Source organism: Ruoffia sp. FAM 26255 (assembly GCF_045528525.1).
Lineage (GTDB): Bacteria > Bacillota > Bacilli > Lactobacillales > Aerococcaceae > Ruoffia > Ruoffia tabacinasalis.
In genome coordinates, this window is the sequence record NZ_JBGQQX010000008.1 from 1 (window position 1) to 57,671 (window position 57,671).

53 protein-coding genes, 1 pseudogene and 1 other annotated feature (1 of these 55 running past the window's edge) are annotated in these 57,671 nt (G+C 35.3%); of the genes and pseudogenes, 8 read left to right on the forward strand and 46 right to left on the reverse strand.

Annotated features, from left to right (window positions below):
* Positions 1 to 142: 142 nt before the first annotated feature.
* The 4 genes and pseudogenes from ACEN31_RS02645 to ACEN31_RS02660 form a co-directional block, all read right to left on the reverse strand.
* Positions 143 to 658: pseudogene (locus tag ACEN31_RS02645) on the reverse strand (chorismate synthase); the annotation flags it as partial.
* A 24-nt stretch (positions 659 to 682) separates the two neighbouring features.
* Positions 683 to 838 carry a hypothetical protein gene (locus ACEN31_RS02650; protein ID WP_407090207.1) on the reverse strand — a complete coding sequence of 52 codons (156 nt, stop codon included), beginning with the start codon at positions 836 to 838 and terminating at the stop codon, positions 683 to 685.
* On the reverse strand, positions 798 to 1,277 hold the full coding sequence (locus ACEN31_RS02655; protein WP_407108593.1) for a shikimate dehydrogenase family protein: 480 nt from the start codon (positions 1,275 to 1,277) through the stop codon (positions 798 to 800). Before ACEN31_RS02655 ends, ACEN31_RS02650 begins: the two co-directional genes overlap by 41 nt.
* Positions 1,278 to 1,283: 6 nt before the next feature.
* Positions 1,284 to 1,433, reverse strand: coding sequence for a hypothetical protein (locus tag ACEN31_RS02660; RefSeq protein ID WP_407090208.1), 150 nt, complete (start codon positions 1,431 to 1,433; stop codon positions 1,284 to 1,286).
* Between the two features lie 756 nt (positions 1,434 to 2,189).
* On the opposite strand from ACEN31_RS02660, the gene ACEN31_RS02665 reads away from it, so the two are divergent.
* Positions 2,190 to 3,146 (forward strand): glutathione S-transferase family protein, encoded by a 957-nt coding sequence (locus tag ACEN31_RS02665; protein WP_407090209.1) that lies wholly within the window; start codon positions 2,190 to 2,192, stop codon positions 3,144 to 3,146.
* 56 nt (positions 3,147 to 3,202) lie between these two features.
* Here ACEN31_RS02665 and ACEN31_RS02670 read toward each other — a convergent pair whose 3' ends face one another.
* On the reverse strand, positions 3,203 to 4,198 hold the full coding sequence (locus tag ACEN31_RS02670) for an ornithine cyclodeaminase family protein (RefSeq protein WP_407108555.1): 996 nt from the start codon (positions 4,196 to 4,198) through the stop codon (positions 3,203 to 3,205).
* A gap of 184 nt (positions 4,199 to 4,382) precedes the next feature.
* Here ACEN31_RS02670 and ACEN31_RS02675 point away from each other — a divergent pair, with 184 nt between their 5' ends.
* The gene (locus ACEN31_RS02675) at positions 4,383 to 4,532 is read left to right on the forward strand and encodes a hypothetical protein (protein ID WP_407090211.1); all 150 of its coding nucleotides are present in this window, start codon (positions 4,383 to 4,385) and stop codon (positions 4,530 to 4,532) included.
* Positions 4,533 to 4,600: 68 nt separating this feature from the next.
* Here the strand turns inward: ACEN31_RS02675 and ACEN31_RS02680 are convergent, their stop codons facing one another.
* The 3 genes from ACEN31_RS02680 to ACEN31_RS02690 all read right to left on the reverse strand — a co-directional run bounded on the left by ACEN31_RS02680 (position 4,601) and on the right by ACEN31_RS02690 (position 6,873).
* Positions 4,601 to 5,596: an NADPH:quinone reductase gene (locus tag ACEN31_RS02680; protein ID WP_407090212.1), complete on the reverse strand. Its 996-nt coding sequence runs from the start codon at positions 5,594 to 5,596 to the stop codon at positions 4,601 to 4,603.
* A gap of 64 nt (positions 5,597 to 5,660) precedes the next feature.
* Positions 5,661 to 6,128, reverse strand: a complete 468-nt coding sequence (locus ACEN31_RS02685; protein WP_407108557.1) for a hypothetical protein — start codon at positions 6,126 to 6,128, stop codon at positions 5,661 to 5,663.
* 70 nt (positions 6,129 to 6,198) lie between these two features.
* Positions 6,199 to 6,873, reverse strand: coding sequence for a uracil-DNA glycosylase (locus ACEN31_RS02690; protein ID WP_407090213.1), 675 nt, complete (start codon positions 6,871 to 6,873; stop codon positions 6,199 to 6,201).
* 88 nt (positions 6,874 to 6,961) lie between these two features.
* Between ACEN31_RS02690 and ACEN31_RS02695 the strand changes: the two genes are divergently transcribed.
* Complete coding sequence (locus ACEN31_RS02695; RefSeq protein ID WP_407090214.1) at positions 6,962 to 7,471, forward strand: GNAT family N-acetyltransferase; 510 nt, start codon at positions 6,962 to 6,964, stop codon at positions 7,469 to 7,471.
* A 10-nt stretch (positions 7,472 to 7,481) separates the two neighbouring features.
* Here the strand turns inward: ACEN31_RS02695 and ACEN31_RS02700 are convergent, their stop codons facing one another.
* From ACEN31_RS02700 to ACEN31_RS02740, 9 genes are all read right to left on the reverse strand, one after another.
* Positions 7,482 to 8,078, reverse strand: coding sequence for a hypothetical protein (locus tag ACEN31_RS02700; protein WP_407090215.1), 597 nt, complete (start codon positions 8,076 to 8,078; stop codon positions 7,482 to 7,484).
* 64 nt (positions 8,079 to 8,142) lie between these two features.
* The gene (locus ACEN31_RS02705; RefSeq protein WP_407108559.1) at positions 8,143 to 10,863 is read right to left on the reverse strand and encodes a LysM peptidoglycan-binding domain-containing protein; all 2,721 of its coding nucleotides are present in this window, start codon (positions 10,861 to 10,863) and stop codon (positions 8,143 to 8,145) included.
* 92 nt (positions 10,864 to 10,955) lie between these two features.
* The gene (locus ACEN31_RS02710) at positions 10,956 to 11,603 is read right to left on the reverse strand and encodes an amino acid ABC transporter permease (protein WP_407090217.1); all 648 of its coding nucleotides are present in this window, start codon (positions 11,601 to 11,603) and stop codon (positions 10,956 to 10,958) included.
* A 109-nt stretch (positions 11,604 to 11,712) separates the two neighbouring features.
* Positions 11,713 to 11,919 (reverse strand) — a binding site (T-box leader).
* 92 nt (positions 11,920 to 12,011) lie between these two features.
* Entirely contained in the window at positions 12,012 to 12,371 is a 360-nt protein-coding gene (locus ACEN31_RS02715; protein ID WP_407090218.1) for a thioredoxin domain-containing protein, read from the reverse strand.
* A 65-nt stretch (positions 12,372 to 12,436) separates the two neighbouring features.
* Positions 12,437 to 14,053, reverse strand: a complete 1,617-nt coding sequence (locus ACEN31_RS02720; RefSeq protein ID WP_407108561.1) for an LPXTG cell wall anchor domain-containing protein — start codon at positions 14,051 to 14,053, stop codon at positions 12,437 to 12,439.
* A gap of 154 nt (positions 14,054 to 14,207) precedes the next feature.
* Positions 14,208 to 15,383 carry a CapA family protein gene (locus ACEN31_RS02725; RefSeq protein WP_407108563.1) on the reverse strand — a complete coding sequence of 392 codons (1,176 nt, stop codon included), beginning with the start codon at positions 15,381 to 15,383 and terminating at the stop codon, positions 14,208 to 14,210.
* A 13-nt stretch (positions 15,384 to 15,396) separates the two neighbouring features.
* Entirely contained in the window at positions 15,397 to 18,894 is a 3,498-nt protein-coding gene (locus tag ACEN31_RS02730) for a pyruvate carboxylase (protein ID WP_407108564.1), read from the reverse strand.
* Between the two features lie 26 nt (positions 18,895 to 18,920).
* Positions 18,921 to 19,544, reverse strand: coding sequence for a thermonuclease family protein (locus ACEN31_RS02735; protein ID WP_197104987.1), 624 nt, complete (start codon positions 19,542 to 19,544; stop codon positions 18,921 to 18,923).
* Positions 19,545 to 19,712: 168 nt separating this feature from the next.
* Positions 19,713 to 20,159, reverse strand: coding sequence for a PTS sugar transporter subunit IIB (locus ACEN31_RS02740; protein ID WP_407108565.1), 447 nt, complete (start codon positions 20,157 to 20,159; stop codon positions 19,713 to 19,715).
* 237 nt (positions 20,160 to 20,396) lie between these two features.
* Here ACEN31_RS02740 and ACEN31_RS02745 point away from each other — a divergent pair, with 237 nt between their 5' ends.
* The gene (locus ACEN31_RS02745; protein WP_407108566.1) at positions 20,397 to 21,554 is read left to right on the forward strand and encodes a helix-turn-helix domain-containing protein; all 1,158 of its coding nucleotides are present in this window, start codon (positions 20,397 to 20,399) and stop codon (positions 21,552 to 21,554) included.
* Between the two features lie 81 nt (positions 21,555 to 21,635).
* Here ACEN31_RS02745 and nrdH read toward each other — a convergent pair whose 3' ends face one another.
* The 5 genes from nrdH to ACEN31_RS02770 form a co-directional block, all read right to left on the reverse strand.
* The gene (gene nrdH, locus ACEN31_RS02750; protein ID WP_138403460.1) at positions 21,636 to 21,863 is read right to left on the reverse strand and encodes a glutaredoxin-like protein NrdH; all 228 of its coding nucleotides are present in this window, start codon (positions 21,861 to 21,863) and stop codon (positions 21,636 to 21,638) included.
* A gap of 134 nt (positions 21,864 to 21,997) precedes the next feature.
* Positions 21,998 to 22,855: an LD-carboxypeptidase gene (locus tag ACEN31_RS02755; RefSeq protein ID WP_407108567.1), complete on the reverse strand. Its 858-nt coding sequence runs from the start codon at positions 22,853 to 22,855 to the stop codon at positions 21,998 to 22,000.
* Positions 22,856 to 22,884: 29 nt separating this feature from the next.
* Entirely contained in the window at positions 22,885 to 23,676 is a 792-nt protein-coding gene (locus tag ACEN31_RS02760; RefSeq protein WP_407108568.1) for an ABC transporter ATP-binding protein, read from the reverse strand.
* 16 nt (positions 23,677 to 23,692) lie between these two features.
* Positions 23,693 to 24,583 carry an ABC transporter permease gene (locus ACEN31_RS02765; protein ID WP_407108569.1) on the reverse strand — a complete coding sequence of 297 codons (891 nt, stop codon included), beginning with the start codon at positions 24,581 to 24,583 and terminating at the stop codon, positions 23,693 to 23,695.
* An 8-nt stretch (positions 24,584 to 24,591) separates the two neighbouring features.
* Complete coding sequence (locus ACEN31_RS02770; RefSeq protein WP_197104992.1) at positions 24,592 to 25,593, reverse strand: ABC transporter substrate-binding protein; 1,002 nt, start codon at positions 25,591 to 25,593, stop codon at positions 24,592 to 24,594.
* A gap of 436 nt (positions 25,594 to 26,029) precedes the next feature.
* On the opposite strand from ACEN31_RS02770, the gene ACEN31_RS02775 reads away from it, so the two are divergent.
* Positions 26,030 to 27,736, forward strand: coding sequence for an NFACT family protein (locus ACEN31_RS02775; protein WP_407108570.1), 1,707 nt, complete (start codon positions 26,030 to 26,032; stop codon positions 27,734 to 27,736).
* Between the two features lie 103 nt (positions 27,737 to 27,839).
* Here ACEN31_RS02775 and ACEN31_RS02780 read toward each other — a convergent pair whose 3' ends face one another.
* The 3 genes from ACEN31_RS02780 to parE form a co-directional block, all read right to left on the reverse strand.
* Positions 27,840 to 28,769 carry a manganese-dependent inorganic pyrophosphatase gene (locus ACEN31_RS02780; protein ID WP_407108571.1) on the reverse strand — a complete coding sequence of 310 codons (930 nt, stop codon included), beginning with the start codon at positions 28,767 to 28,769 and terminating at the stop codon, positions 27,840 to 27,842.
* A gap of 77 nt (positions 28,770 to 28,846) precedes the next feature.
* The gene (gene parC, locus ACEN31_RS02785; RefSeq protein ID WP_407108572.1) at positions 28,847 to 31,342 is read right to left on the reverse strand and encodes a DNA topoisomerase IV subunit A; all 2,496 of its coding nucleotides are present in this window, start codon (positions 31,340 to 31,342) and stop codon (positions 28,847 to 28,849) included.
* The gene (parE, locus tag ACEN31_RS02790) at positions 31,332 to 33,431 is read right to left on the reverse strand and encodes a DNA topoisomerase IV subunit B (RefSeq protein ID WP_407108573.1); all 2,100 of its coding nucleotides are present in this window, start codon (positions 33,429 to 33,431) and stop codon (positions 31,332 to 31,334) included. The genes parC and parE overlap by 11 nt, the downstream gene beginning before the upstream one ends.
* 255 nt (positions 33,432 to 33,686) lie before the next feature.
* Here parE and plsY point away from each other — a divergent pair, with 255 nt between their 5' ends.
* Positions 33,687 to 34,316 carry a glycerol-3-phosphate 1-O-acyltransferase PlsY gene (gene plsY / locus ACEN31_RS02795; protein WP_235888733.1) on the forward strand — a complete coding sequence of 210 codons (630 nt, stop codon included), beginning with the start codon at positions 33,687 to 33,689 and terminating at the stop codon, positions 34,314 to 34,316.
* A gap of 75 nt (positions 34,317 to 34,391) precedes the next feature.
* Here the strand turns inward: plsY and ACEN31_RS02800 are convergent, their stop codons facing one another.
* The 12 genes from ACEN31_RS02800 to ACEN31_RS02855 form a co-directional block, all read right to left on the reverse strand.
* A complete protein-coding gene (locus tag ACEN31_RS02800) occupies positions 34,392 to 35,282 on the reverse strand; it encodes an aldose 1-epimerase family protein (protein WP_407108574.1) in 891 nt (296 codons plus the stop codon).
* Positions 35,283 to 35,303: 21 nt separating this feature from the next.
* A complete protein-coding gene (gene hslU, locus ACEN31_RS02805) occupies positions 35,304 to 36,725 on the reverse strand; it encodes an ATP-dependent protease ATPase subunit HslU (RefSeq protein WP_407108575.1) in 1,422 nt (473 codons plus the stop codon).
* 33 nt (positions 36,726 to 36,758) lie between these two features.
* The gene (gene hslV, locus ACEN31_RS02810) at positions 36,759 to 37,286 is read right to left on the reverse strand and encodes an HslVU peptidase proteolytic subunit (protein WP_197104414.1); all 528 of its coding nucleotides are present in this window, start codon (positions 37,284 to 37,286) and stop codon (positions 36,759 to 36,761) included.
* Positions 37,287 to 37,288: 2 nt separating this feature from the next.
* Entirely contained in the window at positions 37,289 to 38,209 is a 921-nt protein-coding gene (gene xerC / locus ACEN31_RS02815; protein WP_407108576.1) for a tyrosine recombinase XerC, read from the reverse strand.
* Between the two features lie 275 nt (positions 38,210 to 38,484).
* Complete coding sequence (gene topA / locus ACEN31_RS02820; protein ID WP_407108577.1) at positions 38,485 to 40,545, reverse strand: type I DNA topoisomerase; 2,061 nt, start codon at positions 40,543 to 40,545, stop codon at positions 38,485 to 38,487.
* A gap of 187 nt (positions 40,546 to 40,732) precedes the next feature.
* On the reverse strand, positions 40,733 to 41,638 hold the full coding sequence (gene dprA, locus ACEN31_RS02825) for a DNA-processing protein DprA (RefSeq protein ID WP_407108578.1): 906 nt from the start codon (positions 41,636 to 41,638) through the stop codon (positions 40,733 to 40,735).
* Between the two features lie 68 nt (positions 41,639 to 41,706).
* Positions 41,707 to 42,504, reverse strand: a complete 798-nt coding sequence (locus ACEN31_RS02830) for a ribonuclease HII (protein WP_407108579.1) — start codon at positions 42,502 to 42,504, stop codon at positions 41,707 to 41,709.
* Positions 42,497 to 43,360, reverse strand: a complete 864-nt coding sequence (ylqF, locus tag ACEN31_RS02835; protein WP_407108580.1) for a ribosome biogenesis GTPase YlqF — start codon at positions 43,358 to 43,360, stop codon at positions 42,497 to 42,499. Before ylqF ends, ACEN31_RS02830 begins: the two co-directional genes overlap by 8 nt.
* 13 nt (positions 43,361 to 43,373) lie before the next feature.
* Positions 43,374 to 43,967, reverse strand: a complete 594-nt coding sequence (gene lepB, locus ACEN31_RS02840) for a signal peptidase I (RefSeq protein WP_407108581.1) — start codon at positions 43,965 to 43,967, stop codon at positions 43,374 to 43,376.
* Positions 43,964 to 45,421, reverse strand: a complete 1,458-nt coding sequence (locus ACEN31_RS02845) for a S41 family peptidase (protein WP_407108582.1) — start codon at positions 45,419 to 45,421, stop codon at positions 43,964 to 43,966. Before ACEN31_RS02845 ends, lepB begins: the two co-directional genes overlap by 4 nt.
* A gap of 20 nt (positions 45,422 to 45,441) precedes the next feature.
* Positions 45,442 to 46,161, reverse strand: coding sequence for a purine-nucleoside phosphorylase (deoD, locus tag ACEN31_RS02850; RefSeq protein WP_407108583.1), 720 nt, complete (start codon positions 46,159 to 46,161; stop codon positions 45,442 to 45,444).
* 14 nt (positions 46,162 to 46,175) lie between these two features.
* Entirely contained in the window at positions 46,176 to 46,397 is a 222-nt protein-coding gene (locus ACEN31_RS02855; RefSeq protein ID WP_407090181.1) for a YozE family protein, read from the reverse strand.
* Positions 46,398 to 46,600: 203 nt separating this feature from the next.
* On the opposite strand from ACEN31_RS02855, the gene ACEN31_RS02860 reads away from it, so the two are divergent.
* Entirely contained in the window at positions 46,601 to 46,774 is a 174-nt protein-coding gene (locus ACEN31_RS02860; protein WP_171031222.1) for a hypothetical protein, read from the forward strand.
* 107 nt (positions 46,775 to 46,881) lie between these two features.
* The gene (locus ACEN31_RS02865) at positions 46,882 to 47,526 is read left to right on the forward strand and encodes a hemolysin III family protein (protein WP_407108584.1); all 645 of its coding nucleotides are present in this window, start codon (positions 46,882 to 46,884) and stop codon (positions 47,524 to 47,526) included.
* A 40-nt stretch (positions 47,527 to 47,566) separates the two neighbouring features.
* Here the strand turns inward: ACEN31_RS02865 and pip are convergent, their stop codons facing one another.
* The 9 genes from pip to ACEN31_RS02910 all read right to left on the reverse strand — a co-directional run.
* Entirely contained in the window at positions 47,567 to 48,505 is a 939-nt protein-coding gene (pip, locus tag ACEN31_RS02870) for a prolyl aminopeptidase (RefSeq protein WP_407108585.1), read from the reverse strand.
* A 13-nt stretch (positions 48,506 to 48,518) separates the two neighbouring features.
* Complete coding sequence (gene proC / locus ACEN31_RS02875) at positions 48,519 to 49,325, reverse strand: pyrroline-5-carboxylate reductase (protein ID WP_407108586.1); 807 nt, start codon at positions 49,323 to 49,325, stop codon at positions 48,519 to 48,521.
* A gap of 15 nt (positions 49,326 to 49,340) precedes the next feature.
* On the reverse strand, positions 49,341 to 50,639 hold the full coding sequence (purB, locus tag ACEN31_RS02880; protein ID WP_407108587.1) for an adenylosuccinate lyase: 1,299 nt from the start codon (positions 50,637 to 50,639) through the stop codon (positions 49,341 to 49,343).
* On the reverse strand, positions 50,639 to 51,139 hold the full coding sequence (locus ACEN31_RS02885; RefSeq protein ID WP_407108588.1) for a dihydrofolate reductase: 501 nt from the start codon (positions 51,137 to 51,139) through the stop codon (positions 50,639 to 50,641). Before ACEN31_RS02885 ends, purB begins: the two co-directional genes overlap by 1 nt.
* A gap of 12 nt (positions 51,140 to 51,151) precedes the next feature.
* Positions 51,152 to 52,096 (reverse strand): thymidylate synthase, encoded by a 945-nt coding sequence (locus ACEN31_RS02890; RefSeq protein ID WP_407108589.1) that lies wholly within the window; start codon positions 52,094 to 52,096, stop codon positions 51,152 to 51,154.
* 16 nt (positions 52,097 to 52,112) lie between these two features.
* Complete coding sequence (locus ACEN31_RS02895) at positions 52,113 to 54,005, reverse strand: ABC-F family ATP-binding cassette domain-containing protein (protein ID WP_407108590.1); 1,893 nt, start codon at positions 54,003 to 54,005, stop codon at positions 52,113 to 52,115.
* 138 nt (positions 54,006 to 54,143) lie between these two features.
* A complete protein-coding gene (locus tag ACEN31_RS02900; protein ID WP_407108591.1) occupies positions 54,144 to 55,862 on the reverse strand; it encodes an ABC transporter ATP-binding protein in 1,719 nt (572 codons plus the stop codon).
* A 137-nt stretch (positions 55,863 to 55,999) separates the two neighbouring features.
* Entirely contained in the window at positions 56,000 to 56,182 is a 183-nt protein-coding gene (locus tag ACEN31_RS02905) for an LPXTG cell wall anchor domain-containing protein (protein WP_171031223.1), read from the reverse strand.
* Between the two features lie 58 nt (positions 56,183 to 56,240).
* On the reverse strand, positions 56,241 to 57,671 hold the 3' portion of the coding sequence (locus ACEN31_RS02910) for a formate--tetrahydrofolate ligase (RefSeq protein ID WP_138403490.1). Its footprint extends 246 nt past the window's final position; only the last 1,431 of its 1,677 coding nucleotides appear in the window; the start codon falls outside the window, past its right edge; its stop codon occupies positions 56,241 to 56,243.

Genomic DNA, 57,671 nt, shown 5'->3' on the forward strand with positions numbered 1-57,671 from the left:
AGTTCATCCGTGGTAAGATGGGTGTAGGTCATTTGTGGTCACTCCTTTGTATTCTTTGGTCGGAATTACAAGTTGAGTGTACCACAAATGGCTGTTTTAGTTGTCTAGCTTAATTTTACAATTGGCGTTTTGAAATATCAGCTTGACCTTGAATATCCCCTAATTCACAAACATAGGCAACAATATCTATGTCTAATTCGTTTAATAATTGCTTTGCAACAGATCCAATTGCAACCCGCATCGCAGTTTCTCTTGCTGACGAACGTTCGAGGACATTTCTTAAATCTTCATGATGGTATTTTATTCCTCCTACAAGATCGGCATGCCCTGGACGAGGACGTAGAACTGCACGTCTTTGTCGACTTTTCGGGTCATCATTCGATTCGATACTCATTACACTTTTCCAGTTTTTATTATCACGATTCGCTACGATTAGTGTTAAGGGTGACCCTAATGTCTTTCCATATCGTACTCCAGATGTAATTTCTACTGTATCGCTTTCTATCTTCATTCGATTTCCTCGACCGTAACCCTCTTGACGTTTCGCTAATTCATGATTAATTTTCTCAACATTGATGGGTAAACCTGCAGGTAGACCTTCAATAATTGTTGTTAAACTTGGTCCGTGTGATTCTCCAGCAGTAATAAATCTTAGCATGTACATTACCAACTTTCTTTTATTTTATGAATGACGTTTAATTATATTCTGTATGGCTTCGATATTCATTTGATAACCTGTCATCAAAGTGTAATTCAATGCTGCTTGATGAACGAGCATATCAATACCTGTAATTACCTTACAGCCTCGGCGTTGTGCTTGTTGGATAAATTGAGTCATTAAGGGGTTCATAAACAATATCGCAGACGACTGTGTTGGGATTTAACCAAGTTTCATTTTCTAATACTGTTTGCATTGTATTAGGAGACATTCCGACTGAAGTCGTTTGTACTAATATATCAGCATTTGTTATAGCTAATGGGCGGTAAATATTTCTGGCAATAATATTGATATGTTTAATGCCTTCTAATGCCGCCTGAGCCAAGATGATTCGTGTTGTATTTCCAGAACCAAAGATTGTAACAGTTTGATTCTTCAAAAGAACATCTTGTTGTTGAACGGCATTCCAAAACCCTTTGCCATCTGTATTAAAGCCTATCCATCTTCCATTATTGGGTATCAACATATTAATGGCTTGAACATATTGGGCTGCTTGATCTAATTCATCAACGCACTGTAGTGCTTGGTATTTTCCAGGCATCGTTACATTAATACCTATCGCATTCTAACTTTTTAAGGCTTGAATGCGATCAATTGTCTCATCTTCCGATGTTTCGAAGGCTAGGTAGACTAAATTTAATTTATCCAATTCAAAACTAGTATTATAAATTAAAGTGGTAACTATGACCTCAACACCAATCGCAACATCATCCAAATCAATTAGCTTTTCAGTTAATTTGTCACATAAATCTACTTTTGTTAGAACGATTACTGGTATCGCTCAGCTATACCAAACAATACTTCAGTATCTTTCAATTTGTCGGATATTAAAGGTCATTGTTAAGTGACATACAAATATATACGGCATCGACATTTGTAGCTACCAGTTGTTCATCATTCGATGTTCCTGTTGCTAATCAAATTATCGTAGTTTTAAGTCTAAATACATGATGCATAATTACATGCCTTTCATTATCGCTCAACTTATCAATCTTAACAAAATTGGCAACAGGTGGATAATCAGATATATAATCAATGTTATATCGAAACTTTCCAGATACTTCTGGTGTAAATTCATTGTCATCTGCCATGCCTTTATATATATTTTAGTTTGTGAAGAAATTCGGCCTACAAACAATTCAGGGTATTGATTTGCTTCTGTATTTATTTCTTTGCTAATCCCTAATTTTTTATGTATTCAATGTTTTCCTCCATTAATGTGCTTCAGTGACTACCAATACTTGTGGGAGGATCCGTACAGGATTTAGTCTGTATAGTCTCCGCGGAATAAACGATTGCCATTTTAATCATAATATATTCACTCCTTTCGGTATAAACTGTATTCATTTATATATATCGGAACGATGAAGAAATTACTAGTATTTCACGCATTTTTATAAGGTGAATTTTACGTAAAATATAAAAAGCATGTTATAATCAAAGTATCGATTGAATATGAAAGGACATGATTATGGGATTATTAGTAGATGGACAATGGCAAGATAATTGGTATGACACTGAAAAAACCGGTGGTCGCTTTGTTCGTAAAGATTCACAATTTCGCAATTGGATAACAGCAGATGGAAGTGCTGGACCTACAGGTGATGGTGGTTTTAAAGCAGAAAAAGGACGTTATCATTTATATGTATCACTAGCCTGCCCTTGGGCTCACCGTACACTGATTATGCGTGCGTTAAAAGGTTTGGAGGATTTTATATCACTATCCGTTGTGAATCCGAAAATGTTAGAGAACGGATGGACATTTGAAGACGGATCTGGAGTCATTAAAGATTCAGTTAATAACGCTGACTTTTTATACGAAGTTTACAAAGCTGCAGATGATAATTATAGCGGTCGCGTGACGGTACCTGTATTGTGGGACAAACAAACGGGTAAGATTGTTAATAATGAATCTTCAGAAATATTACGTATGCTTAACTCAGCTTTTGATGACATTGGTGCTAAACCAGGTGACTACTCACCTGAAGCATTAATGGACGAAATCGATGCTATGAATGATAGAGTTTACGATAACGTAAATAATGGTGTGTATAAGTCTGGATTTGCAACTAAACAAGAAGTTTATGAAGAAGAAGTTACGAATGTGTTCAAAGTACTAGATGAACTAGAAGAACATCTAGAAAACCGTAAATATCTAGTCGGTGATCAGTTAACAGAAGCTGATATTCGTTTATTCACTACCCTAGTTCGATTTGATGCGGTTTATTATAGCCACTTCAAATGTAATTTCAAACGTATCGTGGATTATCCAAATCTATGGCGTTTTACACGTGAAATTTACAATCTTGAAGGAGTATCTGATACTGTAAATATGCAACATATTAAAGATCATTACTATATTAGTCATAAGACAATTAATCCAACAGGAATAGTTCCTAAAGGACCAGAACTAGATTTTAGCCTCTAATACACTCAAAGCCAGCCTTTTAAGGGCTGGCTTTGAGTGTATTATTTAATGTTATTTTAGATGAAGTCAAATTCCGTTCCGATATTTTGTTCAACGGCGCGACGGCATACAACCTCCGCTACGGCAACATCTAGTGCTCCTGTACCGATAGGTATACAAATAATTTTTTCGTTAGAATAATCTTCTAGTGTCACTTTATTAGCAGCTAACTCGCCTAAGGTACAATAAATATCATCTTCAGTCACTTTACCATCTTTTGTTAGAGATTTTAACACTCCACGGTGTAAAGCTTGGTCAACACGGTCAACGATAATTTTGTCCGCTGAAAGAATAACATCTTCACTTACCTCTTCAAAAGATCCCATAGGGAAAACGATTGTTCCCGGTTTAACCATTTCTTTTGTTATAAATGGTTCTTGTGCCGGTGTGAATGTAAATAATGCTTCATTATCTGTTGCTTCTTCAGGATGGTCCGGGTCTGCAATAATAATTTCGCCTTTAACAAAAGGTTCCATATCTGCTTTAAATTGTTCTGCAGTAGAACGTCGATGATTCCAAACAACTAATCGCTCAATATCAAATAAATCAGCAATACAAATGGTGGCTGTTCTAGCTTGTAAACCTGCACCAAACATTCCTACTGTAATAGAATCCTTTATACCAAGATATTTCAATGCTACTGCTGCCTGTGAACCAGTACGCATATTTGAAATATAAGAACCTTCCATTACAGAAGTAAATGTACCAAGTTCAGGATCAATTAACGTAATAAGTGCTGTAATATATGGTAAATTCATTTCTTTTCGTTTACCTGCAAAACCACCAACCCATTTTTGTCCACCAACTTTTAACCAGTCCACATAAGCTGGCATAGCATTCATAAACCCTTCATTTTGTGGCCAATTTCCTGTTTCACCTAAATCTAAGGTAACCTTCGTTGGATTCACAATCTCACCTAAGCCAAATCCTTCGAACGTCTTATCAACTACTTCATTAATTTCAGAAACCGTGATTAAACTCCTCACTTGCTCTTCGTTTAATAATCTTGTCATATGTGCCTCCTATACATTTAATTTCATTTGTGTTAATTGAGTGGTCAAATACAAAAAAATCAGAACACTCCTTATTTTCATTTTACACTAAAAATGAAATTTTCGCTGAGAATTTTTAAAAAGTAACTCATCTGATGATATTTCTACACATCCTGATAGTCATCTGATAACAAATATGAACTAATTGATAACGTTTATAATAAAAGAAGAAGTACAAGCTCCAATTTCAGCTAAGAAACTTGATAGAGTTAAAGAAGACGCAGCTCCAAATATTCTTACAGAAACACCAGAATCTACAGAACCAGTTGCTCGCTGCAAAGACAAAGACGAATAATTAAATTTTAAACTAAAAGACTCTGCTAAGTTTTTAACATAGCAGAGTCTTATTTCTTTTAAATAATATTACGGTTTTAAGATTGATTTACCGTTTCCAGATCGTGTTAATAGATCCTCATGTACTTTTTGAACTTCCCTTAAAGGGACACTTTCTCCAATAATAGGATTAATTACACCATGTTCTAACATGGCGATAATTCCAGCAGACGCTTCTGTGTAATCCTCTTCAGTTAAGTTTGGTAGCGAAGCACCTAGAACATTAATATTTCGGCTTAAAATGAGTCTAGGAGAGATTTCAATGGTGTCCCTAGCTCCTACGACTACAATTCTTCCTTTTGTTTTGATGGCTTGTAAATCTAGTTCTAAGTTTTTATTAGCTAAGAATTCAATAATAACATCTGGGCCCACTCCATTTGTATACTCACTTAACTGATCTAAATTGTTGTCATTCAAATGATTCATCGCGTAGTCAGCCCCATTATCTAAGATGGCTTGTAAACCTTCTTCGGTGCTTGAAGTTCCAATGACGGTTGCTCCAATGGATTTAGCCATCTGAACAGCAAGCGTTCCTACACCACCAGTTGCCCCATGGATAAAGACTGTTTCACCAGCTTTTAGATTCGCTCTTTGGAATAATATATGATAGGCAGTAAACCCAGGTATGCCTAGGGCAGCACCTTGTTCAAAACTGGCATTATCAGGTAAAGGCAACACGATATCTGAATCCACAACTACCTTTTCAGCATAAGTTCCAGATTGGTTCACTTTACGGAATGTTCCAACAAACACTCTATCTCCAACTTGAAAATTAGATACATCATCGCCTATCTCTTCGATGACTCCCGCCCCATCAAAACCAGGTGTAAATGGTAGTTCTGGAATAAATAGATTATAATTCCCAGTTAAGACATAAGATTCGTTAGGATTGACACCAACGGCTTCCATTATTATTTTTACTTGATTACGATCAATTTCTGGTTCAGTTACTTCTTTATATAGTAAATTATGATAGTCTCCGAATTCTTCAACCACTACAGCACTCATCTGTTTATTCTTGTTCATTTATACCCCTCTTTATCTTTAAATCTTAATAAAAAATACTTCTAAAAAGAAGTATTTTAGTAATTTATGCTAATTTACGTAAATCTTTTAACTCATTAATCTTAACGGATGGTGCACCATTCTCACTATATAAAAATTCACGTGGTGTAATACTGTTAGACATTGCAACGATTAATCGATCACGGTATGGCTCTGGTAGTTCATCAAAAAGTAATTGTTTGTCTGTAAGGTTTAATTGCATTCTAAGGGACTCAATCTCACCTTTTGATTTTAATTTATAAGAGCGAGTGGGAAGTTTTTCAGTGATAGTTCTTTCTTCGACTCTGTAGAAATAATTATCATCTCCATAGTTTATTTCCAATGCACCAGTATTCGTTCTTGTTTTAGTTACGTTTGAATATTTGTCTTTTTGAATTTCCCACCAGGTCTCAATACCTTTGACTGCTTCTTCTTCGGTTTGGTAACTACCATGTTCTTTGCGGATATTTTGTCTGCGATTAACCCAATAATTAGTAAATACTGTCTGATTCATAGAGTACCTCCTAGATTGTCTTGATAGCGTTATCATATGATACATATGGTATAAGGTCAAATAAATAGCCTTAAATATTATCTAATTTCCAGTAAATTGGCGTTTGTCCATCAGCCTCTAAGAGAGCATTAACTTTGGAGAATGGTTTGGATCCAAAGAAAGAATGTCTTGCCGAAAATGGACTCGGGTGTGACGACTCTATAATGAAATGTTTGTTAGTATTGATTAAATCTTTCTTTTGTTGCGCATGTCTTCCCCAAAGCAGAAAAACAACCGCATGATCTAAATCATTTAATGCTTCAATAGCATGATTAGTAACCTTTTCCCAGCCTTTATTTTTATGGGAATTGGGTGTGTGTGCTCTCACTGTCAAAACTGTATTTAACATTAAGACACCCTGTTTTGCCCATTTTTTTAAATAACCATGATTTACTGGAGGATATTTTAAATCATTTTCCAATTCTTTATAGATATTTCTTAATGAAGGCGGAATTTTAACTGTTTCTTTAACTGAAAAACTTAATCCATGTGCTTGATTTGGACCGTGATAAGGGTCCTGGCCGATGATGACGACTTTAACATCTTTGTACGGTGTCCACTCAAAGGCAGTCCAAATCTCTTCTATTGGCGGATAAACGATATGTTCTTCATACTCATCGATTAAAAATCGTTTTAAAGATTGATAAGATTCTGTGTTAGTAGCTTCTTCGATAATAGGTTGCCAATCATTTTGTATTTTTATCATTTTCTCCTCCTTAATATTATTCTATACCTTACATTAATTTACTCAATTTGTTAAACTTAAAGCATTATATAAATATAGAGGTGTACCATTGTCAAAAATAACATTTAGAAATGCAACATTAGAAGATGTAAGTCAAATTTTACAAATCTACCAACCATATATCGAGAATACAACTGTAACAATGGCCATCCAAGTGCCTACCATTGAAAATTATAAAAAAGTTATGCAAAAGATTATTGAGCAATTGGCTTTTGTAGTAGCTGAAATAGATCATGAGATAATTGGGTATGCTTTTGCTAATCACTTTCAAGAAAAGCGTCAAGCTTATAAATACACTTGTATTATCAATTTATACATCAATCCCTCCTACTATGGCACTGGTTTAGGCCAGCAATTATATGAGAACTTAGAACAGAAATTAAAACAAATTGGAATTGTTCAACTTTATTCGAATTTAACTGCAAGTAATATTGCTGGTTACCGTTTCTTACAAAAAAATGATTATACAGTAGTGGGTCAAATGCCTAAATTCGGCTATAAATTTGATGAATGGCATGACATCGTATGGATGGCAAAAACAATTCAGTCTAATACTTAAGAAAGCTCTTCTACAAACTAAATATATGTAAAAAATCTCGGGAATCATAGGTTCCGGGGATTTTTATTTTGTCTATAAGTTCAAAAGGTGTCTCTTCTTTCAAATATTTAATTACAGCCCGTTCTGGATAGTACAAGATGAGTTTTACTGGACGACGAACCAAGTTCACAGAGTACATGATATTATTTATTACATTTTTAAAAATTTTAAACGCAAACGGATTGAAAAAATAGAAAATTGAATCACTCGATTCAACAAGATAATCGTCAGCATAAGTATGTTTAATATAAATATCATTATTAGGTACTTTGAAGCGCTTTTGAAATTGTTTTTTGTTATTCTCTAATTCATCAAACGTCATTGGATGAAGTTCTATTCCTTTAACCGTAATACCAAATCGATAATGAACATAGAACAAAGCTCTCCCTGTTCCACAGCCCATATCAACGAAAACATCATCTTTTGATACAGTTAGATTATCAAATAATAGACTCAATACGTCATAATCCGTCGATTCTAAGCGATGGTAATCATAGATTGCTGCCTGCCAGTCACGTTCATTTGTCGTTTTTATATTTAATAAATTGTCCCATTCTTGGTTATTCATTTAATCACCTGAATTAAAAAACGGGCAAGAAGCCCGTTTAAATTTTTTATTTAAAATGTGTTAATTAGCGAGTTAAACCGAAGTATGCATTGATTCCGTTAACAAGCCCATTAATTAATTTCTTCTGATATGAAGGGTTAATTAATTTTCTAAATTCTGCATCATGATCTTGGAAACCTAACTCTACTAATGTAGCCGGAACGTCTGTCTTACGTGTAACGTGTAAGTTTTGCGCACGAGTTCCCATATCATTCGCTCCAGTAATCGCAACTAAGCTATTTTGGATAGCGTTTGCTAAACGTTTCCCTTCTGGAATAATGTCTGTTCCAATATGGTGATCAACTGTCTCATAGCCTTTTTCATCGATAGATTGATCGTGATATAAAGTTACGATACCATGAGCCGTATTTGGAATCGGCATTGCATTATGATGCACACTAATGTATGCATCAGGCATAATGCTATTTGGTTCTAAATGACGTTCATGTAAAGGAATTGTTTCATCGTATGTTCTTGATTCATAAACAATATATCCTTGATTACGTAAAATTGTTGATAGTTGAGAAGTGATGTTTAAGTTTAATTCTTTCTCTTCTCGATTATTCGCAGCTGAACCTGTTTCAGTTCCACCGTGACCTGCATCTAGGTATACAACATTCTTACCTTGTGGCACTTCTACAGAAGCAGATTTAGGAACATATCCTACGATACTTCCATTTGAATTTAATAATTCAATATATTTCGTTCCGCCTTTAACAAATTCACATTTAACTGTAAATCTTTGACCAAAATAATCAACAACATCGCTAGTACGACCTGCATAAGATAAAGTGTTTCTTAATGCTTGTGTTGTACCATTTAACTTCACATCGTAGTTTACTGATACAGGAGTTACTCCAGATAGATCAGGAATTGGTTGGTTGCTAGATCCTGAGTTGTTATTATTGTTTCCACCATTATTTGAACCTGTTGGTTTTGAAACAATTAATACGTCTCCTGAATATAAGTAATTGCTCGTTAAGTTGTTCCAATCTTTTAGATTTTGAACAGTGATACCATGTGCTGATGCGATTTTGTATAAGTAATCGCCTGATTTAACCATATAAGTTTTTGCTGGTGTTGATGGTTTGTTGTTATTGTCATTATTACCATTGTTTCCTGAATTATTTCCAGAATTAGATGGTTTAGAAACAACTAAACGGTCGCCTGGGTGAATTAAGTTAGATGAAAGGTTATTCCATTCTCTTAATTGCGCTTCAGTAATGCCGTATTGATTAGCAATTTTACTTACCCACTCACCAGATTTAACCACATGAACTTTAGAAGGTTTATTTGTATTGTTATTTTCTTCTTTTTCTTCTTCTTTATCATCTGGTTTTGGAGCTGGAGTTGTTGAATTTGGTTTAGAAACAACTAACACATCACCTGAATAAATATAATTACTTGTTAATTTATTCCAGTCTTTTAAGTTTTGAACTGAAATTCCATAACGACTAGCGATTGAATATAAGTAATCGCCTGATTTAACCGTATGTGTTTTAGCAGTTGTCGTCTCTGGTTTATTACTTTCGCTGACACTTTCATTACCAGTGTTTGAATTTCCTGAATTATTAGGATTTGAAACAACTAAACGATCGCCTGGGTGGATTAAGTTAGATGATAAGTTATTCGATGATTTTAATTGTTGGTCAGTGATTCCATACTGAGCTGCAATCTTACTTACCCATTCTCCTGCTTTTACAACGTGAACTTTTTTAGTTCCAGAATTTTCATTACTGTTATTGTTATTATCGTCTGGTTTAGGTGCAGGTGTCGATGTGTTTGAACCTGGTTTTGCAACATTTAAAACATCACCAGAGTAAATATAGTTATTAGATAACTTATTCCAGTCTTTTAAGTTCTGAACAGTTACACCGAAACGACTAGCGATTGAGTATAAGTAATCGCCTGATTTAACCGTATATGTTTTTGCTGATTCTGTGTTTCCTGAATTATTAGTGTTCTCAGAGTCATTATTTGAATTCCCTGAGTTACTGTTTCCGTTATTCTTAGCAGACGCAGAAACGACTAAACGATCTCCTGGATGGATTAAGTTTGATGATAATTTATTCCAAGATTTAATTTGAGCTGCTGTCACACCATATTTTTGAGCAATTAAATTAACTGACTCTCCCGCTTTAACGATGTGAACATTTGTCGTTGAAGTGTTTCCAGTTGAATTGTTATTATCATTTTCAATTGGTGTCGGTTTTGGTGCAGGTGTTCCTGCTTTAGAAACATTCAGGACGTCACCAGAATAAATATAATTGCTAGTTAAGCCGTTCCAATCTTTAATGTTTTGTACTGATACACCATGTTTAATAGCGATTGCGTATAATGAATCACCAGATTTTACAGTATAAGTTGATCCTGTAGCCGTTGCTGTATTTGTGTTATTAGACACAACTGGTGGTGTATTTGTTTCAACTTCAGTGTTATTAGAATTTTGTGTCTCATTTGGAGGAGTAGAAATTTCTTCATTTTGTGCACTTTGACCCACTAATAAACTTTGACCTGGAAGTATAATATCGTTATTTAAACCATTAATTTCTTTAAGTTGCCCCAATGAAAGGCCATGACGGCTGGCAATTGAATATAAAGTATCGCCAGATTGAACAACATATGTTGATGAAATTTCTTGTGCTGCTACGATTGATTGTGATCCACCAATGGCAACAAGCGCTGCTAATGAAAGTGAAACAGTAATCCATTCCCCTTTACGTTTGCGCATTAATTTTCTCTCCAAAATGAACACTCCTCAGATTGTAGTAATGTATATTTCAATTGTAACATGTTTTGATTACCAAAACGACTAGATTTATTACAAATATTAATAGATTAATTATCCGCTTTAGCAAAGCGATTCTCAAGTAAATTCATAAGTTGTGAAATTGTGAATGTCATAATGAAATATAACAGTGCCGCAAATAATAACGGTGCAAAAGTTGTATACGTTGCCCCTCTAACAGTATCCGAAGCAAACATTAAGTCTTTGATTCCTAAAACAGACACAATTGACGTTTCTTTAATTAATACAGCAAACTCATTACCAATCGCTGGTAAGATGTTTTTAATCGCTTGTGGTAAAAGTACTTTTCTAAAAGCTACCCACTTAGGTAAACCAAGTGCTCTGGCTGCTTCTGTTTGACCTGTATCGATTGATTGAATACCACTACGCATGATTTCTCCCATATAAGCAGTAGAGTTAATGGTTACAGCTAATACTGCAGAGATGAAATCATCCAAATAAATATTGAACATTGGAAGTCCGAAATAAACTAAATAAACTTGAACAAGTAATGGCGTCCCACGAATAATCTCTACATAAACACGCGCAATCGTGCTAAGTATTTTGTTTGATGAAATACGCATTAAAGCTAAGGTAGCTCCGAAAGGTAATGATAAAACGACTGTAACGAATGCTAATTGTATTGTGTACCATGCTCCATTTAAAAATAGCGGGTAATATTCTTGAATAATATCCATAAGTATCTCTCCTCTTAAATTTTATAATAATGATCAAACTAATAATTAAACTGTCTGTGTGTATACAAATATACAAAAAAAGTCTCTATTTTTAATGCATAACATTAAAAATAGAGACGAAATATCCGTGGTACCACTCTGTTTAATTGACATAATCAATTCACTTACTTATAACGCGTATGCGATATTAGCTACTATAAGTTCACTAATATGTCTATTAAGTGCGGTTCAGTAAAGTGAATCTTTGTAGCCTTTCACCGTTTGCTACATCGCTTTTAGTTCACACAAACTTACTCTCTTAAATCTTCGACGACTATTTAATTTAGAATAATATTAAAAGAATGAGAATTGTTTGTCAACCTAAATTCTTATTAATACTAAGAATATTATTAGATTAATCCGATTTTATTAGGCATTAACGAACGATGCAATTTCTTCTTCGGTCATAGAACTATCACAACGGACTTTTACATCGTTTCCATCAGCAAATAGGATACCTGGAACTGTCGGTACACCGTATTTTTCACGGAAGTCTTTTAATTCATCAGTATAATCAGGATGTTCTGAATTTACAAAATTCACCTTAACTTTTTGCTCTGTACTTACTTTATGAAGTTTAGGTGCAAATTTGCGGCAATATGGACATGTGGGACGTCCGATAAATACCACAGTACCTTCTTCATTAGAAAGTAATTCATCTGCTTCAGTCGGAGAAAGCTCCGTAAAGTCTTGTACGATTTCTAAAAATACATTTTCTTCTGCTGTCATATTAATAACCTCTCTTTCATAAGTAAATAGTACCTTAAATCTGGCCTTTAAACCAATTTTATTGCTCAATCTAATTCAATATCTTGAAGTGTTTCTCTTTTTTTACGCTTTATACGAAGGGTCGTAAATAATAAAATTAAGCCAATAACTAAGATGATTATTGCGATAATTGTCATCGGTTTTCTTTCACCAGTCGAAGGTAATTCGATATTACCTTTATTTGTTTTTTCACCTTTGTTCTCTTTATTTTTATTATTCATCGAATTTGATGCACTTGGTTTAGGAAGATCTTTTATATTTGTATTACTTCGAACATTTGAAAGCTGGTCTTTTAAAGATTCTAGATGATCATTCGGTACTACCAAGTTATCAGGGACTTCGTCTAAGGTTTCATCTAATGTTAATTCATCATTACTTTCTGAATCTATTTCTGAAGTTGACTCTCCACTTAAGGCTTCTTCTAACGCATGTGATGAAATATCTTTTTGAACATATTCATCATAATAGCCAGACGAACTCATCGAGTTTGTAACCCACTGTTGTGAGCTATCGTCAAAAAATACTAGTTTCACTTGATATCTTTGGTGGATACTACGTACTAAATTTACGGCTTCTTCATTCGTATGCATATTCGAGTTTAGATAATTGACAAGTTCGCTCTTTATTAACTCAAAAGCCTCTGTGTTAATGCTATAAATATAATTCCATTGATTCTCTTTTAAGTTGATGACTTTTTGATAACTCTGTATAAATTCATCTTTGTTATTATTTTTTATAAATGCTCTTTGTGCATATTGAGCTAATGTTTCTATATCAATTAAACTTAACTCTTTAGCATAACTATATGTTTCATAGGCTAGATTATCTAAAACGATATTTGGTTTATCCGCTAAAGCATTTTCTAAAGCTTGTTGATCTAATTGCTCACTATATAGTCGATAAATATCTTCAAAAGCAACTTTACGATAAGCTTTAGCAACTATCTTTTCTAAATATGTATCAATTTGAACGAGATAATCATTTAAAGACTTTTGGCTATTCAGTAATATCTGGTCAGTTGATAAATATTCAGATGAATACGGATATAATTGACACTCATTGTAGGCGGCTTTTGATTGACTCGTGTTTTCTTTACTAGCGTGTAATTCATTTAGTGTAAAATTCAAATTAGAATAGTTTTGTTCTACGACATTACGATCGGCAATTAATTGGTTTAATGCAACTTGAATTTCTTGGATATAGGCTTGCCATTCCAAGACTGATTCATGACTTGCAACAAGATTTAATTGTTCTTCTTCACTTAAATATATAAACTCAGGGTCCAATTCAGATTGAAGTGCATATACCTCTTCGATAACGATGAGTAGTTGTGAATTTGCCCAATCTAGGGAGTCTATTTCCCCGCTTTCTAACAAAGCAATATAATTATTAAGCTCGTTATATTGTGCTTGAACTAACTGTAATTCCGCTTCAACTTCTTCAATTGTTCCATTTATTGATTCGGCTTCGAGACTTTCATCCGTTGGATTTTGTAATATGTTTAAACAATCTTCTAGTGAAATCGATTCATAATTAATATCCTGAGTAACAATATAAGGATCCGGCGCTTCCTGTGCGAATATTGAACCAAAAGAATTAAGTAATAAATTTAATAACGTCATTGATATGATTATTTTTTTCATAAATAACACCTCCATATATAAATACGTAAAAAAGTATCATTTCCATTATTTTATTTATTGACTTAATTAACAACTTTTCAAATTGCTATTTTAGACAACAAAAAAACAGTTAGTGAAATCGATTTGCTTTCACTAACTGTTTAAACTATCTCTATTAGTCTAAGTATTCAACTACTTCTACTTTATTAGTATAATATCGCATTCTTTGTTCTAATTCAGCATACAACTCACTGGCTTGAGCTAAGCCATATTCATCAGCATCTGCTAAAGGAACTACAGAGTATACCGGAGTCTCTGGCATACCGAAATTAAAGGTCGGCATGAATCGCATTGAATCTAAGACAACTTCACCATTACCAAGTTTATTAAATGTATATTCGGTAATACCTCCGACTTTTGTGTCAATTTCATACTGTCCAGTTAAAAAGTTCCCGTGTGAGAACATTCCTGCTTGGCTCTCATTATAATTAATAAATGGTTGTAAGACATGCGGGTGTCCGCCTAGAATAAAGTTTGCTCCAGCATCACGCGCTGTTTGCATAACTTCTAATTGCCACGTATTAGGTAAGTAATCATACTCATTTCCCATATGGAACATGACAACTGACACATCCACTTCCGTATTCAGTTGCTCAACTTCAAGTGGAATTAAATCCAAATCAATGAGTGATAATAAATATTCTTGATCTTCTGGGAGATAGTTTCCATTCGCATCATTAGCATAAGACAGAAAACCAACGGACATATCTCCTACTTCGATGATGCGAGACGTATTGTAATCTTCCCATGACTCATAACTACCTACATGCATCATATCACGCTCTTGTAAGGCGTTAATTGAAGCATATGCCCCGTCTGCACCTAAATCAAGTGAATGGTTCGTTGCATTATTAACAATATCAACCCCAGCGTTTTGAAGTGCATCAATAATCTCTTCAGGTGAATTAAAAGCTGGGTATGTTGAAGGTCCAAAGACACTTCCCGCTGTGATCATCTCTAGATTCGCAGTTGTAATATCCGCATTCTCTAAATACGGTCTAACCCCATCAAACATATGATCAAAACTATAACCATCCCCAGTATCCGCATCATAATAAACCGTATCATGAACTAATACATCTCCAATAGAGCGAATTGTTACAGAATCAACCACTTCATAATCACTACTAGATCCATTCTCTTCAGAAGTGTCAACCACTTCTTCACTGCCAACTTCTTCGGACTCAGCAACCGATTCCCCCTCTTGGCTAGCCGATTGGCAGCCTAAAACGAGAAATGTTATACCGAGAAATAAACTTATTAATTTTATGTTATTTAATCTTTTTTTCAACATTCACGCATCCTTATTCGAATTCTATCAGTAAATCTCCTGCTGTAATTTGATCTTGTTCTTTCACATAGATGCTTTTTATTACCCCAGCTTTAGGTGCTTGAATCGCATTTTCCATTTTCATTGCTTCAGTAATAATTAATACATCATTTTGTCTTACATGATCGCCTTCTTTAACATTTACCTTAAATACAGAACCAGGCATTTGTGCTCCGACATGATTCAGATTTGAACGATCTGCCTTTGGACGAGCTACTGATGATAAATCAACATTATTATCAATAATTTCTACTTGTTCAGGCATTCCATTTAGATTGAAATAAACAATACGTGTGCCATTTTCTTTAAGCGGTCCAATACTTGTTAATTCTACTAAGAGTGTTTTACCAGGTTCGATATCAACGACAATACGTTCATTTAACTTCATACCGTATAAGAAGGTTGGTGTATCAATTATATCAACTTGACCAAAATCTTCAATAAAGTTTAAATATTCTCTAAATACTTTAGGATACATTCCTAGACTCAACATTGAGTTCATATCCACATCTTTATAAAGCTTTTCATTCAATTCTTCTTCGGCTTCTTTGAAGTCGAAAGGTGCTAAGTGATTCCCTGGTCGATCGGAAATCGCTGTTTCACTTTTTAGAACTACTTTTTGTAATTCTTTATTCATACCACCCGCAGGTTGGCCAATCTCTCCTTTAAAGAAAGAAATAACAGATTGTGGGAAGTCTAACGCCTCGCCTTGCGCAATAACAGATGATTCGTCTAAATCATTTTGAACCATGAATAAAGCCATATCTCCTACAACTTTAGATGATGGTGTCACTTTTACAATATCTCCGAATAAGAAGTTCACACGGTGATACATATCTAAGACAGCGTCATAACGATCGCCTAGCCCTAAGGATTGTGCTTGCATACGTAAATTACTATATTGACCACCTGGCATTTCATAATCATAGACTTTTGTCCAAGCAGTTGTTAAATCACTTTCAAACGGCGTGTAATACTTACGTGTTTCTTTCCAATAATTTTGCATGATATCATTCGCTTCAACGTCCACGTTAATATTACGGTCAAGGCCTAGACGTGTATAGTACAAGGCATTCGCATCTGGCTGTGAATTTTGACCCGATAGAGCTGCATTAGCAGTATCCACAATATCCACCCCAGCATCAATCGCTCTTGAGTAAATAGCTACACCAGTACTTGTCGTATCATGTGTGTGTAAATGAATCGGTAGTGATACCTCTTGTTTCAATGCAGAGATAAGTTGGTAAGCTGCCTCAGGCTTTAAGACACCAGACATATCTTTAATCGCAATTGTATGAACACCAAGTGCTTCCAATTCTTTTGCCATATTTACGTAATAATCTAATGTATATAGGCTTGATCGTTGTGGGTTCAAAATATCCCCTGTATAACAGATTGTTCCTTCGACTATTTTTCCAGTCCCTAACGCTGTTTCAATTGGGAATTTTAACGCTTCTAACCAGTTTAGTGAATCAAAAATCCTAAAGACATCGATGCCCTCTTGAGCACTTGTTTTAATAAACTGTTTCACTAAATTATCTGGATAGTTCTTATAACCTACCGCATTTGAAGCACGCAATAACATTTGGAAAGGAATATCCGGAATTACTTGACGTAAGTCACGCAATCTTTGCCATGGACTTTCTTTCAAGAAGTTATAAGCGACATCAAACGTTGCTCCTCCCCACATCTCTAATGAGAAGTAGTCACGCATTGTTTCATTCATAAATGGCGCAATTTCACGCATATCTGTCGTTCTTAAGCGTGTCGTTAAAACAGATTGATGTGCATCACGAAGTGTTGTATCTGTTAGTAAAGTATTCTTAGTTCCAAGAATAGCTTTAGATACAGCTTCAGGTCCTTGTTGATCTAAAATCTGTTTAAATGACAAAGCTTTCTCGTCGTGTGGCTTTGTCCAAACATCCCCTGGTGTACTGAATGATTCACGGTGAATATTTGTACGGTGACCTTTAATTTTTGGCACTTGTCTCAATTCAAAGTGAGGTTTTTCAGTTTTTTCAATCCCTGGGAAGCCATTGACAGTGACATTCGCAATATACTTCAATAGTTTATTCCCGCGGTTTCTTGGAGGTATAAAATCGAATAATTCCTTATGCGTATCAATGAATGACACATCATATTCACCAGAGACAAATTGTGGGTGTTTAATAATGTTTTCAATGAAACGAATATTTGTTTTGAGACCCACGATACTCATCTCTTCTAAAGAGCGTCTTAAGTTAGCAATGGCGCCATCTTTGTGAATTGAATACGTTGAGATTTTAACAAGTAATGAATCATAGTAAGGGCTAATATTCGCCCCACTATAAGCGTCACCAGCATCTAAACGAACACCAATCCCACCAGGAGAACGGTAACCGATGATCTTACCAGAATCTGGTGCAAAATTATTTAAAGGATCTTCTGTCGTTACACGCGCTTGAATAGCGAAACCATTTAAGTGAATATCTTCTTGGCTTGGGAAACCGATGGCTTGATCAAATAATGCTTCACCATCCGCAATTAAAATTTGCGTACGAACAATATCTAAACCAGTCACTAATTCTGTAATGGTATGCTCCACTTGAACACGTGGATTTACTTCGATGAAGTAGAATTCATTTCCTGAGACTAGGAATTCCACTGTACCGGCATTAATATATTCGATATGATTCATTAATTGAAGCGAAGCATCTGTTAATTTTTCACGCATTTCCGAGCTTAAATTAAATGAAGGTGCTACTTCAACAACTTTTTGATGACGACGTTGAATCGAGCAGTCTCGTTCATATAAATGCACGACGTTGCCATGTGTATCTCCTAAAATCTGTACTTCAATATGTTTTGGTTCATTAATGTACCTTTCAGCATACATGCGGTCATCACCAAAAGAATTTTTTGCTTCGGATTTCGCACGGTCATAGGCACTTTCAATCTCATCTTCAGACGCCACAATACGCATCCCTTTACCGCCACCACCGCTGACAGCTTTTAGCATAATCGGATAACCATGTTCACTCGCGAAGGCTTTAACATCTTCTAATGAATTATCATCTGTCACAGTACCTGGAATGATTGGCAGTCCTGCAGCAATAGCCGTTTCACGCGCACGCGTTTTATTCCCGAACATTTCTAAATGTCGAAGTTCAGGACCGATAAAGATAATACCTTCTTCCTGACAACGTTTCGCAAACTCATAGTTCTCACTTAAGAAGCCATAGCCCGGATGAATCGCATCAATGTTTTTCTCTTTAGCTAAAGCAATAATACCTTCAATATCTAAATAAGCCCCCGTCGGACTTAACGTCTCGCCTACCAAATACGATTGGTCTGCTTTTTGTCTATGCAGCGACCCGATATCTTCTTTAGAATAAATCGCTACCGTTTCAATTCCTAATTCTTTACACGCACGGATAATTCGAATGGCAATTTCACCGCGGTTGGCTATTAATATCTTGTTAATTTTATTCATTTACTCAACTCCAATTTGTTTGCTATTTAATTCCAAATATTTAATGATTCATTTTGAGCCCGATCCTCAGCCTCTCTTAAAAGCGTCTCATAAGAATTATTAGGCGGATTGACATATCTCACTCGAGCTAATCCTTCTTCCAATAAGGCTTCATTCATTAACACATCATCACTATACACATAGGCTAATATCCGATTGTAATTATCTGTAGGTGGACCGACATCCAGTTCGATATATACTTGATCCGCTTCCTTTAGATAAGTTTCATTCATTTCTTTAGCTTCCTGAGCAAATGGTGCAGGATCACCACTATCATAATTCATTTCTGGTGTATCGATGATTAAGTATCTAACGGGAATTTCATATCCATTCAAATCAATTCGCATGGTGTCTCCGTCATTTACAGAAACAAGATCCACTGGAATCTTTTTCAATGTCGGTAATACTTCAAAATTCTCTCCGTTAAATTCACTTGAAATAACTTCCGCGTCTTGATTATCAATGACTGTATTGGATGAATCAAAATTTAATAAATCAGGTGCAAAGAATAAAACTAAAATAATAACGATGGCTGATAAGCTGATACCCATTTTATTATTTCGATTCCCTAACTGCTTTAATAATCGACGTAAGAGTGATTTATTATTCAAGTAAGCCCTCCGTTCTATTAGGTTAAATATACAGTAGCTATTATATCATAATTATTAGACTAGTTTACTCTTTTATTAGTAAATTTTAATCTTAAAGCATTTAATGTTTGATGTAGTCAAAAACCCCCAACAAAAATTTTTGTTGAGGGTTTATAAATAGAAAATGGTTTATAATAAAACACTTTCTTCATCTGGTGTTTGACGCACTTCTACTTTAGTCCCTTGCTCTGAGATTGATGCCAACCAATTAATTTGTTTACTATTCAATGAGACTCCAGGTGCAATTGTTTTTCCTCCACCTGTTGGAGCCACACTCGATAAAGTTACTAATGGGATTGAAAAACCAAGATTCATAATAATTTTCAAATCTGCAATTGTTTCAAAGATTAGTATCGGATGTTTTTCTGAATCTAATTTATTTAGCATTTTAATGGCCTTACTCATACTATAATAACGACATGTAATCCCATCCGGCACCGACATATCTAATAGACCTTGTTGCATTTTATTTTCTGAAAGTTTGTCATTTACGACAATAATAAGATTACTCTTGACTTCACTACACCAGAGTTCGGCTACTTGCCCATGGAGAAAATGATCGTCAATTAGAGCCATTCTTACATTAGACATTGCATCTCTTTCCTTTCTAAATTTACATTCAGCGGATATGTTACGCCACTTAAGAACTAAGTGCAATACTTTTCCATTAAAATACACAAAAAATTCGATTTAGTTTGATGAAATCGGTAAAAAGAAATCACTAATTAAGATAATCATTAGTAAAGAATTAAATTTTAAGGTATAATGTTATCTGAACTAATAACTAAAATGGGTAGAGGTGAAAAAATGTACTTGAAAACAACGTCAAATAACCATTCTGAGTTTTACACAATTATGGATGAGTCTTCCATTTCAAAATCTAAAAAGACAAATAGACGGATGCAAATTCAAAAGAGTGATTCTGAGTTATTTTTCCGTTTTAATCAATCAGTGCGGTTAACTTCTGATATAGGGCTTGCCTTAATTGTGTTAACTACTACACCTGAAGATGAAGCAAGTTATCAGGAATTTATCTTAACTAATAGTATTGATTTAGTCCCAGGTGTCTATTTTAACACACTCGCTATCACAGAAGAATGTAGTATTTTTATGGAACCGCTTGGGAAGGATTCTCCTAAGACAGTCCCTACAGCTAAAAAAATTGCGATTCGAAAATACGAACCAAAACTAATGATTGAAAAACTACATACTTTGTTCTATCAAATTAAGATGGCGCCTTTCGAAAGCTTATCTATTCCAGGAGATTATTATGAACTTATTATTGTTGATCAAGGTGAGTTAATTCATCACATTGATGATGCGGAGTATATTGCTAAAAAGAATGATTGCTTTATCTATCAACCAGGACAAGTTAGAAAACAAAGTATTACTAAAGATGGAGTAACGTCTTATTTATCAATTATATTTGACGCAAAGGGGCTAACTCCTACAGCAACGAATCAAATCATACACTTAGGTTCTCAAAACACAGCTTTAATTGAACGAATCATTGAATTATCAAACATTACAACCAATGGTAGATATACGGATGATGAAGTGTTATTAAACTTAAAATTAATTCTACTTAAAATTGTTCAAGGTGAAGCGAATCATACCGAAAAACCAACCACATCGATGCGCGAAAACTATGAAAGTGAATTATTCCAAGCGATGGTAGATTTCTTGGATGCGCATGTTGAAGACCAAAACCAAGTGAGTGATTTAGTTGAACATTTCTCATTATCAAGATCAACCATTCAATCATTATTTAATAAATACGCAAATACGACACCAAAAAATTATATAAATACAATTCGATTAAACAGAAGCAAACAAATGATTCAAGAAACTCAAATGACCTTATCACAAATAGCTGATTATCTAGGCTATGGTTCGATTCAATACTTCTCTCGGGCATTTAGTAAGGAATTTGGTTTAAGCCCTTCTAGCTATGCTAAATCGATTGTTTAAACAATTAAAACTTGCACTAATAATAAAAATTCCACTCCTTAAGTTATTGACTAACTTTAAAGAGTGGAATTTTTTAAATTATTAAGCTAATTTTGCTAATAAATCTGGACGGAAACCGTTAAAAGGCTCTTCCCCATCGATTTCAACTACAGGGAGTGATTGAAAGCCTAATGATTTAATATGATTCAGTGCTTCCTCATCAGCAAACACATCTAGAGTAGAATAATCGACACCTTTATCATCTAAATATTTTTTTGTAAAGTTACATTGCATACAATTTGGTTTTGAATAAACAGTAATTTTTGACATGGATATGACCTTCTTTCTTTGAACTAATATACTCATCATACTGTATTTCCAAACAAAAAACAACTACATGTTGATCGCTTTATTAAATGCGACACAATATATAGTTGTTTTACTTAAAAATGATAATATTTAAACTAATTCATTCTGAATGGATAAACGGTCTCATGATGACCGACATAATCCGTAAAGTATAATTTAAAATTATATTTATTCTGGTAAGTTTGGACTAATTTGTATAATTCGTCTTCTTGGCCTTTTTCTTTTATTTCACTGAAATGACCAATAACTACAAACTTCATTCTATCCAAAATATTCAATAAATCAAGTTGTGAAAAGTAGCTGCGCATTTTATTAATATCTCCTGACTGACCTTCAAGAAGTAAGCCTTCTGCATTTGCAATATTAAAATATGGTGTCCCAGCTAATTTTAAATAGCATCGGATATTTCCACCGATAATAAGCGCACTTTCATCAATTTTGTTTGGTGTTGTACTCCCTCTATCAATCCGTTCATTATTAAATAGCACACGTTTAAAACTATCTTTTGCAATGCCTGATTTGTCTTTGACAATATTAGTTGCTAAAAAGTTTACAGCTTTAACGTTTGTTTTTAATAATAATGCATTAATAATCACTGTATTATCACTATAACCTAAATAAAATTTATCAGAGATAGACTCAATTGCTCGCCAATCATCTTCAGTAAATTGGTTTAATACTTCTAACGCTAAGTCTCCTCCTGATAAGTCGAAAATAGCTTTGATATTAGGCTCTATCAAGGCATTGTATAATTCTTTTTTTCGGTAAGTAGCGTCATGTGTTTCATTATTAATCGGATCTATGTATATAGTAGGGCTTATATTAACTTTGAGATTAAATTCATTAACCAAACAATCATATAAAGATGTTATCTTTAATCTTACTTGTTCATCTAAGTCTAGTCCGTTTGAACAGCCAAGCAAGATGACTTCATCATCAGAATTCAGGTGCATATTATCATCACTTTCTATATCAAGTTCTTTTAAGAAGCATTTGCTTCAATCTCTACTAATTTTTCCATAAGTTCGTGCAAATGTCCAATTTCTAAACTAGCAATTTCTTCTTTGCTATATACATTCGCAATTTTTCCTTGATGGAGGACAATAATTCGGTCACCATATTTAATTGCGTCTTGCATATGGTGGGTAATCATTAAAGTAGTTAAATTGTTTTCTGTTACCATTTTGTGTGTCATTTCCATGACTTGTTTAGCTGTACGTGGATCTAACGCTGATGTATGCTCATCTAATAATAATAGTTGTGGCTTTTGAATCGTTGCCATCACTAAAGAGATGATTTGTCTCTGTCCACCAGATAAATATTCTATGGGTAAGTCTAAGCGCTTCTCTAAATCTAAATTAAACTGAGAAATATACTCTGCCATTTCAGCTTTATTTTCAGCATTTAATGATAAAGAAAAACCGCGTTTTTTACCACGTTTACTTGCTAACATTAGATTCTCAAATACTGACATTCGAGGAGCCGTCCCCATACTTGGATTTTGAAACACTCTTGCTACAATACTGGCACGCTTAATTTGAGGGATTTTTGTAATATCTGTATTATTTAATAAGATACTTCCTTCATCGGGTTCGATATGCCCTGTAAGCGCATTAAATAACGTCGACTTTCCTGCTCCGTTTGTTCCTATAATAGCAATAATTTCACCTTGTTTTACAGAGAGAGTAATATCTTCTAACCCTTTGACAATATCTCCAGTTCTTCGTTGAAAAACTTTGGATACATGGTTTAATTCTAAATAATTTTCCGTCATGATTACACTCTCCTTCCTATAATTTCCCTAGTTTAGCTTTATTTAAGCCCATTTTCTTAGAGATAGCTGGTAATGCTAGGAATATAGCTAATACTAAGGCTGAGATTAATCTAAAGTCGTTTGGATTAAAGCCTAATTGAAGTACAAAGACAATAATTAAGCGATAAATCACTGATCCGACAACAATTGAAATAAAACGTCCAGATAATTTCATTTGTTTTCTAAAGATAACTTCTCCGATAACAATTGAAGACATTGCAACAACTACCGTTCCTGTACCCATCTGAACATCTGAGAATCCATTATCTTGGGCAACTAATGCTCCACTTAGTGCAATAAATCCATTGGCAAACATTAATGCTAATCGTTTCATTGTATTAGTTTTAATTCCAAAGGAAGCTGCCATGATTTCATTATCACCCGTTGCAATAATCGCTTGTCCTAAATCGGTCTTAAATAAATAAGTCATAAAAAGGATAACAAGTAAAACAACAATTAAGCCAACAATTGCTCGTTGATATTGGACACTTTCAATAACTTCACTTAAGTAACTATATATCGTATCAAAACCACGTAAGCTTAAATTTGGACTCCCCATTACCCGTAAGTTTATCGAATAAAATCCGGTCAGTGAGATGATACTTGCAAGTAAGGCAGGGATATCAAAATACGTTGTTAATAACCCAGTCACTAAACCAGCTAACATTCCTGTGATAATTGATGCAAATGTGGCGATAATTGGGTTGACACCCATTGTAATTAATGTAACCGCCGAAGCAGCGCCCAAAGTGAATGATGCCTCGCTAGTTAAATCGGCAAATCGTAGGATTCTGAAACTAATATAAAGTCCCAATCCCATAATTCCCCATAATATACCTTGATAAACTGCACTAAAATAAATACTCATACTAACAACTACTCCTCACCTAAACGGTCCTTAATATCCATCACTTCAGAAGCAAGCTCTTCTGGTACTTCAATACCTAAACGATCAGCTGTTTCAAAGTTAATCACAGGTTGTAATTCATCTAAAAATCGCACGGGTGTCTCACCTGGATTTGCACCATCGATGATTTCTTTGGCAACATCTGTTGCTAATAATCCGATATCTTTCTGGTTAATTGCTACAGCTGATAATGCCCCTTGCCCTACCATCACGTCAACCGTTGTAAATACTGGAATTCCAGCTGCATCTGTTGCATCTAATAAAGTTTCAAAAGCACTTGCAATCGTATTATCTGAACCAACATAGATTGCATCGACTTCGCTAGCTAAAGTTTGAGCCACTAATTGCATGTCCATTGTAGAAGCAATTCCTTCAATTTGAACTTCTAAGCCCATTTCTTCTGCAACCGCTGCTGCTTGTTCAGTTTCTGCCAATGAATTGTCTTCACTTGTTGTATAGATCATACCTACTTTTTGCACATCTGGTTGTAATTGTAATAATAATTCAAATTGATCTTCATATGGTACTGCATCACTTGCACCAGTAATGTTTTCGCCTGGATTTTCTAAATCATCAACAATTCCTGCTGAAACAGGATCAGTGACCCCGGTCATAATAATTGGAATATCTGATGTCACATTTTGAAACGCTTGTGCTACCGGAGTCGTAATGGCGAAAATCATATCAGGCTCTTCCGCCACTACACTTTGAGCGATCGTTGAGAGGATGTTTAAATCTCCTTCAGCGTTTTGGTAATTAATCGTTAAGTTTTCACCTTCAGTATATCCGTGTTCCGCTAGCCCATCATAGACACCTTGTCGGATATCATCGAGTGAACTATGCGTAACTAATTGAACAACCGCTACATCTAATGAATCTTCTTGAGCGAAAGCCTCTTTTGTTGTTGTACTTGATACAACGACTAATGCCAGTGCAACCATTGCTAAGATAAGTTTTTGTAATTTTTTCATTTTTATTCTCCTTTTATATAAAAAACAGCCGACACATACAATCTATGTGTCAGCTTAATAAAGCATAAAAAAAGACCACATAGATTGTAAGACTACAAACTCTATGTGGTAAACTGGATTAAGAGCCACATAGATACAGTTTCAGTTAAATTCAAACTGGGCTGTATCCATGGAACAGATTCCAAGTCTACAACCTATCTACGCCAGCTTTGCCAGATTAAATTAATTTTGTTGTTAACTTGGTTCGTCATATTCATTGGCCCCTTTCGTATTTGTTAATACAATGATACAACCTCGTCAAATATATGTCAACCATTTCTATTCTTTTTTTAATCTTTCTTTAATAATCGGCTACGTTTTGATAATTAGTAATTTAAGCTTATTTAATGTACAATAATAGTCTAGTAAAATCATGTTATTAAAGGGGGTTTGGTTGATGTCATTTGATGGCTTTTATACACACAAAATTACAGAAGAGCTAACTTCCAAACTAAAAAATGGACGCATACATAAAATTTATCAACCGTTTGAACAAGAATTACAATTCGTTATCCGATCAAATCGTACCAATTACCGAATGGATGCTTCGATTCATCCAACCTACTATCGCTTACACCTGACTGAGGAGAAATCGAATAACCCACAACAAGCACCTATGTTTTGTATGTTATTACGAAAACATCTGGAAAATGCAACGGTATTGGATATTCGTCAACATGAAAATGACCGAATCATCACATTTGAATTAAGTGGTCGCGATGAACTGGGTGATCTACAAAGTTATTTACTTATCTTTGAATTAATGGGTCGTCACAGTAATATTATATTGGTTAATCCAGTTACGAATAAAATCATTGATTGCATTAAACATATTCCGCCAAGTATGAATAGTTTTAGAAGTTTACAACCAGGTGCTGAATATATCTTACCACCTAAGAATGAAAACCAAGAAAACATCTTACAATTAAGTGAAGCTAAATTAAACGAGTTCGCGACTGAAAACCAAGAATTACTCGCAACAGGTAAAGCATCTAAAGTGATTCAAGGGATGTCTGGTCTCGCTAGTAAACAAATTACCGCGTGGATAAATGATGACCAGTTGACAGCGTATCAAGCCCTTGAAAAATATTTACACGAGTTAAAGACAGGCCAACCCGTCATATTTAGAACTGACAATCAAATGAATTTTTACGCAATGGATCTGCCCTATCTTAAAGGTGAACGAGATTATTATGAATCATTAAGTAGATCACTGGATGTCTTCTATAATCAAAAAGTTCGTTTAGATCGAGTTAAGCAATTATCTGGTGATTTGATTCAACGAATTAAACAAATCATTGAAAAAAATTATCATAAATTAGAGAACTTAGAAAAAGACCGACAAGTCGCTCAAGATGCGGATACTTATCGTCTAAAAGGTGAATTAATCAATGCCTTTTCGTATCAAATCGAAAAAGGTCAATCTTCTACCGTTGTAGCTAATTATTACGATAACAATGAACCTTATACCATTGAATTAAATCCTAGAAAGACACCGTCAGAGAATAGTCAAACTTATTTCAAACGCTATACCAAATACCGTGACTCATTACGTTTTATTGAAAAACAAGAAAAATTAGCACAGCAAGAAATTGAATATTTGGATTCAGTCCTTGTTCAACTTGAACAAGCAGAAATTGAAGACATTGAAGATATTAAAGCTGAGTTAATTCGAGAGGGTTACGGCGGTAAACGGAATAAGTCCGTTAAAAAAAGAGCAAAATCTAAATCTAAGCCCCGTCGCTATCAATCAAGTGATGGTGTGATGATATATGTTGGTCGTAATAACCAACAAAACGATGAATTAAGTATGCGCAAAGCAAGTAAAAACCACTGGTGGTTACATACTAAAGATATTCCAGGAGCGCATGTGATTGTCGAATCTGACAAGCCTAGTGATCAAACGATGACAGAGGCGGCTGAAATAGCCGCTTACTACTCTAAATCGCAAAATTCTGCCAATGTCCCTGTCGATACAGTCCAAGTGAAGCACTTACGTAAGCCTAATGGTGCTAAACCAGGTTATGTGATTTATGAAGGTCAAAATACATTATTTGTCACACCTGTAGAGAAGAAAATAAACGAACTAAAAATGAATGGATAATTTAAAACCGATCCGCTACCTAGTTTTTTGAACTAAGTAGCAGATCGGTTTTTATTTTTCTAATAAAAAAACTGGTGAAGATAGCCTCACCAGTTTAATTTGCTTAGTCTGAAAAAGCTTCAGTTAATTGAGGTACAATTTGTTTTTTACGTGATACAACACCAGGTAAAGTAACAACCTCTTCAACCACTGGTTGTTTGAATGCTTTTTCAACTGGAATAGTATTCTCGCCAAGAACAAAAGCCATTGAATCGCTCTCTAAGATATCAGTAATCAATAGGACAAATAAATCAAAGTTATTTGCAGCAATTTCTTCGCGCATTGCTTCTAATAATTCATCTTTACGTCCTAACATCTCATCAAAACCAATCGCATTGATTTGACCAATACGTACTGATTTTTCATTCATATCAAAAGTTTTTGAATCAGATTGAACTAACTCAAGTGCTGATTTAGCACTTAATTTTGTTCCAGCTTTTAATAATTCAAGACCGTATTTATCAATATTTACATCCGCAATTTTTGCTAATTCAATCGCTATTTTCTCATCTTGAGATGTACTTGTTGGTGATTTGAATAATAACGTATCAGAGATAATTGCTGATAACATTAAACCTGCAATTGCTTTTGGAACATCAATGTTATTTTCTTTGAATAGTTTAAAGATAACACTTGCTGTACTTCCGATTGGCTCTGCACGGTAGAATAATGGATTAGATGTTTCAAAGTTAGCGATTCTGTGGTGATCGATAACGAAATCAACTTCAACCTCATCTAAATCATCAACAGATTGTGTTGCTTCGTTATGGTCAACTAATGCGACACGTTCAACTTCATTTGAAACAGATGACACAGCACGTGGTCTCTCAACGTTAAAGTGATCTAATGCAAACTGAGTTTCTTCATTGGGTGTACCAAGAGCCACAGCTTCTGACTCATGACCGATTTTTTCTAAATAAAAACTAAATGCAATCGCTGATGCAATCGCATCAGTATCTGGATTTTTATGTCCAAAAACTAAATATTTTGACATGAATATATTCCTCCTTACGGTTTATTCTAATATAGTTTATCATTATATTACTAAAAAATGAATAATCTTTTATCTAACTATTCATCATTTTTAGTTTCTTGATTAATTAGTTTCAATTGAGCTAGATGTATATCAAGTACATTCCCTAGTTTTTCAATTTCCTTAACAGCAGAACCGTTTGATAATCGTTCTGATATTGGATAATCATTTGGTTGAATCTCGCTTTCAAAGCCAGTATCACCGTATACAACTAGTGGTGCAGCGGCGTCTGTAATGGCTAACGCATTAATTAGACGGTGTGGTTGGGATTTCAATTCTTTTAATAATAGAATACCACGACTACCACGTGAAGCTGATCCAACAATATCTGGTTTGAATCGTTTGATATTCCCTCTTTGAGTTAATCCAACAATTTGTGTATATGTATCCTCTTCAATGACTAAAGCAGCTACGGCATAATCTTCATCTTTAAGGTTTATACCTATAACCCCTTGTGCTCTTAAACTATAACTAGAGACTTCGCTAATCGGATATCTTAAACTGTAACTACGGTGTGTTAAGAATACGACTTCATAGTTGGTCTTATCTTTAATAGGAATAGCTGAGATAAGCTCATCATCTTTTTTCAATTTCATTGCAACAGCTGATTTTGTTTTGTAACTTCTAAATGTTACAAATTCATCGAGTCTTGTTTGTTTAATCATTCCTAAACGAGTAGCAAGAAGCACCTTGTCTTCAGCAATACTTGAATCTGCATCACCAATACCTTGAACAGCTTTAAAGGCAGCAATGAGTTGCTCACCCTCTTTTAGACGGTATTTTTGTGAGATGTGCATTCCCATATCGTTCCAGCGGATATCAGGTAATTCATTGACTGGTATGTAGATGTAATTCCCTTTGTTTGTAATCATGACAATCGCATCATAAGTACTTAACTTCTCAACATAAATTGCATAATCAAATTCGCGACGCCCCAAATTCAATGTATCAGACGAATTAAATGAACGGTGGCTTGTGCGTTTAACATAACCTTCATTCGTTACGGATACAACGACATCTTCTTGTGGAATTAAAAGTGTTGATTCAATCTTAATTTCTTCAACTTCAGCTTCAATTTCAGTCCGACGTGGTGTTGCAAATTTCTTTTTCACATCGCTTAATTCATGAATTAATACTTTATTTAAAATATCATCATTTGCTAAGATATTTTCATACATACCAATACGTTCATTCAATTCTAAACGCTCATTTTGTAAAGCGGTAATATCAGTATTGGTTAAACGATATAATTGCAATGAAACAATCGCTTCTGCTTGTTCATTTGAGAAATCAAATTCTTTTACTAAATTTGCTTTCGCATCGGATTTGTTTTCACTTTGGCGGATGCTTGCAATCACTTCATCTAAGATTGACATTACTCGAATTAACCCGTCTACAATGTGTAAACGTGTCTTATCTTGAGCTAATTGGAATCTCGTACGTCTAGTAATTACTTCACGTTGATGATCGATATAAGATTCAAGAATTAGTTTTAAATTCGCTAATACAGGACGTCTGTTATGAATGGCAATCATATTAAAGTGATAATTTACTTGTAATTCGGAATTTTTTAGTAAATAGTTCAATACAGCATCGGCATCGACATCGCGTTTTAATTCAACTACAAGGCGGACTCCATCACGGTCCGATTCATCGCGGACTTCTGAAATCCCCTCTAATTTTCTTTGTAAACGAATGTCATCTAAACGTTGGATGAGTTTAGACTTATTTACATCATAAGGGAGTTCGGTCGCAACAATTTGTGACTTACCACCCTTAAGTGTTTCAATATCAATTTTAGAGCGAACAACGACTTTTCCGTTCCCGTTCTCATAGGCGTTACTTAAATCTTTCGCTCCTTGAATAATCCCGCCGGTTGGAAAATCTGGACCCTTGATGAATTTTAATAAATCAGAGAGTTCATATTTCTTATGTTTCAATATATAAATAACAGCGTCAATGACTTCACCTAAATTATGAGGCGGAATCTCGGTCGCATAACCGGCTGAAATCCCTGTCGCGCCATTGACAATTAAGTTAGGGTATCTTGCTGGCAAGACTATCGGTTCTTCAATCGTGTCATCAAAGTTAAGCGCATAATCAATTGTTTCGTAGTTTATATCTTCTAATAGTACTGACGCTATAGGTGATAGACGAGCCTCCGTATAACGCATCGCTGCAGCTGGATCCCCGTCCATACTCCCGTTATTACCGTGCATATCAATTAATGGCTCTCGCAACTTCCAGTCTTGACTTAATCGGACCATCGCTTCATAAACTGATGAGTCCCCATGAGGGTGGTAGTTACCTATAACATTCCCAACGGTCTTAGCCGACTTACGATAAGCATTTTCAGACGTATTACGGTCTTGTTGCATCGCATATAGTATACGACGTTGTACTGGTTTCAATCCGTCTCTTATATCAGGCAAGGCACGGTCTTGTATAATGTATTTAGAATAGCGACCAAATCGGTCACCGATGACGTCTGCGAACGTCAGTTCTTCAATGTGTTCATTTGGATTAACGACCATTTATATCATCCTCACTAAATAAATTTATCTGAGATTCACCATTGTCATGATTTAAATCAATCTCGGGTTCAGAATGATTTTCTAACTTTTCTTTGACATCGATACTTGCTTCCTCGTCTTTTTGACTCGTACTGATATCAGATTCTTTAAGCAGTGTATCCTCTTCATCCAAGGTAAAGCGGACATTGCTTTCAATCCATTTACGTCTTGGTTCTACTTTGCTTCCCATTAAAGTTGTTAATCGTCTCTCAGACATGGCAGCATCATCAATGGTTACACGGATTAATAAACGTGATTCAGGATTCATCGTTGTATCCCATAATTGATCAGCATTCATCTCACCTAAACCTTTATAACGTTGTAAGATATAGCCTTTTCCAACTTGTTTAATTTTTTCTTCTAATTCTTCATCTGTCCAAGCATATTCAATCACTTCTTTCTTACCCTTTCCTTTACTTACTTTGTAAAGTGGTGGCATCGCTAAGTATACTTTCCCGGCTTCTAATAAAGGTTTCATGTAACGATAGAAGAACGTAAGTAGTAATACTTGAATATGAGCCCCATCGGTATCCGCATCGGTCATAATGATGACTTTATCATAGTTAGATTCAATGATATTGAAATCCTTCCCAACCCCAGCACCAATGGTATAAATCATCGTATTAATCTCTTCGTTTTTTAGAATATCAGCCATCGAGGCTTTTTCAGTATTAATGACTTTACCTCGTAATGGTAAGATTGCTTGATAGCGACGGTCACGTCCCAATTTAGCTGACCCACCAGCTGAATCTCCCTCGACTAAATAAAGTTCATTTTTCGAAGCATCTTTTGATTGTGCTTTGGTTAATTTTCCAGAAATTAGTTTTTCTTGTTGAGATTTCTTAGCACCGGTACGTGCTGCATCTCTGGCTTTTCTGGCTAATTCACGTGTTTCACGCGCTTTAATCGCCTTACGTAAAATCATTTGACTGAAGTTACCATTTTCATTTAAGTAAGCAGATAAAAATTCATTCACAGCATTATCAGCTAACTGACGCGCTTTCGGTGTACCCAGTTTATCTTTAGTTTGCCCCTCGAATTGTAAGTATTGTTCAGGTACACGAATAGATATGACGGCTGCTAACCCTTCACGCACATCTGATCCTTCAAGGTTTTTGTCTTTTTCTTTTAGTAAGCCTGATTTACGTGCATATTCATTAAACGCTTTTGTAATTCCCGTCTTCATACCCGTTTCATGCGTTCCCCCACCATAAGTGCGGACATTATTAGCAAAAGAAAGAATTGTTTCAGAATAGCCATCATTGTATTGCATAGCAAAATCAATCTCGAATTCATCCACAGCAGTTGAAAAACTCGCAATCTCACCCATTGTATCTTTTTCTTCATTTAGGTAATTGATGAAATCATGTAAACCATTTTCAAATAAAAATGTTTCGCTTTCTTCATGAATTTTATCCTCGATGGTAATTTCTAAGCCTTTTAATAAGTAAGCAGATTCACGGAATCGCTCGCTAATCGTGCTATAATTGATTTTTGAGCTACCAAAAATACTATCATCCGGCATAAAATGCACCGTCGTCCCTGTCATGGATTTCGAAGGTGCTTTTGTTTTCTTCAATTTCGTCGCTGGTTTCCCGCCATCTTCAAAGCGCATTGTATATTTGTAACCATCACGATAAACGGTTACTTCTAACCAGCTTGATAAAGCATTAACAACACTCGCTCCAACACCATGGAGTCCTCCGGCAGATTTATAACCACCTTGACCGAATTTACCTCCGGCATGAAGTACTGTGAAGATAACTTGAATTGTTGGAATACCACTATCGTGTAAACCAATGGGCATCCCACGTCCATTATCTTCAATTAAGACGCTACCATCTTCTAGTAACGTAATATTTATCTTATCAGCAAATCCACTTAACGCTTCGTCTACTGAATTATCTACTATCTCATATATTAAATGATGCAAGCCTTTTTGATCCGTCGATCCAATGTACATACCCGGACGCTTACGTACAGCGTCTAGTCCTTCGAGTATTTGAATGGCATCATCATTATAATTTGTAAGGTTTGGTTTCTGTGCCAATATTACACCTCTTTTTTCTATAAATAATCAACTTCTTTATCATATCAAAAATTTCTCTATTTTTCTGTATTAAATTTTAAAATGTTTATTTGTCACGATTTCATTGCGTTTGACCTTTTGAATTTTATACAAAGAACTAAGATATTGCAAACTCTTTTAATATCCAATACATATTAATGACCTTTCACTATATTAAATTATCTATATTAATTAAATTTTATATGGTAAAATAAAGCCAGTTATTAGGAGGTTGCTATGGAAACAATAATGAATAATATCTGGCCTTTCGTATGGGTCATCTTAGCATACTGTATTGGATCATTTCCTACTGGCGTACTTTATTCAAGAACACGTCATGATATTGATGTCCGCTCTTTAGGTAGTGGAGGCAGTGGCGCAACCAATGTTGGACGAAATTTTGGTTTTCGTGCGGCAGTCATGGTAACGATTGTTGATGTACTGAAAGGTTTAATCCCAGTACTCATTGCAAAAAATTTATTCCCCGAGTCTCCGTTAATTATAATGGCGACTGCCTTAGCTTGTGTTATTGGGCATTCTTACCCTTTATGGGCTGGCTTTCGCGGTGGAAAAATTGTCGCAACTTCAATCGGCGTATTAGTCGCATTTAATATTTATCTCGCATTAGCTTTAGTTTTAATCTTAGGTCTTCTGATATTCTTAACAAGTACAGTCAGTCTATCGTCGATGACAAGCTATTCTATCATAGCACTATATATTGCGATTACAAATCCGGAACCTGTTTACAAAGTAGGTTTCATACTTATTGCACTGTTACTTCTGTATCGTCATCGTACAAATATCCAAAGACTTTTAAAAGGAAATGAAAGTCGTATTAATTGGGGATTGAATAAACCAAAAAATTAAATCAAAAAACCGCCTTGGGCGATAAGTTCTACTTTATAGTAGAGATTATCTAATAAAAGGCGGTTTTTTTATCGGTTAATTTTTGCTAAATGACATTGTGTAGTCATGTGTCATCAATTGCGACGCACGTAATTCGTGAATAGCATATTTTTCAGCTAAATGACCCGTTGTATTATCAGGATCTGCAATACCCGACCAAGGTTCAATACAAACGAAAGGCGCACGTTTAGGATATGGTGACCAAATCCCAACAAAATCCATGCGATTTGGCTTCATTCTAATTGCGACATCATTTGCTTTATCTTCTAATACTATCTCAGTTTGCTGACTGATTTGATAAATTAAAGCGTCGTTTTTGAATGTTGTATGTTTTAACGGAACTTCGTTCACTTCGACATATTTCGCTTTATTTGGTGTCGTCAAACCGTCTTTACTTAGCGGAATTTGCAAATATTGACCCGCAGGTTCGAATCTGAAAGAGACATCATCAAATTCTTCTTTAGAACCTGATGGAGATTGACTTACATTAAAAGCAGGATGCCCTCCAATACTATAATATAAAGTCTTATCTGTAGATGGATTGAGTATCTCATAACTTACCGTAATGCTAGAGTAATGCAAGATGTAGTTAATTTGTAAGCTAAATTCAAAAGGATACTTCTCATGTGTTTCATCCGTATTTTTTAAATATAAACTTGCTGAATTACTCGTTACATTTTGAACGTGAAATGGTAAATCCCTAGCAAAGCCATGTTGAGTCATATGATATTCTTTGTCATCGTATTGGTAAGTGTCATCTTTTAACTTTCCGACAATTGGAAATAACACCGGTGCATGTCTTGCCCAATACTTTTCATCGGCTTGCCATAAGAATTCATAATCCGTTTTCTTATCGACGATTGAAACGAGTTCGGCACCTTCTTCTTTAATTTTAACGATTAAATAGTCATTTTCTAAAGTAATCATTTAGGTTCCTCCCAGTTTCTATTATAAGATATAGTGACTTAAATCACGGTTTTCAACGATTTTCTCTAGTCGTTGCTCAACGTATTGTTCTGTAATTTCAATTTCTCCCATTTGCATTTCAGCTGATTCGAATAATAATTCTTCCAAGACTGTTTCTAGGATAGTATGCAGGCGTCTCGCTCCAATGTTATCAGTTGTATCATTTAAGCGTACCGCATATTCTGCTAGTTTTTCAATCGCAGCTTCAGTGAAATGAATCTCTACACCTTCAGTGGCTAACATCGCTTCGTATTGTTTAATTAAAGCGTTCTTAGGCTCTGTTAAGATACTTACAAAGTCACTGCCAGTTAAGTCATCTAGATTCACACGAATCGGGAAGCGTCCTTGTAACTCAGGGATTAAATCAGATGGTTTTGATTCATGGAAAGCACCCGATCCAATGAATAAGATATGATCCGTTTCGATAATACCATATTTAGTTTGAACTTGACTTCCTTCAACGATTGGTAAGATATCTCGTTGAACACCTTGACGGCTGACTTCACCACTGTTTTGGTTTTTTGATGCAATTTTATCAATCTCATCAATAAAGATAATTCCATTACTTTGTGCAAGTTCTAAGGCTTTTTGATTAATATCATCTTGATTGATTAATTTATCTGCTTCTTCTTCTGTCAGTAATTTGATTGCTTCTGCAACGGTAATAGTACGTTCAATTTTCTTTTTAGGCTTGAGCGCATTTAAACTTTCTTGCATGTCCATCATTTGTTCCATTGCTGGATTCATACTATTTAATTGAAGCTTTTTCTCTTCCATTTTAATTGTCACTTCATGATTATCTAACTTACCTTCACGAATTTGTTGACGAATGGCACGACGAGTGGCTGCAACTTCTTCTGTGACAATTTCCTCTTCTTCTTCCTCAACGTCATTTCCTGCGGGATTCATTTGCTTAAACATTTCCGCAAAGTTTCCAAAAGGATTTGCTTGGTTTTGTTGCAAAGTTGACTCAGCTTTAGCAGGTTTTTCACCTGGTTTCAATGCTTTCGCGATGCGTTCAATCGCTTTGGCTTCAGCTGTCTCTTTAACTTCTTCTTGTTTCTGTTTCTTAAGTAGACGAATACTATTCTCAACTAAGTCACGAACCATTGATTCAACGTCTCGACCCACATAACCTACTTCTGTAAATTTCGTTGCTTCTACTTTAATGAAAGGCGCTTGAGCAATGTCAGCTAAACGTCTTGCAATCTCAGTCTTACCTACCCCAGTTGGTCCAATCATAAGTAAATTCTTAGGTTTTACTTCTCTTTGTAATTCATCATCGAGTTTTAGTCGACGAATTCGATTTCGTAATGCGATGGCAACTGATCGTTTTGCGTCACCTTGACCAACAATATATTGATCTAAAGCTTCCACAATTTTTCTTGGTGTTAAGTTATCCATGATATCCTCCTAGTAAATCTGTAATTGTATAAATTAATCTTTAAATGATTCGACAATAATATTATCGTTTGTAAATACATCAATCTCACTTGCAATTTGTAAAGAGTTTTTGGCAATCTCTTCCGCAGATAAGTTACCATATCTTAACATTGCTCTGGCTGCAGATAAGGCAAAGTTACCTCCTGATCCAATCGTTAAGACGCCATCATCTGGTTCAATGACTTCACCCGTCCCACTAACAAGTAAGATGTTGTTGCGGTCCATAACGATTAATAATGCTTCTAATTTTTGAAGTGAACGGTCTGTGCGCCATTGTTTAGCAACCTCTACAGCTGCACGAGCTAATTGTCCTTGATGCGCTTGAAGTTTTTCTTCAAACATTTCTGATAAGGTAATCGCATCAGCGACTCCACCAGCAAAGCCAACAATGACATCATTATTATAAATACGGCGTAATTTCTTGGCGCCACCTTTCATAATAACACTTTCACCCATTGTTACTTGACCGTCTCCGGCCATTGCTACTTTATTATCTTTTTTAACTGCACATATTGTTGTCATTATTATTCCTCCTTAGATTGTCGCTTTGCTCTTGGAAACACATTTAAATAAGTGCTCCTTAAACGATCTTTTGTTACATGTGTATAAACTTGCGTTGAACTTAAGTCTTCGTGTCCTAATAATTCCTGCACACTCCGCATATCTGCTCCATTATTCAATAAATGCGTCGCAAATGTATGGCGAAGTTTATGAGGATGAATTGAAAGGTTTAGTCCTGCTTCTTTAACGATGGAATTAAGTATCTTCCTAACTTGCGTTGGACTTAGTTGTAAGCCCGTTTTTGATAAAAAAACATAATTCCTATCTTCTGGCTTACTTTTAGCAACAAGTTCTGGTCTTAATTCTTGAATATATGTTGCTAAGCTTTTTAATGCAAGATCGCCTACAGGAATAATGCGTTCTTTATTCCCTTTACCAATCACTCGAACTAGTGACATATCGTAATCTACTTGCTGGAGTGTCAAGTTAGTTAACTCACTAACTCGCATTCCAGTGGCATAGAGTAACTCTACCAATGCACTATGTAACAACTGCATGGGTAACTCTGAATCTTCAATCGCTGTAAATAATTCTCGCATCTCATCTTCATAAAAAAATTCAGGTAAATGTTGTTTTTTAACACTGTATTGAATTAACTCCATTGGATTACTTTCGATCCATTCCATTCTTAAAGCGTATTTAAAAAATACTCGTAAACTTGATAACTTTCTAGAAATGGTTGTTCGGGCTAATTCTCTCTCATTTAAAAAAGCTAAAAATAGTCTAAAATCTTGATAGACTAATTTTGAAATATCTGTTTCTCCAGAACTTTTTAAAAAATTATGAAATTCCTTCAAGTCTTTTGAATAGGCCAGGACAGTTTGTTTAGAGTAACGTCGTTCATTCTCAATATGATTTAGAAATTGACTCATATATTCTTCCATTCTATCCCTCATTTCAACTATAAGTCTTTCATGCATCTATCGCAATATTTTTACTTTTAAGTTAATCCTATAAAAAAGGTCCATACCATTTTACAGTACCTTTTAACATTCTATCAATTAAAATGCATTTTGTAATCCTTCCAAGGTCTGATTAATATGAAAACCGTATCATTTTTATAGTACTTTATTAGTTTAACACGTTTTCATAAACTAAATATGAAATTTATAAATAAAAAAACGATAACTACTCAATTGAATAGTTATCGCAAATTGGATTAATTTACTAATTCTTCAGCGTAATCACAGTTACTACATTTCACTTGACTACCTTTTCTTGTTACTTTTTCAGTTAAGAAGTGATCACATTTTGGACAAGAACGTGCAATTGGTTTATCCCATGAAACAAAGTCACATTCAGGATAGCGAGTACATCCATAGAAAATTCTATTTTTCTTAGATTTACGCTCAACAACTTCGCCTTCTTTACATGTTGGACAAGTAACGCCGATCTTCTTAACGATGGCTTTCGTATTTCGACAGTCTGGGAAAGCACTACATGCGTAGAATTTACCATAACGGCCAATTTTAATTACCATTGGATGTCCGCAAACATCACAATCAAAGCCAGCAGGTTCATCTTTAATTTCGATTTCTTCCATATTAACTTCAGCTTGTTTAATTTCTTTATCGAAGCCAGTATAGAATTCGTCTAACAATTTAACCCAATTTTGCTTACCGTCTTCAACCTCATCCAAGCCTCTTTCCATACCAGCAGTAAAGTCAGTATCAACGATATCTGGGAAGAACTCTACCATCACACTATTAACAATTTCACCAAGTTCTGTCGGTTCAAATCGTTTTGCGACCATTTTAACATAGTATCTTTTTCTCAATGTTTCAAGTGTTGGTGCATAAGTTGACGGACGACCGACACCTAATTCTTCAAGTACCTTCACTAAACTTGCTTCATTGTATCGAGCAGGTGGTTGAGTAAAGTGTTGTTCTGGATTAATTTCAGCAAGTTTAACTAAATCGTCTACAGATAAGTCTGGTAAGTAATTATCTTTTTTAGATTTAGATTCATATACTTTTAAGAACCCTTCGAATTTTATTCGAGAGCCATTCGCACGAAAATTCACGTCGTTTTGAGTGATGTCAGCACGAATTGTGTCATACACAGCATCTGTCATTTGGCTCGCTACGAAACGTGACCAAATTAATGAATATAATCTAAATTGATCACGCGATAGATATTCTTTAATGTCATCCGGCGCTAAAGTCACATCTGAAGGACGAATCGCCTCATGGGCATCTTGTGTGTTTGCAGAATTTGTCACCGCTGTACCTTGTCCAAGATACTCTTGACCAAATTTCTCTTTAATATAATTACTTGAACTTGCTTTAGCGGTTTGAGAAATACGTGTTGAGTCTGTACGCATATAAGTAATTAAACCAATCGTATTCTTCCCAATCGCAATCCCTTCATATAATTGCTGTGCAATCATCATCGTTTTCCCAGCTCGGAAATTAATTCGGTTTGATGCATCTTGTTGAAGTGTACTTGTCGTATATGGTTTTGGTGATTTTCGACGACGTTCTTTTTCTTCGATATCAACAATTTTAAAGTCTTTATCTTGATCGAGTTTATCTAAGATCCCTTTGACTTGCTCTTCAGAAGTCAGTTCAACCTTTTTACCATTCTCACCATAGAATTGTGCTTCAAAACTCGTGCGACCTTTTTTGAATTTAGTAGGAATTGACCAGTATTCTTCCGGTTTAAACGCACGGATTTCGTGTTCACGATCGATAATTAATTTTAAAGCCGTTGATTGAACACGTCCGGCACTTAATCCACCTTTAATTTTCTTCCATAATAGAGGAGAAATTGAATAACCAACAATACGATCTAAGATACGTCGTGCTTGTTGTGAATCAACTAAATCCTGATTGATGTCTCTCGGATTTTTAAATGCATCTTTTACAGCATCTTTAGTAACTTCGTTAAATACAACGCGGTTTTTGTCTCCTTCTTTTAAGCCTAGAATATAGCTTAAATGCCAAGCAATTGCTTCCCCTTCGCGGTCCGGATCGGCTGCGAGATAGACTTTTTCAGCTTTTTTAGCTAATTTTTTTAATTCTTTAACGGTATCACCGCGGCCACGTATAGTTATATATTGAGGATCAAAATTATTTTCAAAATCAATCCCCATCTTACTTTTTGGTAAATCTCTTAAGTGACCTTTACTCGCTACAACTTTATAGTTTCTTCCTAAATATTTATCTATTGTTTTAGCTTTGGTTGGTGATTCGACGATGACTAAGTATTTATATGCCACCCTCAATCAACTCCTTTAAATTATTTTTATTTTTGGATATGTTTAATTTATAAAATCGTAAACATATTAGTCCATTCTGATATTGATGTCAAATATTAAATTTCAACTTTATATTTTTCTATCCATTATATAGACAATAAATTAAAGTTTAAATGAATTTTTTCTTATATATATACGTGTCATTAAATTAATAGCCTTGCATTTGAAAGATTTCCTTTAATTCATCAATCATCGATGGAATATCCAATACGGGTGTCGCTCCGATTTGGATTAAGTCATTACAACCTCTTGATTGATCATCTGTGATACGTCCAGGTACAGCAAAGACTTCGCGGTTATACTGCAAAGCATAATTAGCAGTAATTAAGCTACCGCTTCTTTGTGCTGCTTCAATGACAATGGTTGCTTTGGATATGCCGGCAACTAACCGATTCCTCAATACAAAATGATGTTTCATTGGCTTTATATTTGGCATATATTCACTTAGAATGAGGTCCTGTTGTTCCATTCTTTTTTGAATGTATTTATTCGCTCTTGGGTAATAATAGTCTAAGCCACAAGGAATGATCGCGATACTTCTGCCATTGGGATGTTCAAGGGTATACTCATGAACTGAAGCATCTACACCTAAGGCTAATCCTGATACGCTCACCCATGTTTCTTTTGACAAGGCATTTATAATCTCACGAGTGACTGTCTTTCCGTAAGTAGTCATTTGTCGTGTTCCAATGACAGATACTTTCGGTTCCCTTATAAGCCCTATGTCTCCTCTGTAAAAGACAAGTATAGGTGGCTGTGCCGTATGATACCATAACATCGGATAATGATATTCACCGATCATAATGGAATACTGTGCTAATTGAGTTAAAGTCGTTAAATCGGCTAAACGAATATGATTAAAATTTGCTTCCACTGTTAGTTTTACTTGTTTTGTTTGTCTAACCTCAATCAATATTTTTTGACACTCTAGGGGTTCAAGTTCTTCTCTTAATAATCGATAATCCATAATAACTTCTAAGTAGGTCGCCAAAACTTTGTGCGATACATTTTTTGCTTTTAGAAAAATAAGTTGTTCTTTAATTTTTAATTTCATATTACACCTCCATATATATATACAAAAAAAAGAGACAAATCCATTAAAAAAAGACGAAATAATTTAAATTATTTCGTCTTTCTTCTATTATATATTGATGTCGTATGACTTACGGGTGAAAATGACTGTCTATGAATCGGAGTATAGCCAAATTGTTGTAAGGCATCTAAGTGATTTTTTGTCCCATAACCCATATTTTTATCAAATTCGAATTCCGGATATAACTGATGATAACTTAACATTAGCTCATCACGATGTACTTTTGCTATGATACTTGCTGCTGCAATAGAAATCGATCGTTCGTCACCTTTAATTATTTTAGTTTGTGGAATATCAGTGTTCAAATTAAGTGCATCAATTAACAAGTGTTGTGGCTTAATTGGTAAGTCACTTACACTTTTTAGCATTGCTACCTTAGTAGCTTCCAATATATTGACTTTATCAATAACAGAGTTATCTATTTCAATAATGCTATATGCAATTGCTACTTTTTCAATTAATTGAGCGTATTCAACTCTTTTAGCGTGTGACAATGATTTGGAATCATTGATTCCAACAAGTTCATCCATTTCTCGAGGTAATATAACACTCGCTGCAACAACCGGGCCAGCAAGTGGGCCTCGCCCAACTTCATCAATTCCTGCAATATACGATAGATTTTTCTTAGCATAGAGATCAAGTTCGAATTCTACTCTCGTCTGATGCTCAAGTAATTGTTTTGCTAAGTTTTGTTTTTTAATTTCGAATTGCTTTAATAATTTCTGAACACCTTTGCGTTCGTCTAGTTTTAACTCAGTCAATTGAGCTTCCGTCAATTCTTCATTAGATAACAATTCCTTGATGTCTTTGATAGTCATTTTACTCATGTGTCACTTGCTCAACTTTATCTAATGTCACTGAGCCTAAGTTATTTTTTCGGTAATCAAAGATGATTCTTTGGCTTGCGGCTTCATAGTCATCTCTCAAGTTCATTTTTTCGGTAATTTTAATTAATAAGTCTACCGGTGTATTATTTAATACATCGTCTTGAGTCACATTGTATCTGTTAACTAAAAGATCTACATGATTCTCTTGGTAGTATGCAAGTAAAAATAAAGCAAGATCGTCCATATATAATAATGTATCTTTAATCGCACCTGTAATACCCAATTTAGTTCCAACATTTGGATCTTCGAATTTAGGCCATAGAATACCAGGTGTATCTAATAATTCAAAGTCTTTATTAATTTTTAACCAACGTTGGGCTTTTGTGACCCCTGGCTTGTTCCCTGTTTGCGCTTGGTTTTTCCCAACAAAACGATTAATCAAAGTAGACTTACCAACATTGGGAATTCCAAGAATCATCAAACGAATAGCCCTTGGTTTAACGCCGCGTTCTTTTTGCTTCTCAAAGTAATCCGCCATAATTGCCTGGATTCTTTGTTGAAGTTTTCGTAAACCCTTATTGTGTTGCGAGTCAATCGCGACAGCAGGTATATCTTGTGATTCATAATAGTCTAACCATAGATTCGTTACTTCATTATCAGCTAAATCACTTTTATTCAATGCAATAATTCTTGGTTTGTTTCCAACAATCTCATTAATCATCGGATTACGACTTGATTCTGGGATTCTAGCGTCAACTAATTCAATAACAACATCAACTAGATGCATTTTTTCTGTAGCTTCACGCCTTGCTTTCGCCATATGTCCGGGAAACCACTGTATAATATTTGATGACATAAAATATCCACCTCTATTCTAAAATGTTTACTGTTCCATCCTCTGTTAAATTATACTCTTCTATCTTACCAAATCGCTCGAAAGGAAAGTAGACAAAATTAGTTACACCTTGAATATCTTCGGCTTGAATGAGTCCAAACTGACGGCTATCACCCGAATAGGGTCGATTGTCCCCCATTACAAAGTAATAATCTTCTGGAACTTCCGTCAAACCTAAAGTATCCCATAAACTGAAATCTTCAGTAAATTTCCCCTCAGTTTCTGATTTGAGGGGTTCTAAATACGGTTCTTCAACCGGTTGATTATTCAAATATAATGTATCATTTGAAAAGTATATCTCATCTCCTGGTTCTCCAATAATCCGGTTCACATATGAATCCCCCGAACCTCTAGGGTCTGGAAATACTACAACATCGTAGCGTTCTATGTCTTTATTTCTCAACATAACCATTTGATCTTGATTATGTAATTGTGGTTCCATTGAACTACCTTCAACTTGAAACGGCTGTAAAACATAATGGCGCAGTGCTAAAAATATTAGCACTGCAACCAATACGGCAAATATGATACTCACTAATTCATTAATTAGATATTTGAGCAAGCTCATGCTGCTTCACCTTTAGAAACTAACTCAACTAACACATCCACGGCAGCATCATATTGAGCGTCATTTTCTTGAATATATTCTCTAGCCTTTGTATTTAAAGTCGTGGCAGTTTCTCCCGTCACTTCGCCAGTGACTTCTAAATCATTATCTTCTTGAAATTGCTCGACGGCTGTTTGTATTGATTCATCAAAGTATGTTCCGACATTCACTTCATAGCCAAACGCATCTAACATATTTGTAAGCGATTCAACTTGATCAGAGCCATCGCCTAAAACAAGTACTTCTTCAGAGTTCAGTATAATTGACGTTTCTATTGGATGACCTTCTACTTGAACCGTAGGTTCAACCCCTACTTCATGAATCCACTCACCGCTTGGTGTTAACCAACGCGCAAAAGTTAGTTTTAACTCTCCGAAATCAGTCGGATTTAAGATAGTTTGTACCGAACCTTTACCAAAACTAGTTGTACCTACAATAGGTGCGTCAGTATTTTCTTTAATTGCAGCAGTTAAAATTTCACTGGCACTCGCACTACCTTCATTAATTAACAAGACATATGGTTCAGTAATTTGGAAGTCTCCGTATTCTGAATCATTCGCAACATACGTGGAAGTTGTTGTCCCACTTTCTTCCATTTGCATAATAATTTCATCGTCTTCTAAGAACATATTGCTGATAGCTAATCCTTGATCTAATAATCCACCAGGATTATATCTTAAATCGAATACAAAGGAGGTTGCACCTTGTTCTCGTAAATCTTCAACAGCTGATACTAATTCATCATAGGTCGTACCATTGAACTGAGTAATTTGAACATTTCCGATGGTAGCATCTTCTTCATCCAACTCACCTGTAACTGTTGTGATTGGAATTTCGGCGCGTTCTAATTCAACATTAAATTCCGAAGAACCACGTTGAATTAACAAATTCACTGTGGTTCCTTCGTGACCACGAATTAAATCAACTACTTCATTCGTATCCATCCCTGTTAACTCAGTACCATCCGCTTCAAGAATTATATCATTTGGTTGAATTCCGGCTTCACTGGCTGGTGTCCCATCAATAGGCGTTACAATGACAATTTTGTCATCGCTCGCCATAATTTGAATTCCGACACCTTGGAAAGAACCTTCAACAGTTTCATTCATATCCGCCGATTCTTGGGCATTTAAATACTCAGAATAAGGGTCACCGATGGAATCTACCATCCCTTTCAATGCACCTTCCATTAATTGGTCTTTACTCACATCTTCAATATAGAATTGTTGAATGGCATAGTAATTATCCATAAAATTTTGAATATCTTCGTCACTCAATTCCTCTACGTTCGCTTCTTCGTCACCAAACAACCATTCAAAACCTTGAACTTCTGTCAATGAAGATGAACCGAAAAATACAAAGGCGAAAATAACGACGATCGAGGCAATAGACCCATATTTAAAGCTTTTTTTCATATTCTCGCCTCAGTTTTTTTCTATTTATCTAGTTTCACTGCAGTTTCTAAAGCGATTTTCATCATTTGTGTAAATGTATTTTGACGTTCTTCAGCTGTTGTTTCCTCACCAGTGATTAGATGATCACTTATTGTACACATAGCCAAAGCTTTACGGTTATGTTTTGCTGCAACAGCATAAAGTCCTGCTGCTTCCATTTCAACCGCTAAAACACCGTAATCTGCTAATTTTTTCTTGTCCATCTCTTCATTATAGAAACGATCACTTGATAAGATATTTCCAACATGGATATCATCTTCACTTAATGATTCGGCCGCTAAATGATAAGCAATATCTAAAACATCGAAATTAGCGATGGCGGAATAATGTACTTGTCCGTTAAAGATATTTTGTAGGATGCTTGAATCTGTCGTTGCTCCCTGACCAAATACAATATCACGAACTTTAACTTCGTTTTTCATACCACCAGCAGAACCAATACGGATAATCGTTTCAACCTCATATTCAGTATATAACTCTTCGGCATATAACATCGCAGAAGGGATACCCATACCAGATCCTTGAACTGATATTTTTACTCCATTATATTCTCCTGTATAACCAAACATATTACGAACGGTATTGTATTGTGTTACATTCTCTAAGAATGTCTCCGCAATAAATTTTGCTCTTAATGGATCTCCTGGAAATAGAACTGTTTTTGCAATGTCACCTTTTTTTGCTCCAATATGTACACTCATTTTATTATTCCTCCTTAAAAATTATCAAATTGATATGATTGCCAAGTATCATCAAAAATGACTAATAATTTACTATACTCTGGCGATGATTCCAAGTATGTTGATACTTCGTCAAAGCTTTCACTCTTCTTTGGGAAACTTTGATCGGAATGTATGCGATTTGCAAGACGACTAACTGGATCATTAGCATCATGATTCACATATCTAAGAATATATTCGTAAAACGAAGGTCGCATTAAATTACCTACTTTCAATTTATCCTTAATAAGTCATGAATTTATTATAACATCGTATTTAAATAATCAAAACAAAACTTATCATTCTATTAGTTATATCTTAGTTTTTAACTAATTACAAATGTTTTTATATATCAGATTGACTTTGTCTTTTTCATATCTATAATTAACTTTATCTTATGTTACCATGAAGGAGAAAAACTATGGGAAAAGCCGTTGTGCATGTTACATTTACTGGAAATGTTGAGTTTGAATTCGAGAATTCTGGTGATTTACTAGATTACGAATTAATTGATATGGCTATGGAGAATTTTGCTGAAAAACCTGAGTTATTCGGCCAACTCGCCGAATATGACTGGAAAATAGAACGCAAATAATCTGTTATAAAGATTTATTAGACTATTTACTATATGAAAGTTATGTTTATTGCTTTCTATTTGGTATAATTAAAATAGAATTAAAAAGTCACTAGGAAGGTGAGTAGATGGATAATAAATCACAATCAAAAGGTAAAGCAATACTAGTTGAAGTATTGAACGCAATGACTCACGGTGTTGGAACGATTCTTAGTATTGTAGGGTTAATCCTACTTATCATAAAAGGAATTGATCTATCTTCACCCACTGCCATTGTTGCTTATATCGTTTACGGCGCAAGTTTAGTCATACTTTTTCTGAATTCTACCCTTTACCATAGTTTAAGTTTTACGAAATTCAAAGACTTTTTTCAACGTTTAGATCACAGTGCCATTTATATTTTGATTGCAGGTACTTATACACCATACGTTGTTATTGGTGTTGGCGGACGATTAGGACTATTTTTCTTAATTTTAGTTTGGGGCTTAGCTTTGGTTGGAATCTTTTTCGAACTTTTCCATATTAATAAGTTTCCTCGTTTAAGTACTTTTATGTACTTAGGATTAGGTTGGTTAGGCGTTACAATTATCTACCCACTCTTACAAACCATCGAAATTACAGGTATTGCGTTACTCGCGATTGGTGGTATTGTTTATTCCTTAGGTACAATCTTTTATAGTATGAAAAATAACAAATGGATGCACATTATTTGGCACTTGTTTGTTATGGCTGGTGCTTTCTTCATGTATATCAGCGTATTATTCTACGTATAAAGAAACATCCATCCGTTTCAGTTGAAACGAATGGATGTTTTTATTTTGCTATCGTATCCATTATGTTAAGGAGTGCACTCATCATATTGTCTTCAAAGGGGGAGTGTCCTGCTTCTTCAATAACTTCTAATGAAGCATGTGGTAACTGTTGTTGTAACTCATACGCCCCACTCACTCGACAATCAACATCATACCGTCCATGGACAATATGAATTGGAATATCTTTTAAGACTGAAACATGATTCAGCAAATAATTATCATCATCCCAAAGCATGTGGTGTTTGAAGTAATGCGCTTCTAATAAGCCAAGTGATAAATCCCCTAGTTTAACTGGAGACACTTCTTGTTTAACTGGTCTATGTAACACTAGGCTAGATTCCCAAATATTCCATTGTTGGGCCGCTGCTTCTCGTTCCTCGTCACTTCCTTGAGTCATTAGTTCATAATAGGCACTGATTAAGTTACTTTGTCTATCTTCTGCGATAAATGATTTATATTGTTCAAATTCAGCAGGATAAAACTCACTCGCACCAAACTTAAACAACCAATCAATATCCGCTTGTCGGCCTAAGAATATTCCTCGCAAAACAAGATGCTTCACTTTTTCTTGATATTTAATAGCGTATGCTAAGGCTAATGTTGAACCGTAACTTCCACCAAAGACAATCCACGAGTCAATGTGACAATGGAGACGAATGGCTTCTAAGTCCTCGACACTCGCATCAACTGTATTGTTCTCAAGTGATAAAAAGGGTTTGCTGCGTCCTGTCCCTCTTTGATCAAATAAAATAATCCGGTATTTCTCTGGGTTAAAAAAACGACGTGATTTCTCACTAATAGCTCCCCCAGGACCACCATGTAGCAATACTACTGGAATACCCTCTGGATTCCCACATTCTTCAACATATAAAGAATGACCATCAGTGACATCAATATGATAACTCTCATTTACTGGTGTATTTAAGTAACCAAGTGTCATATTTTTTCTCCCTCTATTTCTTACTCATTTGAATAGATTTATTAATAGCTGCTGTTACGCCTTTGTTAATCGCTGATTTAAATCCAGCATGTTCAAGCGCAACAACACCCGCAATTGTCGTGCCATTTGGGCTAGTTACTTTATCTTTCAGTTCGCCTGGATGCATACCCGTCTCTATAACCATGCTAGAAGCGCCTTTTACAGCCTGTGACGCCATTTTACGACTCTGCTCACGTGAGAGTCCATGTTCTACTCCAACGTCGCTCATCGCCTCTATCAGTTGATATATGAAGGCTGGGCTCGACCCGGCTAAACCAGTTACAGCATTAAAAAGTGATTCTGGTATCGCTTCGACGATACCTGCATACTGTAGACTTTTTTCGAAGAGTTCTACTTTTTCATCATCAATATTATCTGACGTACAATAAGCAATATATCCTTCGCCAATTTCGACTGGCGTATTTGGCATGGTGCGAATCCATTTATGAGAAGCGGGTGTAAAGGCTTCTAATTGCTCGATTGATAACCCAGCAGCCATACTCACCCAAGTTTTAGGTTTAGATTCAATGACTAAATCATCGAGTTGTTCAAAGATCGTTCCAAATTGATTAGGTTTCACCCCAATAAAGATGATGTCTGATTCATTAATTAATTCATCCAATGATTCTGATCCGACAACGTCTGCGCCAACTTGTTCAGCTAAGACGGCTAATTTCTCTTGTGTGCGGTTATGTAATATCATCGAGTATCCTGCTTTAAGTATTGCTTTTGCAATAGCAGATCCCATATTACCGACGCCGATCATTCCAATTGTTGGCATGTTATCCCTCTTTCTTTAGTCTAGTCCCACACGTTTAAATATAGCATCTACTTGTGTTAAATGGTATGAAGGATCAAATAAATGATTCACTTCATCTTTTGATAATTTTTCATTAATTGTTTCATTTTCTTTTACTAATTCTTCAAATGATTTTGATTCATCCCAAGCAATCTTAGTCAGTGGTTGAACTAAATCATAGGCTGCTTCACGTGTTAGACCTGCATCGATTAATGATAACATGACGCGTTGTGAATAAATTAGGCCATAGGTTTTCGCCATGTTTTTTTCCATATTCTCAGGTAGTACAGTTAATTTTTCAACGATATTAGCGAAGCGATTAAGTTGGTAATTTAGTAAAGTTGTTATATCTGGTAAGATAATTCGCTCTGCAGAAGAATGTGAAATATCACGTTCATGCCATAGAGAGACATTTTCATAGGCTGGTGTCATATAGCCACGCATGACACGTGCTAAACCAGTGACATTCTCACTTCCTATCGGGTTACGTTTGTGAGGCATTGCTGAAGAGCCTTTTTGACCTGTAGCAAAATATTCTTCCACTTCACGTGTTTCAGTTTTTTGTAATCCTCTGATTTCAGTCGCAAAACGTTCGATACTTGTTCCAATTAACGCCATAACCGCCACGTAATGTGCATGTAAATCACGTGGTAGTACTTGGGTTGAAATATCTTGGGCACGAATACCTAGTTGTTCACAGACATATGCTTCAACTTCAGGAGGTGTATTAGCGAATGATCCAACTGCACCACTAATCTTACCTGCTTCAACCTCTTTCGCCGCTTCTTCAAAACGTTTTTGATTACGTTTTAATTCTGAATAAAAACCTGCTAATTTCAAACCAAAAGTTGTTGGCTCTGCGTGAACACCATGGGTTCTTCCCATTTGAATCGTATATTTATGTTCTTTAGCTTTTTTACCGACGACGTCGATGATGCGTTGAATATCTTTTCTTAAGATGTCATTGACTTGTTTTAATTGGAAGCCGTAAGCTGTATCAACTACATCAGTACTTGTTAAACCGTAGTGAATCCATTTACTTTCATCGCCCAAGCTTTCACTCACACAACGGGTAAACGCAACAACGTCATGACGCGTTTCCTCTTCAATTTCTAAGATGCGCTCCACAGTAAAACTCGCATTTTGTCTTATCTTGTCTACATCTTCTTGTGGGATTTCGTCTAAGTTTGCCCAAGCTTGACACGCTTCGACCTCAACTTCTAACCATGTTTCATATTTCTTCTCAAGTGACCAAATATCTTTCATTTCTGGTCTTGTATAACGTTCTATTGTCATTATTTACCCTCTTCCTTACGTTGCCACCATTCATATCGGTGTTTATGAATATTTTTTTCATCCGTTTCGCCTCGAACGACTTTCGTTAATTCCCAGTCATCTTCATTAATCTCAGGCATGACAACATCATTCAAAAATTCGTCCTCGATAACCGTTCTTACAACTCGATCCGCATGATCAATTAAATATAGGAAAACTTTAGCCCCACCAATAACCATTAAGTTACGGCCTTCTGACAAAGCTAATACATCTTCAATCGAATGAACGACTATTAACTCTGGAATATCTTGTCCATAAGATCTATCAGATGTTAATACAACCGTTTTTCGACCCGGCAACAGTCGTCTATTCATTGATTCAAATGTTCGACGACCCATTAACATTGTGTGCCCCATAGTCGTTTTTTTAAAGAATTTTAAATCATTTGGCAAATTCCACGGTAAGTCATTTTGATAACCAATCCCGCCATTTAAATCTTGTGCATATACAAATGTTATCATAATTTCACTTCCTTAAACTGCGATTGGTGCTTTGATTGAAGGATGTGGATTGTAATTTTCCACTTTGATTTCATTGCTTTCAATTTCATCTAATTTAGCCTCACTTTGAATAACGAGTTGAGGTAATGGTCTAACGTCTCTTTCTAATAAAAGTTTAGCTTGTTCAAGGTGATTCGAATAAATATGAGCATCACCAATCGTATGAACAAAATCTCCGACGTCCAAACCAGTTTCACGCGCAATCAAATGCGTTATTAAGGCATAACTTGCAATATTAAATGGAATACCTAAAAAGATATCGCCACTTCTTTGATATAATTGACAACTTAATTTACCATCTGCCACATAGAATTGGAATAAAGTATGGCAAGGAGGTAACGCCATTGAAGGAACATCTTCAGGGTTCCAAGCGGATACAATGTGTCGTCTTGAATCAGGATTTGTTTTAATTTGATCAATGACTACTTTAATTTGATCAAGGGTTTCACCATTACGTAATTGCCACGCACGCCATTGTTTACCATAAACATCGCCTAAGTGACCAAATTCTTCACTAAAGTCATCATTCGTTAATATTTCATTTTGAAATTTAGTCATTTCTTCATCATATTGCACTTTAAACGCTTCATCTACTAAGGCACGTCTACCGAAGTCGGTCATATCTGGTCCTTCATACGCATCACTTTCAACATAATTTTTAAATGCCCATTCATCCCATATATGATTATTATTTTCTAATAGGTAGCGAATATTGGTGTCTCCACGGAGAAACCAAAGTAATTCTGATTTAATGAGGCCAAAGGGAACGCGTTTAGATGTTAATAAAGGAAAGCCTTCTTGGAGATTAAAGCGCATTTGGTGACCAAATAAGCTCAACGTTCCAACACCCGTACGGTCCTCCTTTTTAGTTCCTTCGTTTAATACTTTTCTTACTAAATCTTGATATTGAGTTGTCATTCTATAATTATCCTTTCTATAATGAAAGTTCACTTAAGTATTCATAACGTTCATAATACTCTAATAAAGCTAACTCTAGACTTTCTAACTTTTCTTGTAATTCCATTAATCTGTAAGCATCGCTACCTTGTGTAGCCATTTCTGCTTGAGTCGTTTCAATTTCAGCTTCCGTTTCTTCGATATCTTTTTCGATTGTCGCCCATTCTTTTTTCTCATTATATGACATACGTTTTTTCTCAGTCTTTACTTTTTCGACTTCTTTTTTCGGAGCTTCTTTGCTTTCTGTCTTCTCAGTTTGAGGTGCTGGTTTACTTTGAGTATTTAAATAATCACTATAATTTCCGTAAATTAACTTAAATTTACCTTCACCCTGAATGTCTAACAATTGATCCACGGTTTTATCAATGAAGTAACGGTCATGGGATACGATAATGACGACTCCGACAAATGAATCTAAGTAATCTTCAAGCACTGTAAGTGTTTCAATATCTAAGTCATTCGTTGGCTCATCTAAGAACAAGACGTTTGGTTCTTGGATTAATAATGTCAGTAAATATAAACGTCGGCGCTCGCCACCTGAAAGATATTTAATTTGAGTTCCATGAGTCACTCTAGGGAAGTTAAACTGCTCTAACATTGATGCTGCTGATACGGATTGGCCTCCACCTGTTTGGAATTCGTCCGCAATTTGTGTTAAATACTTTAGAACACGCATCTCACCAGGTAAGTCTTGATCCAATTGACGGTAGTAAGCCATCTTAACTGTTTGTCCAATTTCATACACACCACTTGTAATTGGATGTAATCCAGCAAAGGTGTTTAAAAAGGTTGATTTACCGATACCATTCTCACCAATAATACCTAGGCGTTCGCCTTTGATAAAACTTTTCGTAAAGTTCTCAATAACAGTTTTATCACCAATCTCAACAGTGACGTTTTCTAAATCCATAATTCTTTGGCCGATTCTTTGTTGATCAAAGTTAAAATCAATCGCTTCATCTGCTTGATTACGTGATTCGATTGAACCTTTTAAATCTTCAAAACGATTGATACGTGCTTGTTGTTTAGTGGTTCTTGCTTTGGCACCCTTGCGCATCCAACTAAGTTCTTGTTGGAATAAGCGGTTTTGTTTCTCTTGCATTCTTTCGTTATTGGCTGCTTCTTCGCTTCGTTTAGTTAAATAGTCTTGATAATTCCCAGAATATTCTCTCAATTTTCCAAAGTTTAGTTCTACAATTTTATTAACTGAACGCTCTAGGAAGTAGCGATCATGCGTTACGAGTAATAGTGCTCCTTTATAAGTAGCTAAATATTTCTCTAACCATTGAATCGATGATATGTCTAAATGGTTTGTTGGCTCATCTAAGATTAATAAATCAGGTTCAGATATTAGCACTTGAGCAATCCCAATACGTTTACGTTCCCCACCTGAACATGTAGATACGAGACGACTTAAATCATTCAGGCCAAGCTGACTTAAGATTGTTTTGGCATTCACTTCAATTTCCCAACCATTATTTAAATTCATTTCATCACTCATCTTAGTGAAGCGGTCGAAATTGGTCGGATTCTCAGGATCATTTTCCAAATCTAAGCGTGCTTTTTCATAGCGTAATAACTTTTGAATTTGGGGTGCTGGACTATCATAGACTGTCTCTAATATCGTCTTATCTAAATCTAATTCTGGATGTTGATCCAAATAGCCAATGCGGTAATCATTAGGTTTGAGTATCTCTCCCTCGTCATATGTATCGATATTGGCAATCACTTTTAATAGTGAACTTTTCCCAGTCCCGTTTGGCCCAATCAAACCAATTCGGTCTCCTGTGCGAATCGATAAGTCAACTCCACCTAGTAAAGTTTTTGTTCCGTAAGTTTTATGTAAATTTGTAATTTTTAATTCTTTCATATCAAAACTCCTCGCTAAATTCACTATATTATAACATAGATAGACTGAAAATATCCCATTCCCCTTAGCTTAGATTAAGAATTTATTAGACTCTAACGTCCAATAAAAAATCCAGGAACAATTAGTCCCTGGAAATCATTACATCCCACCAAATTGGCTACGGTATAAATCCGCATAGATGTTATTTTGAGCTAATAATTCCTCATGCGTTCCATCTTCCATAATTCCTTCAGGAGTGACAACGATGATGCGATCTGCATTAGTAATTGTTGCTAGGCGGTGAGAAATGACTAAAGATGTTCGCCCTTGTGACAATTCATCGAGTGAAGATTGAATAAAGCGTTCAGTAGCTGTATCTAAAGCACTTGTCGCTTCATCTAATATAAGAATTTTAGGGTTTTTCAAGAATATTCTAGCAATAGATAAACGTTGTTTCTGTCCACCAGAAAGTGAAACTCCTCTTTCACCAATCTGGGTATCAATCCCATCCGGTAAGTTCGAAATCACTTCACGTAATTTTGCAGAATCAATGGCTGCTTCTACCTCTTCATCTGTCGCATCTAAGCGACCATAGAGTACATTCTCTTTAATGGTTCCATCGAATAAAAAGACACCTTGTTGAACAATACCGATTTGTTTCCGTAATGACTGCATCGTCACATCTTGAATATCTACACTATCGACAGTTATTTGCCCTGATGTAATTTCATAGAAACGAGGAAGTAAGTTTACTAATGTCGTTTTACCCGCACCAGACGGTCCAACAAAAGCTACCGTTTGTCCTGCTTTTATATCAATCGTTACATTTTCCAGGACAGGTTTTTCTTTGTTATAACCGAAAGAAACATTGTCATAACGAATATTTCCTTCGAACTTAGGTGCTTCAACCGCATTTGGATGATCAACAATATCTGGTTCTTTATTCAGTTCTTCTTGCAATCTTACAAATCCAGCATACCCTTTTGGATAAACTTCTAACATCGCATTAATTCTCTCAAGTGGACGAATAAATACACTTGAAAGGAGAATATATCCAACGAGCTCACCGATCGTTAATTCACCCACAATTGTATAATAAGAACCCGCTAGTAAGGCAAATAAGTTGATCAAACGCATCACGATATAATTAAAGGAAGAACTTGTTGCCATAGAATTATAAAATCTAACCATAGCTAAACGATATTTCTCTGCTAAATCAACGAAAATATTATTCTCGTATGACTCATTCGCAAAAGCTTTTACCACTCTCATTCCACTAATTGAGTTTTGAATTCCAGCGTTAAACCGTCCCAAGTTTTGTTTGATACTTACATTAATATTAACCATATAACGGCTAAACAGTCCCAGTACAACTCCCAAGATCGGAATTAAAGCGACAGTCATTAATGCTAAGGGTATGTGTACATTTAACATTAAGAGAAACGCTCCAACTAAAGTCATGATCGTTATAAAAACATCTTCAGGACCGTGATGGGCCAATTCACTAATTTCGAATAAGTCCGTTGTAATACGACTCATTAAGTCCCCAGTATTCATCTTGTCAAAATACGCATAAGATTGTTTTTGAAAATGCTCAAACAGCTCTTTACGCATATCTGTCTCAATATGACTTCCAAAGACATGCCCGATATATACGACAATATAATTCATCGTCGTATTAAATAAATATAAAGCAAATAATAACACTGAGAACATGACAATATGACGTAAATTACCTTGAGGTAATATTTGATCAATGACCATATTCACGGCAATCGGAAAGAATAATTCCAAGATAGCTGAAATAACAGCACAAATAAAATCAATCGCAAATAATTTTTTATATGGAACATAATACGAGAAAAATTTTTTTAGCATTGTTTAACTCCTCTGACATAAAATCTTAAACCATTCTACCTGAATTCAATAGGCTTTTCAAAGTTAAAAATTAAAAAGCATGGCTCTGAATAAATTCAAAGACCATGCATTCATAATTAAACTTTCATATCTTTAGCTTATTTTTTCTTTCTTGATGAAACTACTAACCAAATCCCAGCAACTACAGCAACTGCTGCTATTAGGATAAATATCCAGCTATTTGACTCACCTGTGTTAGGTAAAGTTGACATTGCTTGAGCTTTAGTAGGAACAAAAAGTAATAAAGTTAAAATGAAGCTAAATAAAGTTTCTTTTTTCATAAATATACTCCTCATCTATAAGAAATGATTCATTCTTCATTAATTATATGTAATATGATTAAAATAAGCCAGTAATATTCCCTTCCCTATCGACATCGATACTTTCTGCAGATGGTTTCTTAGGTAAACCGGGCATCGTCATAATTGTTCCAGTAATGGCAACGATAAAGCCAGCACCAGCTGATAAGCGTAATTCACTAATTTTAATATCAAAATCCGTCGGTGCGCCAATTAAAGAAGCAGTATCTGAAAGTGAATATTGAGTTTTAGCCATACATACAGGCAGATGACCAAAACCAGCTTGCTCGATTTCTCTTAACTGTTTCATCGCTTTATTTGAATAGGTTGCGCCATTGCCTCCATACACTTTTTGAACTACATGATTGATTTTGTCCATTAAAGTCGTATCTAAATCATAAGCAAAAGTCATGTCTGTCTTATTCTCACAAGCCTCAACAACTAATTGAGCTAATTCGGTCGCTCCTTTACCACCTTGTTCCCATACTTTCGCAACAGAAGCCTTAATGCCCCATTCTTGACAAGCATCTAAAATAACTTGAACTTCTGCATCTGTATCGGTATAGAAGTGATTAATCCCAACTACCGTATTTAAATTAAAGACATCTTTCATTGTTTGAATATGATGTTTTAAGTTCACTAGCCCTTTCTTTACTGCAATCACATTTTCTTCATTCAGATGCTGTTTTGAAACACCGCCATGCATTTTTAAAGCTTTAACGGTTGCTACAACAACGACTGCATCAGGCGAAAGTCCCGCGGTACGGCATTTGATATCAATAAATTTCTCTCCACCAAGGTCTGCACCAAAACCGGCCTCAGTCACGGCATAATCACCATAATTTAAAGCGTGTTTTGTTGCTAATATACTATTACAACCATGAGCGATATTGGCAAAAGGTCCACCGTGGATAAATGCAGGCGTGTTCTCGAGCGTTTGAACTAAATTGGGTTTAAAAGCATCGACTAACAAAGCCGTTACTGCCCCAGAACCTTTTAAGTCATCCACAGTTACGGGTTGATTGTCATGAGTGTAAGCCACAATGATGCGACTGATTCTTTCTTTCAAATCGACTAAATCTTCTGATAAGCAGAAGATAGCCATAATCTCTGAAGCAACGGTTATATCATAGCCATCTTCTCGTGGCACTCCGTTAGTTGAACCATTTAATCCATTAACAATATGACGAAGTTGACGATCATTCATATCTACGACACGTTTCCAATGAATCTTTCTCGAATCAATATTCAATGAGTTACCATGATGAATATGGTTATCTAATAAGGCAGAAATCAAATTATGAGCTGAAGAAATTGCATGAAAATCTCCAGTAAAATGAAGGTTAATGTCTTCCATTGGCACTACCTGCGCATATCCTCCTCCTGCTGCACCACCCTTCATCCCAAAGACGGGACCTAGTGAAGGTTCTCTAAGTGCCAGGACTGGTTTCTTACCAATCTGCGCTAAGCC

Excerpts from the sequence above, each read along its gene's own strand:
- ACEN31_RS02900 (WP_407108591.1), bottom strand. The coding sequence starts at position 55,862 with ATGCTAAAAAAATTTTTCTCGTATTATGTTCCATATAAAAAATTATTT.
- ACEN31_RS02690 (WP_407090213.1), bottom strand. The coding sequence starts at position 6,873 with ATGATAAAAATACAAAATGATTGGCAACCTATTATCGAAGAAGCTACT.
- xerC (WP_407108576.1), bottom strand. The coding sequence starts at position 38,209 with ATGGAAGAATATATGAGTCAATTTCTAAATCATATTGAGAATGAACGA.
- ACEN31_RS02755 (WP_407108567.1), bottom strand. The coding sequence starts at position 22,855 with ATGCACCTGAATTCTGATGATGAAGTCATCTTGCTTGGCTGTTCAAAC.
- purB (WP_407108587.1), bottom strand. The coding sequence starts at position 50,639 with ATGACAATAGAACGTTATACAAGACCAGAAATGAAAGATATTTGGTCA.
- ACEN31_RS02905 (WP_171031223.1), bottom strand. The coding sequence starts at position 56,182 with ATGAAAAAAGAAACTTTATTTAGCTTCATTTTAACTTTATTACTTTTT.
- ACEN31_RS02860 (WP_171031222.1), top strand. The coding sequence starts at position 46,601 with ATGGGAAAAGCCGTTGTGCATGTTACATTTACTGGAAATGTTGAGTTT.
- ACEN31_RS02730 (WP_407108564.1), bottom strand. The coding sequence starts at position 18,894 with ATGAATAAAATTAACAAGATATTAATAGCCAACCGCGGTGAAATTGCC.
- deoD (WP_407108583.1), bottom strand. The coding sequence starts at position 46,161 with ATGAGTGTACATATTGGAGCAAAAAAAGGTGACATTGCAAAAACAGTT.
- ACEN31_RS02670 (WP_407108555.1), bottom strand. The coding sequence starts at position 4,198 with ATGACAAGATTATTAAACGAAGAGCAAGTGAGGAGTTTAATCACGGTT.
- ACEN31_RS02830 (WP_407108579.1), bottom strand. The coding sequence starts at position 42,504 with ATGAGTAAAATGACTATCAAAGACATCAAGGAATTGTTATCTAATGAA.
- ACEN31_RS02890 (WP_407108589.1), bottom strand. The coding sequence starts at position 52,096 with ATGACAACTCAATATCAAGATTTAGTAAGAAAAGTATTAAACGAAGGA.
- pip (WP_407108585.1), bottom strand. The coding sequence starts at position 48,505 with ATGACACTTGGTTACTTAAATACACCAGTAAATGAGAGTTATCATATT.
- plsY (WP_235888733.1), top strand. The coding sequence starts at position 33,687 with ATGGAAACAATAATGAATAATATCTGGCCTTTCGTATGGGTCATCTTA.
- ACEN31_RS02685 (WP_407108557.1), bottom strand. The coding sequence starts at position 6,128 with ATGAATCAGACAGTATTTACTAATTATTGGGTTAATCGCAGACAAAAT.
- ACEN31_RS02665 (WP_407090209.1), top strand. The coding sequence starts at position 2,190 with ATGGGATTATTAGTAGATGGACAATGGCAAGATAATTGGTATGACACT.
- lepB (WP_407108581.1), bottom strand. The coding sequence starts at position 43,967 with ATGAGCTTGCTCAAATATCTAATTAATGAATTAGTGAGTATCATATTT.
- ACEN31_RS02855 (WP_407090181.1), bottom strand. The coding sequence starts at position 46,397 with ATGCGACCTTCGTTTTACGAATATATTCTTAGATATGTGAATCATGAT.
- ACEN31_RS02700 (WP_407090215.1), bottom strand. The coding sequence starts at position 8,078 with ATGAATAACCAAGAATGGGACAATTTATTAAATATAAAAACGACAAAT.
- ACEN31_RS02800 (WP_407108574.1), bottom strand. The coding sequence starts at position 35,282 with ATGATTACTTTAGAAAATGACTATTTAATCGTTAAAATTAAAGAAGAA.
- parC (WP_407108572.1), bottom strand. The coding sequence starts at position 31,342 with ATGGTCGTTAATCCAAATGAACACATTGAAGAACTGACGTTCGCAGAC.
- ACEN31_RS02770 (WP_197104992.1), bottom strand. The coding sequence starts at position 25,593 with ATGAAAAAATTACAAAAACTTATCTTAGCAATGGTTGCACTGGCATTA.
- hslU (WP_407108575.1), bottom strand. The coding sequence starts at position 36,725 with ATGGATAACTTAACACCAAGAAAAATTGTGGAAGCTTTAGATCAATAT.
- ACEN31_RS02895 (WP_407108590.1), bottom strand. The coding sequence starts at position 54,005 with ATGAAAGAATTAAAAATTACAAATTTACATAAAACTTACGGAACAAAA.
- ACEN31_RS02865 (WP_407108584.1), top strand. The coding sequence starts at position 46,882 with ATGGATAATAAATCACAATCAAAAGGTAAAGCAATACTAGTTGAAGTA.
- ACEN31_RS02720 (WP_407108561.1), bottom strand. The coding sequence starts at position 14,053 with ATGAAAAAAATAATCATATCAATGACGTTATTAAATTTATTACTTAAT.
- ACEN31_RS02650 (WP_407090207.1), bottom strand. The coding sequence starts at position 838 with ATGACTCAATTTATCCAACAAGCACAACGCCGAGGCTGTAAGGTAATT.
- ACEN31_RS02775 (WP_407108570.1), top strand. The coding sequence starts at position 26,030 with ATGTCATTTGATGGCTTTTATACACACAAAATTACAGAAGAGCTAACT.
- dprA (WP_407108578.1), bottom strand. The coding sequence starts at position 41,638 with ATGAAATTAAAAATTAAAGAACAACTTATTTTTCTAAAAGCAAAAAAT.
- ylqF (WP_407108580.1), bottom strand. The coding sequence starts at position 43,360 with ATGTCATCAAATATTATACAGTGGTTTCCCGGACATATGGCGAAAGCA.
- ACEN31_RS02680 (WP_407090212.1), bottom strand. The coding sequence starts at position 5,596 with ATGAACAAGAATAAACAGATGAGTGCTGTAGTGGTTGAAGAATTCGGA.
- ACEN31_RS02885 (WP_407108588.1), bottom strand. The coding sequence starts at position 51,139 with ATGATAACATTTGTATATGCACAAGATTTAAATGGCGGGATTGGTTAT.
- nrdH (WP_138403460.1), bottom strand. The coding sequence starts at position 21,863 with ATGTCAAAAATTACTGTTTATTCAAAACCAAATTGTATGCAATGTAAC.
- ACEN31_RS02765 (WP_407108569.1), bottom strand. The coding sequence starts at position 24,583 with ATGAGTATTTATTTTAGTGCAGTTTATCAAGGTATATTATGGGGAATT.
- ACEN31_RS02760 (WP_407108568.1), bottom strand. The coding sequence starts at position 23,676 with ATGACGGAAAATTATTTAGAATTAAACCATGTATCCAAAGTTTTTCAA.
- ACEN31_RS02740 (WP_407108565.1), bottom strand. The coding sequence starts at position 20,159 with ATGGCTCTAATTGACGATCATTTTCTCCATGGGCAAGTAGCCGAACTC.
- ACEN31_RS02715 (WP_407090218.1), bottom strand. The coding sequence starts at position 12,371 with ATGACAGCAGAAGAAAATGTATTTTTAGAAATCGTACAAGACTTTACG.
- ACEN31_RS02845 (WP_407108582.1), bottom strand. The coding sequence starts at position 45,421 with ATGAAAAAAAGCTTTAAATATGGGTCTATTGCCTCGATCGTCGTTATT.
- proC (WP_407108586.1), bottom strand. The coding sequence starts at position 49,325 with ATGCCAACAATTGGAATGATCGGCGTCGGTAATATGGGATCTGCTATT.
- hslV (WP_197104414.1), bottom strand. The coding sequence starts at position 37,286 with ATGACAACAATATGTGCAGTTAAAAAAGATAATAAAGTAGCAATGGCC.
- ACEN31_RS02780 (WP_407108571.1), bottom strand. The coding sequence starts at position 28,769 with ATGTCAAAATATTTAGTTTTTGGACATAAAAATCCAGATACTGATGCG.
- ACEN31_RS02710 (WP_407090217.1), bottom strand. The coding sequence starts at position 11,603 with ATGGATATTATTCAAGAATATTACCCGCTATTTTTAAATGGAGCATGG.